The 57,671-nt window shown below is 63.8% G+C and carries 46 protein-coding genes and 1 CRISPR repeat array (2 of these 47 only partly in view); of the genes, 23 read left to right on the forward strand and 23 right to left on the reverse strand.

What is annotated here, in order from left to right:
• Window positions 1-255: the 3' end of a hypothetical protein gene (locus tag TX79_RS10405; protein WP_049927377.1), read on the forward strand. Its footprint begins 2,214 nt before the window's first position; 255 of the gene's 2,469 nt are visible here — the last part of the coding sequence; its start codon lies beyond the left edge, outside the window; its stop codon occupies window positions 253-255.
• Window positions 256-827: 572 nt separating this feature from the next.
• The gene (locus TX79_RS10415) at window positions 828-1,781 is read left to right on the forward strand and encodes an NAD-dependent epimerase/dehydratase family protein (RefSeq protein ID WP_049927379.1); all 954 of its coding nucleotides are present in this window, start codon (window positions 828-830) and stop codon (window positions 1,779-1,781) included.
• Window positions 1,782-1,861: 80 nt separating this feature from the next.
• Here the strand turns inward: TX79_RS10415 and TX79_RS19020 are convergent, their stop codons facing one another.
• Window positions 1,862-3,205 (reverse strand): O-antigen polymerase, encoded by a 1,344-nt coding sequence (locus TX79_RS19020; protein WP_195892486.1) that lies wholly within the window; start codon window positions 3,203-3,205, stop codon window positions 1,862-1,864.
• A gap of 136 nt (window positions 3,206-3,341) precedes the next feature.
• Window positions 3,342-4,772, reverse strand: coding sequence for a sulfatase family protein (locus tag TX79_RS10425; protein WP_081655533.1), 1,431 nt, complete (start codon window positions 4,770-4,772; stop codon window positions 3,342-3,344).
• A 218-nt stretch (window positions 4,773-4,990) separates the two neighbouring features.
• Here TX79_RS10425 and TX79_RS10430 point away from each other — a divergent pair, with 218 nt between their 5' ends.
• Window positions 4,991-5,896: a hypothetical protein gene (locus TX79_RS10430; protein ID WP_154660499.1), complete on the forward strand. Its 906-nt coding sequence runs from the start codon at window positions 4,991-4,993 to the stop codon at window positions 5,894-5,896.
• A 54-nt stretch (window positions 5,897-5,950) separates the two neighbouring features.
• On the opposite strand, the gene TX79_RS10435 is transcribed toward TX79_RS10430, so the two are convergent.
• The gene (locus tag TX79_RS10435) at window positions 5,951-7,360 is read right to left on the reverse strand and encodes a sulfatase (RefSeq protein ID WP_049927383.1); all 1,410 of its coding nucleotides are present in this window, start codon (window positions 7,358-7,360) and stop codon (window positions 5,951-5,953) included.
• Window positions 7,357-8,553, reverse strand: a complete 1,197-nt coding sequence (locus TX79_RS19025; RefSeq protein WP_195892487.1) for a sulfatase-like hydrolase/transferase — start codon at window positions 8,551-8,553, stop codon at window positions 7,357-7,359. The genes TX79_RS10435 and TX79_RS19025 overlap by 4 nt, the downstream gene beginning before the upstream one ends.
• 108 nt (window positions 8,554-8,661) lie before the next feature.
• Here TX79_RS19025 and TX79_RS10440 point away from each other — a divergent pair, with 108 nt between their 5' ends.
• Entirely contained in the window at window positions 8,662-9,888 is a 1,227-nt protein-coding gene (locus TX79_RS10440) for a glycosyltransferase family 4 protein (protein WP_049927384.1), read from the forward strand.
• Here TX79_RS10440 and TX79_RS10445 read toward each other — a convergent pair.
• Complete coding sequence (locus TX79_RS10445; protein ID WP_049927385.1) at window positions 9,876-11,279, reverse strand: sulfatase-like hydrolase/transferase; 1,404 nt, start codon at window positions 11,277-11,279, stop codon at window positions 9,876-9,878. The genes TX79_RS10440 and TX79_RS10445 overlap by 13 nt on opposite strands.
• A gap of 456 nt (window positions 11,280-11,735) precedes the next feature.
• Here TX79_RS10445 and TX79_RS10450 point away from each other — a divergent pair, with 456 nt between their 5' ends.
• From TX79_RS10450 to TX79_RS10465, 4 genes are all read left to right on the forward strand, one after another.
• On the forward strand, window positions 11,736-13,001 hold the full coding sequence (locus tag TX79_RS10450; RefSeq protein WP_081655535.1) for a nucleotide sugar dehydrogenase: 1,266 nt from the start codon (window positions 11,736-11,738) through the stop codon (window positions 12,999-13,001).
• Window positions 12,998-13,984 carry an NAD-dependent epimerase/dehydratase family protein gene (locus TX79_RS10455; RefSeq protein ID WP_049927387.1) on the forward strand — a complete coding sequence of 329 codons (987 nt, stop codon included), beginning with the start codon at window positions 12,998-13,000 and terminating at the stop codon, window positions 13,982-13,984. The genes TX79_RS10450 and TX79_RS10455 overlap by 4 nt, the downstream gene beginning before the upstream one ends.
• 19 nt (window positions 13,985-14,003) lie before the next feature.
• Window positions 14,004-15,296: a glycosyltransferase family 4 protein gene (locus TX79_RS10460; protein ID WP_049927388.1), complete on the forward strand. Its 1,293-nt coding sequence runs from the start codon at window positions 14,004-14,006 to the stop codon at window positions 15,294-15,296.
• A 274-nt stretch (window positions 15,297-15,570) separates the two neighbouring features.
• On the forward strand, window positions 15,571-16,410 hold the full coding sequence (locus TX79_RS10465) for an FkbM family methyltransferase (protein ID WP_081655536.1): 840 nt from the start codon (window positions 15,571-15,573) through the stop codon (window positions 16,408-16,410).
• A gap of 28 nt (window positions 16,411-16,438) precedes the next feature.
• On the opposite strand, the gene TX79_RS10470 is transcribed toward TX79_RS10465, so the two are convergent.
• The 5 genes from TX79_RS10470 to TX79_RS10495 form a co-directional block, all read right to left on the reverse strand.
• The gene (locus tag TX79_RS10470) at window positions 16,439-17,872 is read right to left on the reverse strand and encodes an oligosaccharide flippase family protein (RefSeq protein WP_195892489.1); all 1,434 of its coding nucleotides are present in this window, start codon (window positions 17,870-17,872) and stop codon (window positions 16,439-16,441) included.
• A 213-nt stretch (window positions 17,873-18,085) separates the two neighbouring features.
• Window positions 18,086-19,048 carry an NAD-dependent epimerase/dehydratase family protein gene (locus TX79_RS10475; protein WP_049927391.1) on the reverse strand — a complete coding sequence of 321 codons (963 nt, stop codon included), beginning with the start codon at window positions 19,046-19,048 and terminating at the stop codon, window positions 18,086-18,088.
• Window positions 19,041-20,462 carry a nucleotide sugar dehydrogenase gene (locus TX79_RS10480; protein ID WP_081655537.1) on the reverse strand — a complete coding sequence of 474 codons (1,422 nt, stop codon included), beginning with the start codon at window positions 20,460-20,462 and terminating at the stop codon, window positions 19,041-19,043. The genes TX79_RS10475 and TX79_RS10480 overlap by 8 nt, the downstream gene beginning before the upstream one ends.
• Window positions 20,463-20,796: 334 nt before the next feature.
• Entirely contained in the window at window positions 20,797-21,651 is an 855-nt protein-coding gene (locus TX79_RS19310) for a sugar transferase (protein ID WP_049927394.1), read from the reverse strand.
• A 782-nt stretch (window positions 21,652-22,433) separates the two neighbouring features.
• Window positions 22,434-23,969 (reverse strand): hypothetical protein, encoded by a 1,536-nt coding sequence (locus tag TX79_RS10495; protein WP_195892490.1) that lies wholly within the window; start codon window positions 23,967-23,969, stop codon window positions 22,434-22,436.
• Between the two features lie 727 nt (window positions 23,970-24,696).
• Between TX79_RS10495 and TX79_RS10500 the strand changes: the two genes are divergently transcribed.
• A complete protein-coding gene (locus TX79_RS10500; RefSeq protein ID WP_154660501.1) occupies window positions 24,697-25,128 on the forward strand; it encodes a hypothetical protein in 432 nt (143 codons plus the stop codon).
• A 136-nt stretch (window positions 25,129-25,264) separates the two neighbouring features.
• Here the strand turns inward: TX79_RS10500 and TX79_RS10505 are convergent, their stop codons facing one another.
• On the reverse strand, window positions 25,265-25,819 hold the full coding sequence (locus TX79_RS10505) for a nucleoside-triphosphatase (protein ID WP_049927396.1): 555 nt from the start codon (window positions 25,817-25,819) through the stop codon (window positions 25,265-25,267).
• 209 nt (window positions 25,820-26,028) lie between these two features.
• On the opposite strand from TX79_RS10505, the gene TX79_RS10510 reads away from it, so the two are divergent.
• A complete protein-coding gene (locus TX79_RS10510; RefSeq protein ID WP_049927397.1) occupies window positions 26,029-27,057 on the forward strand; it encodes an amidohydrolase family protein in 1,029 nt (342 codons plus the stop codon).
• A 15-nt stretch (window positions 27,058-27,072) separates the two neighbouring features.
• On the opposite strand, the gene TX79_RS10515 is transcribed toward TX79_RS10510, so the two are convergent.
• Window positions 27,073-27,279 carry a hypothetical protein gene (locus tag TX79_RS10515; protein WP_049927399.1) on the reverse strand — a complete coding sequence of 69 codons (207 nt, stop codon included), beginning with the start codon at window positions 27,277-27,279 and terminating at the stop codon, window positions 27,073-27,075.
• Window positions 27,280-27,382: 103 nt separating this feature from the next.
• Window positions 27,383-28,273, reverse strand: a complete 891-nt coding sequence (locus TX79_RS10520; protein ID WP_049927400.1) for a sulfurtransferase — start codon at window positions 28,271-28,273, stop codon at window positions 27,383-27,385.
• Between the two features lie 108 nt (window positions 28,274-28,381).
• Between TX79_RS10520 and TX79_RS10525 the strand changes: the two genes are divergently transcribed.
• The 4 genes from TX79_RS10525 (at window position 28,382) to aglF (ending at window position 31,298) form a co-directional block, all read left to right on the forward strand.
• Window positions 28,382-29,104 (forward strand): fumarylacetoacetate hydrolase family protein, encoded by a 723-nt coding sequence (locus TX79_RS10525; protein WP_049927401.1) that lies wholly within the window; start codon window positions 28,382-28,384, stop codon window positions 29,102-29,104.
• A gap of 49 nt (window positions 29,105-29,153) precedes the next feature.
• On the forward strand, window positions 29,154-29,666 hold the full coding sequence (locus tag TX79_RS10530; RefSeq protein ID WP_049927402.1) for a YkgJ family cysteine cluster protein: 513 nt from the start codon (window positions 29,154-29,156) through the stop codon (window positions 29,664-29,666).
• 67 nt (window positions 29,667-29,733) lie between these two features.
• Complete coding sequence (locus TX79_RS10535; protein WP_049928356.1) at window positions 29,734-30,369, forward strand: metallophosphoesterase family protein; 636 nt, start codon at window positions 29,734-29,736, stop codon at window positions 30,367-30,369.
• 155 nt (window positions 30,370-30,524) lie between these two features.
• A complete protein-coding gene (aglF, locus tag TX79_RS10540; RefSeq protein ID WP_049927403.1) occupies window positions 30,525-31,298 on the forward strand; it encodes a UTP--glucose-1-phosphate uridylyltransferase AglF in 774 nt (257 codons plus the stop codon).
• 30 nt (window positions 31,299-31,328) lie between these two features.
• Here the strand turns inward: aglF and TX79_RS10545 are convergent, their stop codons facing one another.
• Both TX79_RS10545 and TX79_RS10550 read right to left on the reverse strand, forming a co-directional pair.
• Window positions 31,329-34,193, reverse strand: coding sequence for a YegP family protein (locus TX79_RS10545; protein WP_049927404.1), 2,865 nt, complete (start codon window positions 34,191-34,193; stop codon window positions 31,329-31,331).
• Window positions 34,194-34,403: 210 nt separating this feature from the next.
• Window positions 34,404-36,305, reverse strand: a complete 1,902-nt coding sequence (locus TX79_RS10550) for a formate/nitrite transporter family protein (RefSeq protein WP_049927405.1) — start codon at window positions 36,303-36,305, stop codon at window positions 34,404-34,406.
• 184 nt (window positions 36,306-36,489) lie between these two features.
• Between TX79_RS10550 and TX79_RS10555 the strand changes: the two genes are divergently transcribed.
• The 3 genes from TX79_RS10555 to cruF all read left to right on the forward strand — a co-directional run bounded on the left by TX79_RS10555 (window position 36,490) and on the right by cruF (window position 39,875).
• Window positions 36,490-38,028 carry a phytoene desaturase family protein gene (locus TX79_RS10555; RefSeq protein WP_049927406.1) on the forward strand — a complete coding sequence of 513 codons (1,539 nt, stop codon included), beginning with the start codon at window positions 36,490-36,492 and terminating at the stop codon, window positions 38,026-38,028.
• A 60-nt stretch (window positions 38,029-38,088) separates the two neighbouring features.
• Complete coding sequence (locus TX79_RS10560) at window positions 38,089-38,967, forward strand: prenyltransferase (protein WP_049927407.1); 879 nt, start codon at window positions 38,089-38,091, stop codon at window positions 38,965-38,967.
• Between the two features lie 98 nt (window positions 38,968-39,065).
• Window positions 39,066-39,875 carry a bisanhydrobacterioruberin hydratase gene (cruF, locus tag TX79_RS10565; protein ID WP_049928357.1) on the forward strand — a complete coding sequence of 270 codons (810 nt, stop codon included), beginning with the start codon at window positions 39,066-39,068 and terminating at the stop codon, window positions 39,873-39,875.
• An 85-nt stretch (window positions 39,876-39,960) separates the two neighbouring features.
• On the opposite strand, the gene TX79_RS10570 is transcribed toward cruF, so the two are convergent.
• From TX79_RS10570 to TX79_RS10580, 3 genes are all read right to left on the reverse strand, one after another.
• The gene (locus tag TX79_RS10570; protein ID WP_049927408.1) at window positions 39,961-40,164 is read right to left on the reverse strand and encodes a hypothetical protein; all 204 of its coding nucleotides are present in this window, start codon (window positions 40,162-40,164) and stop codon (window positions 39,961-39,963) included.
• A 101-nt stretch (window positions 40,165-40,265) separates the two neighbouring features.
• Window positions 40,266-41,222, reverse strand: a complete 957-nt coding sequence (locus TX79_RS10575) for a phytoene/squalene synthase family protein (RefSeq protein WP_049927409.1) — start codon at window positions 41,220-41,222, stop codon at window positions 40,266-40,268.
• Window positions 41,223-41,399: 177 nt separating this feature from the next.
• A complete protein-coding gene (locus TX79_RS10580; protein ID WP_049927410.1) occupies window positions 41,400-43,031 on the reverse strand; it encodes a bacterio-opsin activator domain-containing protein in 1,632 nt (543 codons plus the stop codon).
• 328 nt (window positions 43,032-43,359) lie between these two features.
• Here TX79_RS10580 and TX79_RS10585 point away from each other — a divergent pair, with 328 nt between their 5' ends.
• Window positions 43,360-47,937: a S8 family serine peptidase gene (locus TX79_RS10585; protein ID WP_049927411.1), complete on the forward strand. Its 4,578-nt coding sequence runs from the start codon at window positions 43,360-43,362 to the stop codon at window positions 47,935-47,937.
• Between the two features lie 63 nt (window positions 47,938-48,000).
• Here TX79_RS10585 and TX79_RS10590 read toward each other — a convergent pair whose 3' ends face one another.
• The gene (locus tag TX79_RS10590; RefSeq protein ID WP_049927412.1) at window positions 48,001-49,230 is read right to left on the reverse strand and encodes an ornithine cyclodeaminase; all 1,230 of its coding nucleotides are present in this window, start codon (window positions 49,228-49,230) and stop codon (window positions 48,001-48,003) included.
• Window positions 49,231-49,504: 274 nt separating this feature from the next.
• On the opposite strand from TX79_RS10590, the gene TX79_RS10595 reads away from it, so the two are divergent.
• From TX79_RS10595 to TX79_RS10610, 5 genes are all read left to right on the forward strand, one after another.
• Complete coding sequence (locus tag TX79_RS10595; RefSeq protein ID WP_049927413.1) at window positions 49,505-50,080, forward strand: HTH domain-containing protein; 576 nt, start codon at window positions 49,505-49,507, stop codon at window positions 50,078-50,080.
• An 82-nt stretch (window positions 50,081-50,162) separates the two neighbouring features.
• On the forward strand, window positions 50,163-50,324 hold the full coding sequence (locus TX79_RS19685) for a hypothetical protein (RefSeq protein WP_195892491.1): 162 nt from the start codon (window positions 50,163-50,165) through the stop codon (window positions 50,322-50,324).
• A 123-nt stretch (window positions 50,325-50,447) separates the two neighbouring features.
• The gene (gene msrB / locus TX79_RS10600) at window positions 50,448-50,870 is read left to right on the forward strand and encodes a peptide-methionine (R)-S-oxide reductase MsrB (RefSeq protein ID WP_049927414.1); all 423 of its coding nucleotides are present in this window, start codon (window positions 50,448-50,450) and stop codon (window positions 50,868-50,870) included.
• 458 nt (window positions 50,871-51,328) lie between these two features.
• A complete protein-coding gene (locus tag TX79_RS10605; RefSeq protein WP_049927415.1) occupies window positions 51,329-52,429 on the forward strand; it encodes a pyridoxal phosphate-dependent aminotransferase in 1,101 nt (366 codons plus the stop codon).
• An 83-nt stretch (window positions 52,430-52,512) separates the two neighbouring features.
• Window positions 52,513-52,767, forward strand: a complete 255-nt coding sequence (locus tag TX79_RS10610) for a hypothetical protein (protein WP_049927416.1) — start codon at window positions 52,513-52,515, stop codon at window positions 52,765-52,767.
• A 76-nt stretch (window positions 52,768-52,843) separates the two neighbouring features.
• Window positions 52,844-53,525: direct repeats of the CRISPR family, unit length 30 nt; unit sequence GCTTCAACCCCACAAGGGTTCGTCTGAAAC.
• A 194-nt stretch (window positions 53,526-53,719) separates the two neighbouring features.
• On the opposite strand, the gene TX79_RS10615 is transcribed toward TX79_RS10610, so the two are convergent.
• The 4 genes from TX79_RS10615 to TX79_RS10630 form a co-directional block, all read right to left on the reverse strand.
• Window positions 53,720-54,877: a Gfo/Idh/MocA family protein gene (locus tag TX79_RS10615; RefSeq protein ID WP_049927417.1), complete on the reverse strand. Its 1,158-nt coding sequence runs from the start codon at window positions 54,875-54,877 to the stop codon at window positions 53,720-53,722.
• A gap of 93 nt (window positions 54,878-54,970) precedes the next feature.
• Window positions 54,971-55,939, reverse strand: coding sequence for a sugar phosphate isomerase/epimerase family protein (locus TX79_RS10620; RefSeq protein ID WP_049927418.1), 969 nt, complete (start codon window positions 55,937-55,939; stop codon window positions 54,971-54,973).
• Between the two features lie 92 nt (window positions 55,940-56,031).
• Window positions 56,032-57,045, reverse strand: a complete 1,014-nt coding sequence (locus TX79_RS10625) for an ABC transporter permease (protein ID WP_049927419.1) — start codon at window positions 57,043-57,045, stop codon at window positions 56,032-56,034.
• A protein-coding gene (locus TX79_RS10630; protein ID WP_049927420.1) for an ABC transporter permease crosses the window boundary here: on the reverse strand, window positions 57,042-57,671 show its 3' portion. Its footprint extends 504 nt past the window's final position; the window shows 630 of its 1,134 coding nt (coding positions 505-1,134); its start codon lies beyond the right edge, outside the window; its stop codon occupies window positions 57,042-57,044. The genes TX79_RS10625 and TX79_RS10630 overlap by 4 nt, the downstream gene beginning before the upstream one ends.

Consider the following 57,671-nt stretch of genomic DNA (forward strand, 5'->3'; position numbering starts at 1 on the left):
ACAGCCTTCGCGGTGGTACCCGGTGCCGAAATCGTCGTTCCCGGCGACGTCGCCGCCGAATCCGACGGCCCGGTGACCGTCGAGGCAGCAGTGACGGTGTCGAACCTGCAGTTTCACTACCAGCAGGAGCTGACACCGAACGAGAACGGCCAACTCACGGCGCGAGTTCCCTACTCGGGCGAGTACACGGTCGGCGATCGAACTGTCGAGGTATCGCCCGAAGACGTCGAAAACGGCACCGTCGTGACGCCCTAACCCCGTCTCCGACGAATCCTGACGGGGACGATACCGACTCGAGATCGATATTCGGCCACGCTCGAGTACGGTTCCTACTGCGGCCGAGACGTCCACGAAACGTCCTCCGCCCACTGTGATCGACTCGAGCCGTGGTGCGGGGGCCGTGATCCACGAATCGGTCCTCCAGTCGGCCTGTGTCAGCCAGTTGAACGGGTTCGACGGACGACGGCAGTGTGCTCGAGCGCTCGCGATCGGTCCGGAACGAGTCGTGTGCTACGACGTTCTCCACCGCAGCGTCCCGTTCGGTGCCCTGACTACAGAAGGCTAGGCTTACACACGGATCCGCAATCGACGACTAGTGCGACTAGCGACGCTCCGTGATGCCGGTCGCTAGTCCGCCCGGAGTCACGCGACCATCGAGCGCTCCGTTCGATTCGAGACACTAGTGCGGACTCGAGTCGTGCGATGCGCTCGTCGATCATCGGCGCGTTTCTCGTATGAACTGCCAGTCAAACGTTCGCCTTCACTCGACAGTCAGTTCGAAGTGTACACGGGGTTTACCAGCGTCTCCGGGTTTTCTCCGGGCTGATATGCAGGGACAGCGCATCCTCGTGACCGGCGGTGCTGGGTTCATCGGTTCGAACCTCGCGACCGAACTCGCCGACCGAAACGACGTGATCGTGATCGACGACGGCTACCTCGGCACGCCCGACAACCTCGACGAGTCGGTAACCTACCGTGAGCGGTGCGTCCTCGAGGACGACCTGCCGACCGACGTCGACGTGGTCTTTCACCTCGCCGCGCTCTCGTCGTACGCGATGCACGAGTCGAATCCCCAGCGGGGAGCGCGGGTGAACGTCGAAGGGTTCGTGAACACGGTCGAGCAGGCCCGCCAGGACGGCTGCGAGACCATCGTCTACGCCTCGACGTCGTCGATCTACGGCTCGAGAACGGAGCCGACCCCCGAGGACGTCCCCGTAACCGTCAACACCGGCTACGAAGCGTCGAAACTGGCTCGAGAGCGCTACGCCGAGTACTTCGCGAACCACTACGATCTGACGACCTGTGGCCTTCGGCTGTTCTCGGTCTACCAGGGCTACGACGGCGCGGAGGCCCACAAGGACGAGTACGCCAACGTCATCGCTCAGTTCGCCGACGATATCGCGAACGGGCGGTCGCCGGTCCTCTACGGCGACGGGAGTCAGACGCGTGACTTCACGCACGTCTCCGACGTGGTCCGGGCGTTCGAGGTGGCTGCCGAGGAGGGACTCGAGGGGGTGTTCAACGTCGGCACCGGGCAGCGCTACTCGTTCAACGAGGTCGTCGAGCGCCTTAACGAGCAGCTCGGGACGAGCGTGGAGCCGGAGTACACCGAGAACCCGATTCCCGAGGACGTGTACGTGTACGATACGTGTGCGGATTGCTCGAAGTTACAGGTTGCAACTGACTGGAAGCCGGAGATCTCCCTCGAGGAGGGGATACAATTGGTTTGTAACCAGTACAACACTCCCCTGAGTAATTCCGTATCTAGCGTGGAGTCGTAATCTTAGATAATCGGTTTTAGCGTCGTTGGCTGCATCGGTGGTATAGATTAGGCGAACACTGGCAAGTGAAACTAAGACGGTCAGCTAGTGAGATGTTCTATCGTCCGTTTGTACGTCGATGGAATACCATTGATAAACAGGAAAATGACTGCAAGCGAAACGAGCCATTGGATCAGTGTTATCAGAGACGTCATCTGGCCAGTAAACAACCTCGTTCCGAAGTGTATAGCAATAAGAGCGTATATGACGAGAGAAACCTCCGACGATGATCCTGGTTCGAAGTACTCGTACCCGAACCGGAGTAAGATGCCGAGGACGATCGCACCAACGATAACCCCTATCATCATGAAGTTGAGATATAGTTCACCGACGAGAGAAGGTGGAGTTCCGGCCGGAATATCGTAGACCGCAGATCCCAGTTGGTCACCAATGTTCGCCGGTTTCGACTGCCACACTCGTCTCGGAATCGGGAAGACGAATGGGTAGAGGAGAGTTTCTCCGAACATCGGGGGAAACTGTTCCGGCACCATGTGATAGATGTGAGACACAATGGTTAATTCGGTCCGCTTTGCTCCAGCGATTGCACTAAACGATTCAACCGAGAGGAGGTACGTGGGAAGATCCCACAGCGATAGGGATTCATATCTCGCGATTCTTCGAAGTCCAAGCATAACTTTCGCAAAAAGACCAACGACAGCAACGACAGCGGCTAGCTCTCCAATTTTAAGCTCTCTTCGAGAGTAGTGATAGCAGACGACCAGCAGTACGAAAAACCAAAGCAGTCGTGAACGTGAACTAGCTACGAATGGAGTAATATTTCCCAGTATGACCAATATCCCCAGTACGACTCCCTGTTGTGAACGAAGGGACGTTCCAGTTTTCACAATATTTAGGAAGTACAAAACGGCAGCAACCTGGAATAAGTCCGTTCCCCACCGGATATACAACGTCGGAAGATCACGCTTATCGGAAATCTCTGCAAGCGACGTAGGCCATCCAACGGAAGTGTAAAAAAAGATGATCAACGACACGGTTCCTACGAGACAGCACACTTTGACAGCCGTCAGTGCACGATCTTCGTCCCATTGTACCGTTAGTTCAGGGACATGGCGTGCAATACGTTCTCCAGTTGGGGAGACGTACGCGACGACAAGTAGTGCAACGGCGAGGACACTCATCCCCATCGGTACAACGAGATAGTTGATTCCGTTGCCGAAAAGAAAATTGTTAGCGTCGCCCCTGATCGCGTAATCAAGTGAGGGTCCGAACCAACCCATCAGATACGCGAGTCCGACAAAGCCGAGTGGTGAAAACACGTCCTCTTCACGAAGATAGCCCACTGTGATCACGGTCAAACCGATACAGGCGAGCAGGACTAACTGAACGGCTGGTGAAAGATCGGTGCCGATTGTTGTGACAGCCATCATGACTTCCTATCCGAGCACCTCCTACGACCGGTGTGGTTGGGGACCTTCACCACAACCCTCGTCCGTTCAAACGCACCTTCAAGATCGATGGACGGGCAAATTTCATCCTCTCCAGATCGATCTCGTCCCATAGTTACTCAAGGTACCCTAATTGACGCAATCGTTCCTTTTGTGTCCCATCTTCGATTTCGATAGTGGTCTTTGTCGCGTCCATATCAGCCCTGATTGATTCGCACTCAGCACACCACTCCTCAAGGAGTCGATCGAACCGATCGCGGTGATCCGGAAGGTCTTCAGAGACGTTTTCAGTTTCCATTGGATCAGTGGTCAGATCGTACAGAAGTTCGCTATCGTCCTGCTCAACGAAGCGACGGTAATAGTACGTCGGATTCTGTAAAATATCGAGGAGAAGGTTCTTTTCCAATACTAGTTTGGCCGAGCGAACTACCCAACTAGCGTTCTTCTCACCCCTATCGAAGCGGATGTATTTCCACTCGTCCGACCGGACCGCCTGTGAGGTTTCCGTCACATCGTAGGTACAGACGTCCACAAACGCATGCTCATGTCCATCGACGGATTCGCCAGTCATCGCACCCGCTAGCGAACGGCCTTGTAGAGATTCCGAGACAGTGTCATGAACGTCAACATCGGCGTACTCCAGGAGGGTAGGATAGAGGTCGACCAGACTAACGAGTTCGTCGACGATGGCAGACTCAACTCTCGAGTCACCGTAAGATGCGATCAAGGGAACGTGTACGAGCTCTTCATGCGGCGGGAGTCCATGCCCGAACTCTCCGTGCTCGTTGAAGGCATCTCCGTGGTCTCCGAGGACGACGATGAGCGTATCTTCAAGTTCGCCCATTCGTCCAAGGTAGTCAATCAGCGTGCCGAAGCAGTCGTCGTTGTACCGGATTTCGGAATCGTATAGATCGACGAGATGCTGGATGTCTTCCTCCGTAGCGGAATCGAGTGTCGAATCGATCGTCCCATCGACCGGGCCAGAATACGTTTCGTCAACGAAATTCCGATGCTCCTCCGGTGGGACGTACGGACCGTGCGTTTCGTTGGACCAGAGTAAGGCGAAGAACGGCCGATCCGAATCGACATCGTGTTCTTCTTTGAATCCACGAGTCACGTCCTCTGCCCGAACCAAAGGAACGTCCGTCCGTTCGTGGTCGTCGGTAGCCCGTTGCTGAACGATGTCGTCTTCGAACAGGTCCCTGTAGACATCGAACCCCTTATCGAATCCCCATGAGGAGTTCATGTTCGGCATCGATCCGACACCAATAGTCCGGTAACCCGCTGAGCGAAATTGTTCAGCGAGCGTTGGCACGGGAGGGTTGAACCCGTCAGAGATTCGTCGAACACCGTGTGTTGGGGGATAAAGCCCTGTGAGGATTGAGGCGGCGACTGGACGCGTCCACGTACTCGGGCTGATACACTTCTCGAAACGGATGCCGTTAGCAGCGAGTGTATCTATGTTCGGCGTGGTTCGTCGATCGTATCCGTAGCAGCCAACGTGGTCAGCTCGCAACGCGTCGAATACGTAGAGGAGGACGTTCATGGCAGTTCTATCCCGTTTCACCGACCCACAAATAGGTATTTGGAACGAGTGATGATTGTACGATAGAGTGAAACCTTACGGGAACGCTAACGAAGACACCGTATGTACAGGGGATTCCATTGACGATCGAAAAGAGACCAATTGGACCAGTCCTCAAGTTGGTAAGTCACCGAGAGCGTAACCAGATTATTTAGACGACTTCGTCAAACGGCACTGTCATGGATCAGGTGGTCGAGAAAATCCAGCGTGGCATTCGGAGCCCCTCACTAGTCGCACGAAAATTGAACCAGTTGTACTACTCCCGTGGCGGGTTACGGTCACATTGTCCCGAAGGCATCGACATCGTCGAAGAAGATTGGGATCATCTACTAGTTCTTGATGCTTGTCGATACGACATGTTCCGAGACGCCATTGGTGCCGATAGGCGACTCCAGAAACGGATCTCGAGGGGTTCGTCGACCGCAGAGTGGCTCCGAACTAATTTTGACGGACGGCAACTAGACGATACGGTGTACGTGGTTGCCAATCCCCAGTTTGCGAATCACGCTGATCAGATTGACGTGGAATTTCACGCGGTATACGATCTGTGGGATGAGTACTGGAACGACGACCTCGAGACCGTTCCGGCGGAAACGGTCGCGGCTGTAACGCGCGACATCGCTGAGGAGTATCCTCATAAACGAATCCTCGCACACTTTTTACAGCCTCATCTCCCGTTTCTTGGTCCAAGCGCGGATCAGCTCCCGTCGTCCGAACGGGCACTGTGGTACTCAAAGATGGAGGGAAGCATTTCGGTTGACGAAGAGACGCTCTGGACATGTTACGTCGAAAACCTCGAACTCGCTCTGGAGGAGGTCTTGCCACTCGTGGACGATCTTGATGGGAAAGTCGTCATTAGTTCCGATCACGGAAATATGGCCGGGGAACGCGTCCTCCCGTTCCCTGCCAAACACTACGGGCATCCGGAACGGCTGTATCACCCGAAGTTGGTGGAAGTCCCGTGGATGGAGTTCAAGAGCGAGGAACGACGAAGAATTCGCGCTGGAGAATCGGTGACGACGAACCACACGTACGAGTCACAGAAGGTCCGGAACCGACTCGAAGAATTGGGCTATCGATCGTAACCAGGAGAAACACCTGTACAAGTCGGGCACCGTTCGGTCATTGTGGGACGATTCCTAATCCATGTACCCGAGTTTTTTGAGGTGTTCTTTGACGGTATCTCGCTCGTCCACAGTGCGTGTCTCCTCCCAATCGAATCCCGTACAGAATTCACGGAGACGAGACTTCACGTGCGGATCGGTGATCTGTTCGCCATTGATTTCGAAATCTGGACAACCCCCGTACTCGTACAACTGGGCAGTGCCGTCGTCCGATACGATAAGTTTGTGCTCGTCGTTTAGAACGGCGATTTTACGCCGATCGTACTCGCTACCTTCGAATTCAAACGAGTCGTATCGGATCTCGGGCGTGGCTTCCGTCGAAAGGTACTCAGCGACGATCGGGCCCTCAGATGGAAGCGTCGTCGGAGATGTTTGCGATGGATCGCTGGTGAGCCACTGGTAGAGGTCGCGGAAATCGACGGGATCTGCGACCCGGACTCCTCGACCATATTCAGGGTGTCGAATGACGAGCGGAACGTGCAGCAAGGTATCGTGCACCGAGAATCGATGGGCCATCAGCCCGTGGTCGCCGATATTTTCCCCATGATCACCGACGATGACTACGATCGAGTCCGAGAGTTGACCATCGTCACGAACTGCTTCGAACAGTCGTCCTAGCTGGCAGTCGAGATAGTTGAGTTCACCATCGTATAGCGATTCCATGATATCGAACTCCGCATCACTAATCTCCGTATCGCCGACGTGATATTCGAGTGACGAACCACTGAGATCTGTGTATCGATCGATATTGTCTATCTCCTCTGGAACGAACTTCGATGTGCAATTGTGTTCAATAAACGGCGCGTGCCCCTCCATATAATTCACGAAGAGAAAGAACGGCTCCGACGCATCATTCACCAACGAGGATAGGTGTCTCGTCGTTCGCTTTCCACCGAAATCATTCCGCCTGTAGAGGAACTTTGCGTACAACCCGTTGGTCACGTTGATCAGCGGATTTCCACGGAGGAGCTTTTTGATAAGATCACTCGTCGTTAGATCACGTTCTTTTTCCCTCGAGATATGCCCAATTTCCCGAGTACTGCGAAACAGTTGCCATTCCTTGTAGAATTCATCGAATCCGTCGTCGAACTCAAAATGATCACTTATCCAAATATTATTGCTAACGCCGTATGTACGGTATCCTAGGTTCGAAAACGCTTCGGCGAGAGCCTGGTGGTCGGTAGTGAACCCGAGCGAACCCCCGTGGCAGCCGTGTTCAGATGGAAGTTTCCCAGTGAACAGTGACGCGTGAGCGGGGAGCGTCCACGGAGCGTTCGTATATGCACGTTCGAATACAGTTGCGTCCTCGGAAAATTCAGAGAGGTTTGGCATCGGGTCGATATCACGTCCGTATAACCCGAGTTGTTTTGCGCGAACTGTATCGAGAACGACGAGGATGACGTTGTACTCGTTCGCTTCAGTCATGATAGGTACCCCAAGTCCTCGAGTTGTTCGCGCTGTGTTTCTGAGAGGGAGATCGACTGACCGCCCGACCCGTTTCGACGGATGGATTCGAGGTGAGTTTTGGCCTCAGTCACCGACGTCGACGGTGTTCCGTATGTCCGTTGCCTCTCGAGGTAAGTCCTGATCGCTTTTGGTGCGTTCGCCCGATAATACGCTCGCTTTGGACTTTTGAGCGCCGTTCCGACGATCGCTACGAGCCGTTCCGGTGTCGGCGTTCGGGCAAAGACGTGACCCCCGTTTGAGTCCCAGACGCCTTCGTAACTCAGTGAGCCAGTACAGCCAGGGATAGAGCCCGTCGGAAGGGACGAACGATAAAACGATGGGCCGTTCGATGCTAATCCGTCACGTTGTATGCATCGTCCATCTACCGGCGGTGCCTGGTTATCGAGCGCACCGAGTACAGTGGGGAAAAGATCAACGTGCCGAAATACCCCCTTCGACGGTCGACAGGACGGGAGGTCCGGGTGAATAAACACCGTCGGGACTTCTACTAGGGCTGGATGCATCGGACCGTTGTGGCCGAGAAGGCCGCGTTCGCCGAGAAGTTCGCCGTGGTCCGAAGTGTATACGACGAGGGTGTCTTCAAGGACGTCACGGTCGGCTAGTTCCTCGAGTCGACTAGTAAATTGGCTTGCGTCTCGACCGACCGAGGTAGTGTATTCCGCCTGGAAGCGCCGTGCTGATTGATTACCGCGGCTTTCGAAGTACTCCCACGCGGATCCATCGAAGTCGCCGTACGGTGCGTGCCCACCTGGACCTCGTTCGACTACAAAAAACGGCTCCTCGACGCCCTCAAACGCATCGTCGATCGAGGGGGGATCAATATCAAGCACCGAAAAAAGTGGATCAGTGCCTGACGTCTGATCCCTGACCGAGTTGACGAATCGCGTTTGGAACCCACGAAGATCAAACACGCGATCTACGTCGGTCGGAATCTGATTCGTAAATTCGTCGACGCCGTGTTTCGGCGGATGGTGCCCTGTAACGAGTGACGCGAACGACGTGGGGCTATGGATGGACGCTGCGATCGTCTTACAGGTGAGACCACGGTTGGAGACGACTTCTGGCGTATAATCCCATCGAACTGCGTCACCGACGTAGACGAAAACGTTCGATACGTCGATCGACGAAAGGGACGAAAGTGCGGATGGCATCAGTCGTGACGGTGGCATCCACGACGTCCGTGTTATACCTGTTCATCACTAAACCTGTCATATGCAAAAGTTTACTATTTCCTTCGTCGACACCTCCGATTACTTTCGATGGCCACGATCCTGTACTACGGTACGTCGACCCAAATCCACAGCGGAGCCGCCCAGTGGATGTTTCGTCTCGCGGATCGAATGCGAGAGTTCGGTCACGAAACGATCGCGGTCCTCCCCGATCGAGATGGGATCGCCGAGTGGTACGAGAGCGCCGGAATCACGACGCGAACCTGCTGGGCCGAGCCAGTACAGCGCCAGTCGTTAGCAGCCCAGGCCCAGTACCCGTTTCAGTCGCTTCGGGCTGTACGCGAGCTCCGGCGACTGATCGACGACGAGGGCGTCGACGTCCTCCACGTTAACGAGATTCGATACCTGCCGGCCGTCATCGCGGGCGCGACGAGCGACGTGCGGACGCTTACCCATACCCGAATCTGCCTCGAGTCCCCGAAACTCCGGAAGGTGTTCGGGACGATCGGGGCGACGCTCTCGGACCGCGTACTCTGTGTGTCGAACCGGACGGCGGACATGATGTTTCGAAGCGTCGGTCACGAGCGTTCCGTGGACGTACTTCACGACGGATTGCCGACGCCCGAACGGTTCGATCCACTCCCGGACGGCGAGGTGTTTCGCACGGAGTTCGACGTCGACGAAGACGCGTTTCTCGTCGTTTCGGTCTCGAAACTCGTCGAGAACAAGGCCCAAGACCGATTGCTCGCGGCAGCCGAACGAATGCGGGACGAACCGATCGAGTTCGCCATCGTCGGCGGGCGAGTGGATGGACACGAAGCGTACGCCGACGGCCTCGAGCGACGAGTCGAGGATCTCCAAAACGCTCGATTGACCGGCTTTTACGAAGATCTTCCGGAGGTGCTTGGCGCTGCGGACGTGCTCGTCCACGTTCCGAGGCACGAGGACCCGTTCCCCGGCGTGGTCCTCGAGGGGATGACCGCGGGGGTGCCGGTAATCGGCTCGAAGAGTGGGGGGATCCCCGAACAGATCGACGACGGTGAGACGGGATACCTCGTCGACAAAACGGGTGACGTCGAGGGGATTACCGACAGGGTTCGACACCTCGAACGGAATCCGGACGTTCGGCGTCGCCTCGGAGAAACCGGAAAACGGCGCGCTCGAGAACGCTTCGACCCCGACACGTACTTCGGCGAGATCGATGCCATCTACCGTGATCTCTCCGGCGAGCGGCGGTCGCAGCGATCCTGTGGCCCGGAGGACGAACGCGAACGGGCCGTCGGATACAGCTCCTCCCAGGAAAACTACTCGATGTAGCCGAGATCACGGAGGTGCGATTCGAGGTCGTCGCTAGAGCGGGTCGGGACCGTACCGTCGTCCACGAGCGGACCGCGCCGCTGACGCAGATCGGTGGCCAAATCCCTCGCTTGACGGTCCGGGGCTTCCTGTTCGATCCCCGATCCGCGATAGATAATCTCGTCGTCGCCGTCGTCGAACGTACAGGCGAATTCGATGTCCGAACCATCGAGGTTTCCACCGAACACTTTGGTACCGTCGGCGTTCCGAACGCCGCGGAAGGTCCGCATCGAACCCCGCTCTTCTTCACCCCATTGGGTCACGAAGAACGCACGATCGCGGTACATCTCGTTCGGTCGTGAACAGGCGCGGCCTTCCGTCGACTCCGGAACGTCTACGCCCGTTGCCTCGAGCACAGTCGGCATGAGGTCGACGAGACTGACCTGGTCGTCGATGACGTCGCGTTGCCAGTCCGGGCGAGCGATCACGAGAGGGACGCGAACGATGTTCTCCCAGAACGCTGGCGGTACGTGCCCCATCATGTCGTACTGATCCGGACGAAGGCACTCACCGTGGTCGGCAGTGAAGACGAGCACGTCCCGGTCAGGATCGTAGAATTCGCGCCGGACGAGATCGTCAACGAATTCGAGGACTTCGTCTCGAAGGTACCGACAACACGCCTCGTACGCGGCGTGAACGTCGCCAACGTCGTCCGACGAGTAGCCCCGACCGTTTGCCTTCACGGCCTGTCTGGTCACTCGGCCGAGTTCGACTCGGTCCCAGTCTCGGGAGAGCGACACCGACTCGAGATACTCCCGTGGGGGTTCATACGGGTGATGCGTGTCCATGTAGTGAATCCAGCAACAAACGGATCTATCGCGGCTCCTGTCGAGCCACTCGAGCGCCTCGTCGTGTAACCGTTCGGCCGGCTTGTAGAACGTCTCGTCGTCGGTGACGGTAGAGGCGATGCGACTGAAGACGTTAAAGTACGCCCACTCGGCCGCACCGAGAAGTGGTTCGAGTGGCCCGTCCCGAAATGCTCCGGCGAGTTGCTTCTTCCACGAGGCTTCACCTCTATTTCCGCCAGTGAACCCCGAGCCGTACCCGTACTGCTCACCGAACAGGTAGTTATCGCTCCACAGTCCGCAGTCGTATCCGGCTGCCGCGAGCGACTCTGCGAGCGTCGTCGGCGCGTTATCGGACGGAAGTCCCCAGCCTGGAACGGTATCCGAGTAGACCCCTGCAGCGAGGCCCGGCATCGCGGAATTCGTGTCCGATGCCGTGGCAACTGCGTGCGTGAATTCGACGCCATCGACCAGTGAAGCGATCTCGGTGGCAGCGTTCGCGAACGACTGCTGATTCAACGAGTCCGCCGAGAGCAGGAAGACGTTGGGGGAACGGTCTGTAGCCATGATATTGGTTATCGTTGCCGTCCGGCCCACACGTAAGACGTCTGCAGACGGGCGCTGTCGCTAGGGGGGTATTTGGTCGTTCGAGACGCCGGACTCAGTGTCGATGTGTCGACCATTCTGGGCGGAGGACCACGCAGAGGGAGTATTCCTTTTCGATCGTTTGCCAGTGACCGACGGGATAAGCAAACGCTACAGACGACGACTTCGACTCGTGACGAAGGGGGGGGCCAATCAACCCGGACTCTTTCGGTCACATCCGTGCATTGCGGGACGATCACGCTAGCCTCCGGTCGAACCCGCTACTACTAGTCAGTTCCCAGCACCCGGATTCGTCCGGTTTTTCACAGTCAATAGATGTACACAGCGACCACCTACAGTACCGGATCCCGGATAAATCGTCCGTAGAACCTCGAAACGTGCTCTATCCTTATTACAGGACTGGGGGGTAAGCCGCCTATGGACGTAAGTATCATTGGTGGTGCAGGTCACGTCGGGTTGCCGCTCGGACTCGTCCTGGCAGATTCCGGTCACGACGTCACGCTCGTCGACACCGATTGTGACAAACTCGAGACGATCCGGCAAGGGACGCTCCCCTTCTACGAACCCGGGGCCGAAGCGTTGTTGCAGAGCGCCCTCGAGACCGGTCGACTCACCTGTACCGATCGGATGGACGCGGTTCGTGACTCGAGCGCGGTCGTTTTCGTCCTCGGGACGCCCATCGACGAACATCACAACCCGCAGATGGAGGGACTGCTCGAGGTGGTCGACGAATCCGTTCCACACCTCTCGCCGGGGGATCTCCTGGTCTTCCGATCGACCGTCTACCCCGGAATGACTCATCGCGTGCGCGACTTGCTCGCAGACCGCGGCCTGACGGTCGGCGAGGACGTGTATCTCTCGTTCGCGCCGGAACGGATCGCCCAGCACAAAGCAATCGAGGAGATCAGGTCACTCCCACAACTCGTCGGTGCGTTCGACGACGAGAGCTACGAGCGTACCGTCGAACTGTTCGATTCGGTCGTCGACCGCTGTTTACGGTTGACACCGACGGAGGCGGAACTCGGAAAACTCTTTACCAACATGTGGCGGTACCTCACGTTCGCCGCCGCCAACGAGTTCCACCTGATCGCGGAGTCGTTCGCCAAACAGTACGACGTGAACATCCACCGAATACTGGATACGACGAGCGAGGACTATCCGCGATTCGACGTTCCCTCGCCCGGTGCGAACGTCGGCGGTCCCTGTCTCACCAAGGACGGCTGGTTCCTGATCGACAACATCCCCTACAACGAACTCGTTTCGGCGTCGTATCAGATTAACGAAGGAATGCCCGCCCAGATCGTCAATCGAATGCTCGATATGCGACCGGGGCCGGAGAAGATCGCCGTTCTCGGGATGACGTTCAAGGCCAACTCGGACGACACCCGCAACTCCGTTTCGTTCAAGATGCGCAAACAGCTCAGGATGCGTGGGTTCGAGCGCGTCGTCGAGGTCGAACCGAACGTCGAGGGATACGATTCCCTCGCCGATATCGAAGACAGCGACTGGGTGATCCTGATGACGCCCCACGACGAGTTTCGGGACTTCGACCGGATTACGGATCTCGTCGGCAACGACGACTGTCTCTACTGCGACCTGTGGGGTGCCTGGGAACCCATGCGGTACGACTCGGCGAACGGCTACTTCTACGGCTACGAGTACGAGGAGGTGACGGCCCGATGAACGTCCTCGTCGCGGGCAGCGAGGGATCGCTGATGCAGTGGACGATCGACCACCTCCTCGAGGCGGGCCACGACGTACTCGGCGTCGACAACCAGTCGCGGTACGAGGATTACGACCTGACCAGGGTCGTCGACCGGGACCGCTACGAGTACGTTCGGGCCGACCTCACGGATCCGGACGTCGCCGTGGAACTGACTGAGGACGTCGACGGAATCATAAACGCAGCGGCACTGATCTACGGCGTCAAAGGGTTCCACGAGTACCCCGCGGACATCCTCTCGAACGACCTGACGATCCACCGAAACCTGCTCGAGGGAGCAGTCGAGAACGACGTCCCACGGGTCGTCTACATCTCCTCGTCGATGGTCTACGAACAGGACGAGACGCCACATCGCGAGGACGACGTCTGGGACAGTCTCGTCCCGTCGACGGATTACGGCCTCTCGAAGGTCGTCGGCGAACGGTACAGTCGAGCGTTCGCCGACCAGTACGACGTCACTTACACTATCTGGCGACCGTTCAACATCATCACGCCGTACGAGCGCGGCGAGGACGAACCCGGCATGAGTCACGTCTTCGCCGACTTCATCCGAAAGATCCTGATCGAAGAGCAAAACCCGATGGAAATATTCGGCGACGGCGAACAGGTCCGGTGTTTCACCTGGATCGACGAGGTCGCCGAGGCTATCGCCACCCAATCGTTCGTCGACGAGACGAAAAACGAGGCGTACAACCTGGCCAACCCCGAACCGGTTACGATGAAGGAACTCGCCCGACGCATTCACCGAGCGGGCGTCGAACGCGGCTTGCTCGAGGACGAACCCCTCGAGTTCGAACACGTACCGATCTACGACGACGACGTGAAAGAACGGGTTCCCGTCGTCGAGAAGGCCGCCGAGGACTTCGGCTGGCAGCCCGAGGTCAAACTCGAGGATTCGCTCGAACGCTGTATCGACGAGGTCGACGAACTGTATCTCGACTGATGGAGGGATCGATCGTACGATGAGTTCGAACGCTTCCTCCCCGTCGGTCGTGCTCGTGAGCCAGTTTTTCGATCCGGATACCTCCGCGAACTCTATCCTGTTGTCGGACGTGGCCTACGGCCTCGCGGATCGAGGCGTGGACGTTACCGTCGTGACGACCCAGCCATCCTACACCGACGACGACCGAACGTCGAAACAGCCGACGTCGGAGGTCGTCGACGGCGTCCAGATTAGACGGCTTCCGGCGACGCGGTTCGACCGGAACGCCGGGCTGGCGAAACGCATGCTAAACGAACTGTCGTTCTTTCTCGCGGCGTTCGTCTACCTCGCAGTGCGAAAGCGAGGCGACGTCCTCTTGTTACCGACGTCCCCGACGTTCATGCCGATCGCCGGATGGCCGCTTCGATACAGAGGGTACCGGCCGGTCCCGATCGTCATGGACCTCTACCCCTCGATGGCGGTCGCACTCGACTATCTCGAGGCGGACAGCCCGATCAGACGCGTCTGGGACTGGTTGAACCGTCGGGCGTACCCGAAGGCCGAACTGACGGTCACGATCGGTGAACGCATGGCCGAACGGATCCAGGCGGAGTACGGACCCATCCCGGTACGCGTGATCCACAACTGGGAAGACGGTGAGTTCATCGAACCCACCGAAAAAGCCGACAACGAGTTCGCACGCCGACACGGGTTCGACGCACAGTTGACGGTCCTCTACTCCGGTAACCTCGGTCGCCACCACGAGCTCGAGAGCGTCCTCGAAGCAGCGACCGCGCTCGAAGAGGACGACGATGTGACTGGCTTCGAGTTCGTCTTTATCGGTGACGGCGGAACGAAGGAGAAACTACAGCGGATGGCCCGCGAGCGCGACCTCGAGTCGGTACAGTTTTTGCCGTATCAGCCGGAAGAGGAGCTTCCGAAGTCCCTTACGAGCGGCGACGTCTCGCTGGTGACGATGCGCCGAGCGGTCGAAGGACTCTGCGTCCCGAGCAAGTTCTACACTGCGCTCGCGAGCGGGCAGGCCGTACTGGCCGTCGCGACGCCGACTTCCGAGATCGCTCGAGTCGTCGAGAGAACCGACTGCGGTCTCGTCGTGGAACCGGGCGATGCGGAGGGACTCGAAGAGGCCGTTCGGTTCTGGCTCGAGAACCCGGAGCGAGTGATTGAGATGGGGAACGCTGCGAGGAACGCTTTTGAGAGCGGATATACGAAAAACGCTGCGATCGACGAATACCACGATGTCGTTCGAACGATCGCCTCGGAACCAACGTCGAAGCCGAGTATGCCGGTGCAGGCCGGTCGATCGGGATGAGTGCAAAGGCGTTTCGGGAGTCGAGAACTAGAACCTGTCCCCGTATTGTCGCTCGGGAACGAACGCACCAATCATATCGGGTCCTCTGCTAGTACTGGATTTCGTAACCGGTTTTAGGCTCGTCGAACGATAGCGATTCTCGAGCTAGTGAACGTCACCATATCACTTGAACTACGTGTGGTGGATCACCAACGGTGTGTTAAATCAGGTCGACTCGAGGGGGGACTATGTAACAGTGTCGTAACAATATATCCGTTAGCCGGTGTGTGAGGGTATGGCTACAGCATCCAGCGCTATCGACTCGGTTTTACAAGACGGAGTCGCAGAGACGCTTTCTAAAGGTGGGAGCCTGCTTCCGTCACCGGTTGCGATTCCGTACGAGATGGTCCTTCACGCAATACACCCGGATTACGATTTCGTCACCGTGAAGCCGAATGGCGAGACGTGGATTGCCGTCAATCGAAAGACAGGTGATGCATATCACTTTCCTCGCTGTCCTCACGCCGGACAGTACCGTCACGTCGCGACTGGATATACGGGGAACATGGTAGAGAAGTATACGTTAGACGGGTTCGTCGAACTGGAATCGGACGACGTCGTGGTCGACGGTGGAGCGTTCGTCGGCGCGTTTACAAGGGCAGCAGCAGCAAAAGCATCCACAGTTCTCGCCGTCGAACCGAGTCCCGCGACGCTTCACGCGCTCAAACTCAATACGAGCCAACTGGACAACGTAACTGTCGTTCACGGTGCACTGTGGCACGAATCGAACACCCTACAGTTGCATCTCGGCGTAGACGCAAGCGATCACTCACTAATCGACATCGACGACGAGGCTTTGGGGCATTCCGTGGAGGTCCCTGCCTATCGCCTTGACGAACTCGCACCCCGGCACGGACTCGAGTCAATCGACTTCCTGAAAATCGATGCGGAGGGGGGAGAACCGGAGGTTCTCCGCGGGGCACGTTCAAGGGAGATCGAAAAACTGGCCGTCGATTGTGGGCCGGAACGTCGTGGAACAACGACCGCTGGAGAAGTGACCGATATGTTGCAGGAACGCGGCTATTCGACTGCCACTGAGGACGGAATCGTATTCGCTCGACACGAAGACGCGTGAGGTGACGAAACGTAGACGAGCAGGGCAATCAGATTTCCTCCTGCTCGATTGCTTCAATGAGCACGCGATCCCGATTCTCTAACCCAAGCAAATAGATAATAGCGAGGAACGTGACGCCTCCGATCGTGCCGGACACGACCAGTGCAGCTATCCCCGTGAGCACCTCCGAAACCAAGAGGAAAACGAGCAGCGGCGGCCAGAGGGCAGCGACCCCCTTCCAGTAATCTAGGGAGTACGGGAGCACCCCCACGTAGTATTTCGCCTCGAGCAGGCGAGCGATGTTGAGCGTAGCGAGGGAGAAGGTGGTCGCGATAGCCGCTCCGAAAATCCCATACCACTGTATGAGAACGTAATTGAGGGCGGCGTTCAGCACGAGCATTCCGATCGAATTGTACAACTCCAACCGTTCGAACTCCGTCATCTTGAGCACGAATCCACTCGGGCCGGTGCTCGCGACAATTACCTGGCCGCCGATGAGGGCGATCAGTGTACTCGATCCGGCCGTGAACTCCGATCCAAATAGCGACAGGATTTCAGACGAGAATACTACCAGAAAGAGGGAAAGAAAGAGGGTGACGTACGCAGTCCACTTCGTGATTGACGTATACAGGTCCCTCAGATACGTTCGATTACCGTTACTGTATGCATCCGCGATAAGACTGGGAAAGATCATATTCGCTGCATAGATGATGGTGGTCATCAGCATGGACGTCTGAAACGCTATCTGATAGATGCCCACATTGTCGGGCGAGACAAACGCACTGAGAAACAGGATATCGATCCACGATGCAGCGGTCGAACTGACACCCGCAAATAATAACGGGAGCGAAAATGTGAGGATCTCACGCGACTGTAGCACCGGGTTCGCGTACGCGGCGAACGCGCCCAACCGGTAGAGATAGTATACGACGAGAACGACGCCAACCGCTAGCGAAAGGATGTAACTGTAGATCACAAGCCGTAAATCCGACACTGCGAACGAGACGATCGCAATGAGTGTCACTGCGAGGCCCGATTGAGCGATATCACGCGTATAGACGGAGTACTTCGTCTCTTTGAATCCTCGAGTCGCGTGCATCCCTACCATCATTAACGCGAGAAGCGGGATACCAACCGAAAAGTGCCGAATGACTGGTCGATACGCTTCGTAGCCGGTTTCGAACAGTTCGAGTCCGATGTTGAGGACGAGTACCGTCACGATCGCGAATCCGATCGAGAAGAGAAACGTCGAGAACACTGCACCAGTTAGCTTCCGTTCGTCTCCATCCGATTCGTGTATCGAGACGTACTTCTCTGCTGCAACGTCGAATCCGGCACGAGCAAATGTGGCCCCGATCTGAAGAACGACCAAACCGAAGGCGAAAAAGCCGACTGCTCCAGCCCCTAACCCGCGGGCGATAAAAAACTGAAGGAAATACCGAAACAGCTTCCCGATCACCGTACCGACCAGCGCGATGCTCATCAGCATCACGACCGATTTAGCGAACAGCGGATGACTCGGTACGATCTCTCGTACACGCACAGTTGTCGTACGGCCTCTATCACCAGGGAAAAACGTTGGTGATTAGGAAGGCGTTACAGCGGAGAAACGAGCCTCGAACGGTAGTAGCCGACAAATCGCCGACAGAGCGGGAACGATGATCGACGCACCAGTTCACGGTCCGGTTTCACCCGTTTACGTCTGTGACGTTCGGCAATCGGCGTGATTACGATGGGCTTCCAGATAGTCGACGGTCGCAGCAATACCATCGGATAAGGGAATTTCGGGTTCGTAGCCGAGTTTCGACGTCGCCTTGCTCACGTCCGCGAGGCGACGTTCGATGACGTACGGCCGCGGGTGCTCTACGTGGACGGTTTCGGCGTCGCCCACGGCGTCGGCGACCGCGTTCGCGAGCGCACGAATTTCCGTCTCGGAGCCCGTGCCGACGTTGAACGTCTCGTTTCGTCCCGCGGGACCAAGCGCTGCGAGCGTACAGTCGACGGCGTCGTCGATGTAGGTGAAGTCACGGGTCTGCGTGCCGTCGCCGTGGATTTCGATCGGTGCTCCGGAGAGCGCCCGGTCGACGAACTTCGGGATGACGAACCCGTACTCGGAGGAGTCCTGTCGCGGTCCGTAGACGTTGAAGTAGCGGAGGATGGTGTGGTCGAGACCGTGCGTCTCCGAGTACGCCCGTACGAACCGTTCGCTCGCGCGTTTCGCGACGGCGTAGTTCGTCTCCGGGGATTTGACGTCGTCTTCGGCGTACGGGACGTCCGGCGCGTCGCCGTAGACCTCCGACGTCGAGGCGAAGAGCACGCGGTCGACGTCCGATTCGACACAGGCCTCTATCACGGTCCGGGTGCCGTCGAGGTTGACGCGCAGCACCTCGAGCGGTCGCTCGAGGGTTCGCCGAACGCCCATCATCGCGGCCATGTGGACGACCACGTCGTGGTCGGCGACTGCCGACCGGACGACGCTCTCGTCGCGAACGTCGGCCTCGATAACCCGGTCGGCGGGGAACGACCGGACGTGTGCCTCCTCGCCGCTCGAGAAATCGTCGAGGATCGTGACCGCGTTCTCGTCGGCGAGTCGTTCGGCGACGTGGCTGCCGATGAATCCGCCACCGCCGGTGACGAGGACGCGTGCGTCGCTAATCATGGTCTCCCTCCTGTGGCCCGACTTCGGCGGTCGCTTCTGGCCCGGATCGAGGCTGCGTGGCGGGCCGACCGGGTTCGAGGGAGAGCGCTCGCAACCGGGTCAGGTCGCTCGCTTCGACTGCGTCCGGATCGAGCAACCGGGCGAAGTCGACGACGATCGGGTCTTCGGCCATCCACGTCGCCATCGCGTCCGGTTCGAGGTGCTGGAACTCGTCGTGTGCGGCCCCGAAGACGGCGACGTCGGCGTTCTCGATAGTTGGTGGGAGCGTCGACTCGTTGTACAATCCGGTCGATTCGATCTCCGCGTTCGGTTCGAAGTTGGGATCGAAGGTGGAGACCTGAACGTCGTTCTCGCGGAGGGTTCGGACCAGCGTCACTGCCGGGCTGTTCCGCGTGTCCTCGACGTTCGGTTTGTACGCCGTACCGAGGACGGCGACCTCGGCCATCGAGGGCGATTTCCCGAGGGACTCGAGGGCGCGGACGATCCAGTCACCGTAGTAGGTCGGCATCGACCGGTTGATCTCGCGCGCGGTCGGCACCAGGTCCAGGTCGGCCTCGTACCCCTCGAGTGCGGCCTCGAAGTAGTGGGGATCGATCGGGAGGCAGTGTCCGCCGACGCCGAGTCTGGGCTCGTACCGGTGGAAGTTCCACTTCGTATCCGCCCCGTCGATCACCTCCCAGGTGTCGATGCCCAGGGTGTCCAGCGCCCGTGCGATTTCGTTGACGATGGCGATGTTGACGTCCCGCTGGACGTTTTCGACGAGTTTGATCGCCTCGGCGACCTCGAGCGACGAGACCGGAACGACCGAGTCGGTGACGTCCTCGTAGAGGGCCAGGGTCTCCCCACGCCACCAGTCGTCGATCGAACCCACGACGCGTGGTGCCGACTTGGACCGATCGTCGCCCGGGCTGTACCGTTCGGGGACGTGTGAGACGCCGACATCGGTGCCCGCATCGAGGCCCGACGTTTCGAGTACCGGGACGAGTTCGCGGCGGCTACAGCCGGGATAGATCGTACTCTGGATCACCACCAGGTCACCCCGCTCGAGGACCGTCCCGACGCTCTGGCAGGCCGACCGGAGGGCCGACAGGTCGGGATCGGACGCCTCGTCGAGCGGCGTCGGCACGCTGACGACGTAGGTATCACAGTCGGCAGCGTCCGAGATGTCCGTCGTGACGGTACAGTGCCCGTCGGTGACGTGTTCCCGGAACGTATCGGTTTCGAAGGGGTGGGTCCCGCGTCGGATCGATTCGACCAACGCCTCGTCTTTGTCGACCCCGACTACCCGTCGGCCGGCGGTGCAGAATCCGACCGCCGAGTGGTAGCCGACGAACCCCATGCCGACGCACGCGACTCGAGAGCGGTCGCGACTAGGCCGACTAGAAGCTGTCGTGTCACTGCCTCGATCAGGCATAGCGCTCGAATCAGGCCAGTTGCTTAAAAAGGGTCGTTACCGTTATGCACGAATTGGAGCGATTACGTGGCGTCGTTACGGGCTAATACGTCGGTGGGGTCGCGGAAGGGTGATCGAACGAGGTCGAACGAAGACTCGAAGCGCGTTCGTAATCCGACTCGAACCGGGCCGACTCCGACTGACCGCCGATCGGTCGAGCGGTAGGCACCGGTTAGGATCGATCCGTCGCTCACTGGCGAGGACTCCTCGAGCCCCGAGATCGAGTTCCGATCCCGGCTTCGCGGCGTAGGTGATCGTTCGTTCCGTTCGATCAACGACACCACCGCTGCTCGAGTCAGGAGCGGCGGACGAGGTCCGCCAGATCGGCGAACACGTTCCGGAACTGGCCCAGCAGGATGCGCACGTCGAACCAGAACGACCGATCACGGACGTACTGCAGGTCGGCCGCCAGTTTCTCGGCCGGTTCCTGGCTCGTCGCGCCGGATATCTGTGCGAGTCCGGTCAGCCCAGGCTTGACGAACCATCGGCGTCGCCACTGCGGGGCGCTCGCTTCGAACTCCGGTTCGAGTTTCGTCTGAGCGGGACGGGGACCGACGACGCTCATGCGGCCGACGAGGATCGACCACAACTGCGGAATTTCGTCGAGGTGAGTCGTTCTGAGAAGTTGGCCCAGCGGCGTCTGGCGATCCTCGTCGATCACGGTTCCGACCTCGCCTCCTTCCTTCGGTTTGAGCGTTCTGAACTTCCGCAGTTCGAACGTGCGCCCGAGACGGCACGTCCGTTGCTGCGTGAAAAAGACCGGCCCTTCGCCTTCGATCGTGATCGCGAGCGCGATGAGCACGACGACCGGCGCGAGGACGACCAACGCCGTCCCCGCGACTGCGACGTCGAACGCCCGTTTCACCAGCGACTCGAGCGGCCCCCAGGGCTCGAGGTCGATCTCGACGAACTCCCCCGGCCCGTCGCCAGCGACGAGTATCGAATCGGCGTGTCGCCGGTGGCCGAGGGCGTCGAGGCCGAGTTCTCGACAGAGTCGTAACGTACCGAAAAAGCCCCGTCGGTCGGGGGACGCGAACGCGAGGGCGACCGTATCGATGTCCCGATCGCGAAGCGTCTCTGCCAGCTGGGACCAGCTCTCCGTTCGACGCTTCGCGATGGAGCGGCCCTCGCGACCCACGCCGATGACCATTGGGGGGTCACCGTCTTCGTCGTCCGCTATCGCGTGACCCGTCGAACTCGAACCGTTGCCATCCGGGACTGGGGTCGAGGACTGCGATCCGTCGGTGGCGTCACCCGACCCGCCCGCGCCCGAGGATCGTGGGGGAGCGAGGATACCGACTGGGTCCCTCGGGAGCGAGCGGATCGCCTCCTCGATCAATGCGGGGTCGTCCCCGACGATAGCGATCCGATCGTTCCTGGAGGCCCCTCGAGATGAGGATACAAGGGATAGGGCTGCCACGGACGCCCCGGAAGCGGGGTCACTCGTCCCAACAGTTGCCAGGAGCGTGAGGACGATTCCGAGTAGAGCGACGGCCAGACAGGTGGCGACGAGAGAGTTCTGCTCGGTGTCTGTCCCACGACGAACCGGGGCATCGTCCGTTTCGAGCCTTCCGATCGTACGGGTCGGATCGGCCTGGACGGCCGTTCTCGCGGGTATTCGGTCGTCGGCTGAGATATCACCTGGCGCTCCGAACGTCGCCGAGATAGCGGCGTCGACCCGCTTCCTGGTATCGAGCACTGCCGCTCGGTTCGTCGTCATCTCGAGGCACGGTTTTCCGCTGGCGCGGATAAGTGTTTTTTAAGTTGACATTTAATATCGGCTGTCGAGAACGTTAGCCGGTCGATAGGTGCCGCGGATGGACGGGGTACAGCGAGATTACGGGACGGCCGTCGCTGACCGATCGACCGTCGATGCGACGATAAAAACGAAGAAATCAGGGATGCGATTCGGATACTCCGCAGAGACGACCGTTAGCCAGCGGCCCAGACGTTCGTCGCCGAGACGGCGCTGAACTGGACGTTCTCGTTCTCCTGCATGCTCACCTGTGCCGAGTCGGCGCTGTCGCCGTTCTCGGCGATGGCGATGGCAGCCTGCTGCTCGTTGACGTTCTCCTGGGAGATGAACTGGACCTGCTCGAGTTGCGCACTGGCGTGCTGTTCGGGATCGTTGGTCTGCTGGGCATCGTAGTCGTAGGCGATCCCGTCCATGCCGTCGACGTCGTCGCCACCGACGGTGACGTTCGTGATCGAGGTCACCATCGCGTTCTCGTACTGGTGGCTCGGGCCGGCGTAGACGTTCAACGCGTCGGCGAAGCCGATCTGTGCGTTGAGGTTGCTCTGGTAGGCGAGCTGGACCGACGTCGCGTTGCTCTCGTTGGTCGCGTACGCGAACGCCGTGTTCTGCAGGTTGACGTTCATCTGTTCGGAGACCTGCTCCTGTCCGACGCCGGCGGTGGCAGACTGCACCTCGTCGCTCGCTTTCTTGTGCTTGCCCTCTTTCTCGTCGGTGCCGAAGGTTTCGACGGTGGTCTCCATGTCGATGACGCCGTTGCTGTCGCCGATACCGGCGGTCGCGACGTGCATGCCGTCCATCGCGGCGAAGACGTTGGCCGCGTCGGCCTCGGCGAGCTGTTCGTTGACGTTGGTCTGCTCGGTGATCTGGATCGCCGTCGCGACGCTGTCCTCGCCGACCGCGATGGCCACGGCACCGTCTTGCTGGTTGATGTTCTCCTGCGAGACCGCCTGGGCCTGCGCGACTTCGGCGGACGCGACCTGATCGGCACCGGGGCTGTTCTCGGATTTCACGTGATCGCCAGTCTTGTCGGCGAAGTTGCCGTTGCCGACGTAGACGTTCGTCGCGTTAGCGACGCCCTGTTGCAGGTTCTGGTTGGTCTGCTGTGACTGCTGTAGGGCGGTCGCCTCGCTGGCGTTCTCCGCGATCGCGAACGCGGTGTTTTGCTCGTTGTAGTTCAGCTGACCGACTTCCTGGGCCTGCGTCACGACCGCGTCGGCCTCCTGATCGCCGTCGACTTCTGCCTTCTCACCTTTCTTGTCGGCGATGCCCCAGCCGTCGAAGGTCTGACCGTCGCCGTTACCCATCAGGATGGTCACTTCACCGACATCCTCGAACTGGGTCTGCTCGAGCTGGACGTTCTCGGCGGACGCATCGGCGAGTTGGTCGTTAGAGTTCATCTGCGTGGCCTCCTGGACTGCAGTGGCCTCGCCGCCGTCGATCGAGATCGACGTCGCGTTCGCCTGTTGGTGGATGTTTACCTGATCGACGTTCTGGTACTGGGTGACTTCCACGTTGGTCGAGGCGTCACCCGACGCGTGGTCCTCGATGTACTCCTCCAGGGTCGTCTCATCGAGGTCGGCACCGAAGACCAGGTACAGACCCTCGTCGCTCTCGAGCGCGTACGCGGACTCGTCGTCCGGGTCGGCGTCGTCGCCGGCAACGGCCATCGGAGCCCCGACGGCCAGCATCGCTATCGCGACCATACACGCCATCAAAACCGTCGTACACTGTGAACGTATCGTCGTCGTATCTGTCATGATTCGTTTGACGGAAACCGTGAGAGTCTTGGTTTCTGCAACTCCACGGCGTGAACCGTCGTATCCGGATGACAGACTTTGTTATCTGTCAGTTGATGGCGATATGAACTCGCCTACCGAACGGAAGCCGATTGCTTACGATCGGAAACCGGTTGCTTCGAACACAACTGGCCGACAGTGAGGGAACCGGTGTCACGTTTCGAACTGTCGAAATCGCGATCCTGGACGGGCGTCGGGATCGAAACGGGGCGGTAAGTCTCAGCATACGGGATCGTTTCACCGGTCGAAGGGAGCCGTTACTTCGGAACGGTTCTCGATCGAATCCGTTTATCCGCAATTTCGGCCCCTGGAGACGTCGGATCGGTTGGCAGAACTAGAAGCGAACGCATCGATAGGGAACACGTATCTCTCACCGTCGAAACCGCCACCGATGGAACGGCCGTCTGCAGGCCTCGAAAGGACCGTTCCAGCGGTTCCAATCCGACTCTTCAGGCTGAAACCGTTTGTCGGCTTCAAGTACCACACCGTGATGAGGTCCGACCGGGCAACGCGTCACAGCGGGGAGATAGAGGGAGTCGGCAGGTACGCCCGTGACGAGCGACGACCCGACGATAGGGTCGCCGGTCCGTTACGGAGGGTACCCCCTGTGTGATGCGTGCCTCGTAACCAACACGAGATACACATGAAGCGCGCAATCGCACTCACGCTCGCGGTCGTAATGGTCGGCAGCGTCATGTTCATGGCGCTAGCTGGAACAGCAGCGGCAGGAGGATACGAGGAGCCTGAGCCGGCACAGCCGGTGGAGATCGTCGAGGAACAGGCCCCGAGCGTAGTCCAGGAGTCGGCGACGGTGGTTGACCAGGCCCAAGACGTGACTCAGACGAACGCGGCCGAGTTCGACGCGACCGTCCAGCAGTCGGCCGACGCGGATAGTAGCCTCGATATCAGTATCGATCTCGGCGACGATAGCGGCGCACTGATCAACGGTGGTATCAGCACCGGTGACGCCTCGGTCGACAACGTGACCCAGACCGCGACGGTCGACCAGACCGCCGACCAGAGCAACTCCAACACCCAGGCTGCTGAAGCCGTCGCTACGAACATCCTCGGCTAACGGCTTCGTACCCTGTCACTGATTTCGACCCTATTTCTTGCGCCGTCGTTCGATAGCGACCAGCCGATCCCTCTCGACCCCCGGACCGACGGGACCGACCGAGCGACCGCCGACGAGTGGTGGCCCGGGTCCCGACTCAGTCGTCTCCCCGTTTGCCACGGCGTGAGCGCACCCACTCGAGCAACCGAACCGGCAAGTCGTCCCGCGTTTCCGGTTCGACGACGAACGTCTCCACGTCCGCCCGATTTCTCACTCGGTCGACGAACGGGAGTCGTGTGTCCGATGCGATCGCCGCGACGACGGGGGTCGCGGACTCGAGCGCGCGCTCGGTCGCCGCGACGAACCGATCGCTTCGAGCCTGCATCGGCGCGATCTCGTCGAGGATAAGGCAGTCGACCGCTCCGATCGCCGGCTCGAGGACACTCCGGGCGAGTCGATCGATCGCGGCGACGTCGACGCCGTATTTCCCGACGCTCGGACCGCCGTCGAACGTGACGTGGGCCATCGTCGCGCATTGGTCGGTCCCGAGGGCGGCGATCTCGAACCCGACGCGCTCGCCCCCCTCGCGCAGTTCCGGACAGACCAGCCCCTCGACGTCGTCTCCCGCCGCCCGAAGCCGGGCGACGGTTCGCTCGAGGGCCGTCGTCTTCCCGCTTCGCGGCGGCCCGGTGACGAGAGCGTTCGCCGGCACGGCCGGCGGTACGACGCCCGAGCAAATCAGCCCGTCGCCCCGGGGTAGGGACCGTCTCCCGGCCGCGGCGACGACGCGGCGGCAGCAACCGAGACCGCACAGCCGACTGTCCGATGCCAGGTCCCGGAGTACTGCGCGCCGACACGAACCGGTCGGGCTCGAGACAACTCCACCGGGGGATTATCGTCCGCTCTGTAGACGCACTCGCCGTGAGCCAGGAACCGACCGAACCGGCACCGTCGTCGATCGACGGCTCGAGCACTACCACCCGACGACGAACGCTCGCCACATTGGCGGCCACGAGTGGGATTGCGCTTCCGGCGGAGACGACTGTAGCCGCGACCGACGACGCTCGAGACGCGGCCACCGAACCGGACGCGTCGACCCGGGACGACGCCGTCGCCGACCTGCCGCTGTTCGACGCGCACACGCACGTCGTGCCGGCGGAAACCCTGGGTCGTGACCCGCTCTCGGCCGACGAGTTGGTCGAGTGGCTGGACGCGGTCGGGATCGACCGCGCGGTCGTCCACGCGCTCGACTCGCCGGAGGCCTACCCCGTGCAGGCACCCAGCTGGTGGGTACTCGAGGAACTCGAGGGTCACGACCGCCTCGTTCCGTTCTGTACCGTCGACCCGCGGGTCGACGTCTACGGGGCGGACACCGTCCTCGAGCGCCTCGAGTCCCTCGTCGAGCGCGGCGCTCGGGGGATCGGCGAACTCAAGGCCGGCGTGGCGATCGACGACGAGCGCCTTGAGCGGTTGTACGAACTGTGTGCGGAGTACGATCTCCCCGCCCTCGTTCACGTCGACGACAAGGCGATGCTCGATGCGGTCGGCCTGCCGCGATTCGAGGACGTGCTGGCGTCGTACCCCGGAGTCGACTTCCTCGCGCACGCCCACGGCTGGTGGGCCCACGTCTCCGCGGACGTGAGCGAGTCCGACCTGGGGCGCTACCCGGAGAGGCCGGTCGAACCCGGCGGTCGCGTCCCGGAACTGCTCGCCGGGTACGACAACTGCTACGGGGATCTCGCCGGTATGTCGGGCTGGAACGCCCTCACTCGAGACCCCGAGTTCGGCCAGGCGTTTCTCGAGGATCACCACGAACACCTCGTCTTCGGGACCGACTATCTCTATCCCGGCCACGAGATTCCACACCTCGAACTGTTCGACCGGTTCGACCTCGAGCGCGAGGCATGGTCGGCTATTCGGTACCGAAACCTCGAGAGCCTCTTGGGGTGAGACGTAGCTTCAGAATCAGCGAAGTCGTCGATACGCCCGCACGCCGAGCGAGACGGCCGTTCCGAAGCCGGGTACCCGTCTCGAGACGGCCGCCGCGCCGAGCAGCAACAGCCCGGTTTTGCGTCTCCCCTTCGAGAACTCCATCCCGGCGTCGATGACCGTCGTGACGACGCCGGCGTTCGTCAGCAGGTCCTTCCGATCGCGCGTTCGTGTCGATGTCATAGGTGATCGGACGACCGCCGCTCGAGAAATCCATCAGCCTGCAGGTGCCGGCAGGTTGTCGGCGGTGCCTCGTCCGCCGATCGAGTCCAGTCGTGTGCGGCCGTCAATCGCCGCCGTCACCGGTTTCGATGGGCGCGCGCACGATGTTCCCCCACTCGGTCCAGGAGCCGTCGTAGTTCTCGACGTCCTCGTAGCCCAGCAGTTCGTGGAGCGCGAACCAGGCGATGGCCGAGCGCTCGCCGACGCGGCAGTAGGTGACGATCGACTCGTCGCCGTCGATGCCCTTCTCGGCGTAGACGTCCTCGAGGTCGTCGGGCGGGAGGAACCGGCCGTCGTCGCGCAGGTTCGTCTTCACGGGGACGTTCGACGCGCCGGGAATGTGGCCGCCGCGCTGGGCCGTCTCCTGGAGCCCCTCGGGGGCGAGGATTTCGCCGGAGAACTCCTCGGGTGAGCGCACGTCGACCATCGGGATGCCGGCCTCGCGGGCCATGTCGACGTCGTCCTTGTAGGCGCGAATGCTCTCGAAGGGACCCCGAGCGCGGTACTCCTGGGCCGGGAAGTCGGGCACCTCCTCGGTCAGCGGGTAGTCGTTCTCGACCCAGTAGTCCTTCCCGCCGTCGAGCACGCGAACGTCGTCGTGGCCGTAGTAGGTGAACTCCCAGTAGGCGAAGACGGCGAACCAGTTGGGGATGTGGCCGTCGCCGTAGAAGACGACCGTCGAGTCCTCGCTGATGCCGTGCTCGCCGACGAGGTCCTCGAAGTCCCCCTTCTTCAGGATGTCGCGTTGGTGATCGTCCGAGAGGTCTTCCTCCCAGTTGAAGCCGACCGCACCCGGCACGTGGCCCTCCTCGTACAACGACGGGAAGTCGTCGTCCGGCGGATTCGGGCTCTCGATCTCGACGATGCGATACTCGGGGTCGTCGGACTGGAACTCCTCGAGGCGCTCTTCCACCCAGTCGGCCGAGACCAGTACGTCGCTGTCGTACTCCGTCATACGTGCCGGCCTGCCACGAGGAGCCACAAATAGCTATCAGCACACCCCGTCGGGGGCGAACACTGGCCGTATCGACGATGCTAACACCCTCGATCGAGGACGCGACGTATGCGACTCGCACGCCTGTTGACGTCGGACGGACCCGTTACCGGACGCTACGAGGACGGCGTCGTCCACGCCGACGACGGCCGATACGAGGTGGGCGTCGACGGCCGACTGCTCCCACCCTGTGAACCGACGGCGCTGTACTGCGTCGGCCGCAACTACGCCGAGACGCTCGAGCAGATGGAGTACGAACGCCCCGAGGAACCGGACTTCTTCATCAAGCCGCCCGCGGCGTTGCTCGGACACGAACGGCCGATTCCCTACCCCGCGTTCACCGACGAACTCACCTACGCCGGCGAACTCGCCGCCGTCATCGACGAGCGCTGTCGAAATCTCGAGCCGGAGGACGTCCCGGACGCCGTCCGGGGCTACACCATCATGAACGACGTCGACGCGCTGGACCAGCAGGGCCGAACCGCCCGCAAGGCGTTCGACGGCTCCGGCCCGCTCGGTCCGTGGATCGAGACCGACCTCGACCCATTCGACGTCGACATGTACACGGACGTCGCCGGCGAGCGCCGCCAGGAGGCGTCGACGGAACTGATGCTGTTCGACCCCCACGAGGTCGTCTCCTACCTCTCGCAGCGCTTTACGTTCCGGCCGGGAGACGTCGTCGCGTTCGGCAGTCCGGCGAACCCGGGCCTGCTCGAGCCCGGCGACACCGTCGAGATCACCTACGAAGGCGTGGGGACGCTCCGGAACACGGTCGAACCCGCGGAGTCCTAGCTCGTCGGGAACAGCAACACACTTCCGCAGCCGCCCCCTCCACGCCTACGTGAGCACGGAGACCCCGCGTCGCGTCGAAGTCTACCCCGACCGGGAGGTCGTCGTCGAGTTCGACCCTGACCTCACGTTCGAGTGCGTCGACGACTGCACGTGGTGTTGTCACCACGGCGTCCTCCTCTACGACCGGGACTTGCTCGAGCTGGCCCAGCGGGCGAACCTCGCCGAGACGACGACCGACTTCCGCGGCGAGAAGTTCGTCACCCGCGAGGAGAAAGACCGCGACGCTCACGTCGACGACGACGGCCGTGCCTGTGCCTTCCTGCGCGAGGACGGCCTCTGTGCGCTGCACCTCGAGGAGGACTGGAAGCCGACCCGGTGTTCGGTCTTCCCGCTCGGCGTCTGGCGGGAGGACGGCGACCTCCACGTCGACATCCGCGACTCGGCCCACGACCACTGCGACGGGCTGGGCGTCAGCGAGCGCCGCGTCGTCGACAACCTCGAGGCGTTCCTCCCGGAGTTGCTGTGGGAACTCGAGAACCCCGATTCGGAGCGAGTCCTCTGATCGCCCGTTGTACCACGATCGGGTTCCCACCACGGACGCTATCCCGCTCGAGCCCGTAGCGACGCCGATGCTCGTACTCGGTGACGCCCACGCGAGCGATCCGGACAACGAGGCGGCGCTGCGGGCCGCCTACGACGACGCGAACGAGGACCTCGCCCTGCAGGTCGGCGACCTCGAGCGATACGACCTCCCGATCGAGACCTGGTTCGTCGCCGGCAACAACGAGGACTTCGACGTGATCGAGGCGCTCCGGGCGGGCGAGTCGCCGCCCGAAGTCGACGACGCCCACCTGCTGGCGAGTACGGCGGTCGACCTCGAGGGCGTCCGCGTCGCCGGCCTGTCGGGCAACTACGCGCCGACGAAGTACGACCTCTCGCGCGAGGAACTCGCGGACGACCGCCGACGCCACTTCGTCCGGGACGACGTCGACCGGCTCGCAGCGCTCGAGGGCGTCGACGTGCTCCTGACCCACGAAGCGCCGACGGGCCTGCTCTCGTACGGCTACGACCCCGGCTGTGAACGCGTCGACCGACTGCTCGCGGTGCTCGAGCCCGATCTGTGTCTCGTCGGTCACCACGAGCGACACGCCTCGAGCGAGATCGAGGGCTGTCGGGTCGTGAGCCTCGCGCCCGTCTGGGAACGTTACTACACGCTCGATCCGGCGGCTCTGACGCTGGCGTCCCACGATACGCCGGTCGACTGACCGACGACGTCCTCCCGCTGATCCCGACGCGGACTCGAACGTCACACTGAACGGCGGTAGCAGACTCGAGCGGGTTCGTCGACGAGAGCGTCCCGAAACGCGCAGGCGGGACGACCGCACAAAGTATATGTCGCCGCGTCGAAACCGTTCGGAGTATGCAAGCTGTCGTCCTGGCCGCAGGCAAGGGCACCCGCCTCCGGCCGCTGACCGAAGACAAACCGAAGGTCCTCGTGGAGGTCGACGGCAAACCCCTCATCGAGGACGTCTTCGACAACTTGCTGGAGGTCGGTGCGACGGAGTTCATCGTCGTCGTCGGCTACCAGAAAGAGCAGATCATCGAACGCTACGGCGACGAGTACGAGGGCGTCCCGATCACCTACGCCCACCAGCGCGAACAGCTGGGACTGGCCCACGCCATCCTCCAGGCCGAACCCCACGTCGACGACGACTTCATGCTGATGCTCGGAGACAACGTCTTCCGGGCGAACCTCGGCGACGTCATCAACCGCCAGCAGGAGGACCGTGCCGACGCCGCCTTCCTCGTCGAGGAGGTCCCCTACGAGGAGGCCTCCCGCTACGGCGTCCTCGACACCAACGAGTACGGCGAGATCGTCGAGGTGATGGAGAAACCCGACGACCCGCCGTCGAACCTCGTGATGACCGGCTTCTACACCTTCACGCCCGCGATCTTCCACGCCTGTCACCTCGTCCAGCCCTCCGACCGCGGCGAGTACGAACTCCCCGACGCGATCGACCTGCTCATCCAGTCCGGCCGCACTATCGACGCCATCCGCATGGACGGCTGGCGCATCGACGTCGGCTACCCCGACGACCGGGACCGAGCCGAAGAACGGCTCGCGGACGACACTAGCACCGAGAGCGACGCCGATTCCGGGGCCGATAGCGAACCGCCGGCGACCGCCGAATAAGACCGCGGGCCGTGTTCCAGCGACGACACGCTACCCGGTTTCGACTCCATCCCGCCCTACGAACGACAGCGACTGCAGCCTATCGACCGCCCGGGTAGCCTCGGTCCGCGTCTCGTACGTCCGAGTGCTCTCGAGAACCGTCGTCTCGCCCGCGTCGACGAGCCGCCAGCGCCAGCCGTCATCGGCCACGAACAGTTCGAACGCCGGCCCGTCACGTTCGAGAACGCTCGCGTCCTCGAGCGAGGAACGAACGGTAGTGACCGCCTGGTGTGCGTCCTCGACCGATTCCCACGCCTCGCTGGCGGTCGCGACGACGCGACCGTCGCCGTCGAGTAACCGCCAGCGCCAGCCGTCGTCGGTCTCTACGACGTCGAACGACGCGTCGGTGCGGTCGATCCGTGCGGCCGACGAAGCGAGGCGTCTGACCCTCTCGATGGCCGACCGCACCGCCGACTCGGTCCCGACGCCTTCGACGCCACCACCCAGTCGGTCACCGTCGCTCGAGACGAGCGACCACTGCCAGTCGTCGCCGGATCGCTCGAGGCGAATCGCCGCGGCGTCGGCAGCGAATATCGGCGCATCGGGGGCGTGACGCTGGAGCCGCTCGACGGCTTCCCGGGTCGTCTCTCGATCGGCGTCCGAGCGGGTCCCGTCGGCGACCACCTCGCGGTTCCGATCGAGCAGGCACCAGTCCCAGTCGCCGCGGTCAGTGAGTTCGACGCAGTAGGCACCAACGTCGTGACTCGAGGCATCGGCTGCGATCTCGCGCACCGTCTCGAGGCGGTCGACGAGTTCGTCGTTGGTCGCGTACGCGTCTCCGGCGACGGCGATCGGTTCGCCCCCGGGCAGGACGAACCGCCAGCGCCACCCATCCGAAGGGGAGGACTGGAAGAGCGGCCGGTCGAGCCGGTGGACGGCCGCGTCGAGGTGCTCGAGCAGCCGCGTCATCGCCTCGCGAGCGCCCTCTCTGGTCGGATGGCTGGTCGGATCGAGGGCGACGAGGTTGCCGGCGCTGTCGACCAGTCGCCAGCGCCAGCCGTCCCCGGCCGCGAACAGTTCGAACGCCGCGGTTTCGATCTCGAGGACGTCGGCGTCGGGGGCCTGTTCCTTCAGCGTCATCATTGCTTCGGCAGCTTCCGTCCGGGAGTCGTGTTCCGTGCCGCTGTCGGCCAGCACGCCGCCGTTCTCGTCGATCAGTCGCCAGCGCCACTCGCCCGCGTCGGTCTCGTAGACGCGAAACGCCGCGTCGTCGAACTCGATGAGGTCGGCCTCGCGGGCCCCCTCGCGAACGCGTTCGATCGCGTCGGTCGCGGCCTCGGGATCTGGTGTCGGCTCCGGGCCGACGGCGAGAACCTCCCGCTCCGCGGTGACGAGCCGCCAGTACCAGCCGTCCGCGTCGACCGTCGCAGCGTCCGCGGGTGCGGGATTCGACTCCCTCGCCTGGCCGTCGGCCGACCCGTCCTCGCTCGAACCGTCGATCGACTCGTCCGCCGGTTTCGAGACCGCTTCACCGGCTTCGGAACTCGCAGTCGACGTCGATACGCCGGCGGGAACGGCCGAATCCCCGTTCAGTTGGGCCGACGGCGGCGACGCCCCGTCGGTCCGAACCTCGGTGCCACCATCGGACGACCCTGGTCCCTCGAACGTCGCGGGATCGGTCGTCGGAACGACCTCGTACGCCGCGTCGTCGAACTCGAGGTGGTCGGCATCGGGCGCGTGCGCTGCGAACAGGTCGACCGCTCGCGTGAGTTCCTCGTGGGTCGAGGCCTCCCCGGCCGAGCGGGCGACCGTCCGACCGCTGCCGTCGACCAGTCGCCAGCACCAGCGGTCGTCCTCCCGGTACCGCTCGTAGGTCGGTTCGCCGGCGACCGTCACCGCGGCCGACTCGAGTCCCGAACGCACCGCGGCGGCGGCGTTCTCGGCGGTCCGCCGACTCTCGAACCGCTCGGTCGCGTCGGCGAGCACGTGGCTCGTCCCCTCGACCAGCCGCCACGACCACGCGTCGCCGTCCGCGTACAGTTCGAAGCCGACCCCATCGAGGGCGATCACGCGTGCGTCCGCGATGGTCTCGACGAACGGATCGATCGCCGCGTCGGCACCGTCCGGATCGCGGTACCCGTCCGCGCTCTCGGCCAGCGCCGTTCGGTCCCCGTCGAGTAGCTGCCAGTACCAGCGGCCGTCGCGCCGGGTAACAGCGAACGCGGCCGTTCCGGGGTCGAGGACCTCGGCGTCGGGACCGCGCTCGTTCAGGACGGCGACCGCATCCCGGGCCTCGGCCCGGCATTCGTACCCTCGAGTCGCGGTCGCCAGGGTCGTTCCGTCCGAGCGAACCAGCGACCAGCGCCAGGTTTCGTCGTCTTCGTAGACGTAGAGCGCTGGGTCTCGCATCTCCCGCAAGGTCGCTCCTTCGATCGTCTCACGAAGCGTCTCGAGGTCGTCCCCGGACGCGGCAGGGGGAATCGCCTCCGGATCCCCCTCGGCGACGGTCTCGACTCGATGGACGCGAAGGGCCTCCTCCCCGTCGTTCGCGTCGTACCGGACGGCGACGTGACCATCGGCGTCGGTCTTCGTGGTGGGAATCGCCACAGCGTCCGGATCGTCGCTCACCGCGGTCTCGTGCTGGCGGTCGAGAAAGCGAACGAGGGCGAGGACACAGCCCAGCGCCACCAGCCCCAGGCCGACGGCGACCCCGGTGCTTAGCTCGAGCCCTCGATCCGTCCACTGCACCGCGGCGATCGATCCCGAGGACGCCAGTCCCGCGACGGGGAGAGCGAGGCCGACGAGAGCGGCCGGACCACCGTCCCGCGGAACGCTCGAGCCGTGACGGTTCGTTGTGGCTCGTTGCAGCCAGTCGACGGCCGACGGATCGGAACGACCGGGGCTCGAGACAGCCATGCGTACCCGTCCCGTGCGCCGGACGGGCCATAATAATAGACTCCTTACGAACCGCAGGACGGCCGCCGGATCGTTCGGCGGCCGCTCGTGAGACGGCCCGGATCGGGTCGGAATCGGTCCTCGCGCCCCCGCCGGCGGAGAGTCAGAGTACGTGAAGGTGTACCGGTACATCGACCGGTCGACGAGCCTCCCGAGAAAGCGATGGGACGACTACCGGCCGAACAGACGCTGGAACAGACTGCGCTCGCTCGGGCGTTCGGCGAGCACCACCGAACAATCGACCTCGTTGATCACGTCGAGGTGGAGCGAACTGGTGACGAGTCTCGAGAGCAGGCCGCGCTCGGTCGCGCCGATCAGGAGCAACGTCTGGTCGTCGGCTGCGCGACAGATCGCCTCCTCGACGTCGCCCGAGTCGTCGACGATGATCTCGGCGTCCTCGAGGTCGTGGTTGACGGCCCACTCCGAGAGGAACTCCTTGCCCTCGGAGCGCTCCTCCGGCCCGTCGACGACGTGCAACAGGGAGGTTTCGGCGGCGGCACACTCCTCGAGGGTCCGGGCGACCTCCGCGCTCAGGTCCGAATCGGGACCGCCAGCCGTCGGCAGCAGGATTCGCGAGGCGTCCATTCCGCGGTCCTTGATGACGAGGAAATCACAGGGCAACTGGACCGTCAACTCGCTGAGCGGGCGCTCGGCGCGGGCGGCCCCCCACAGCGCGTCGTCGCTCCAGCCCATCACGACGAGGTCGGCGTTCTCGCGCTCTGCGGTGTCGAAGATCTCCTCGAACGAGCGGTGGGTGACGACCGTCGACGTCTCGAAGTCGACGTCGAAGTCGGCGATCGAGTCGGTCAGATCGTCGAGTCGGCGCTCGGATTCGTTGACGACTCGAGCGCGGGGGCCGTCGGTTCCGGCCGCGGACGCCCCGCCGGGAGTCTGGACGATGTGCTCGATGTGGAGGATCGCGGACTCCTGACGGCTGGCGAGCATGGCGGCGAATCGCACGAGTTTCGACTCGGTTCGCGGGTTCGCGATCGGCACGACGATCCGGTAGGTGTCCTCGTCGTCCGACCCGAGCGTCTCGGCGGTGTCGATGATCGGGACGTAAGACCGCCCGACGAGGGTCCCGAACAGCCACTCGCGGATGGAGAGCCGTCGTTCGATGCCCTCGAACCGGGCTGACTCGAGGCGCTCCTCGCTGGTCTGGTAGTAGTTGACGACGGTCACGAGGAGGATGCCCCCGAGCGTGTTCCCGAGCAGGACCGGTAGAATGAACTCCGTCATGCCGACGAAGAGGCTGAAGTCGGTCGAGAAGACCAGAAAGAGCATCTCCGTGAAGGAGACGACGACGTGGAACAGGTTCCCGAGCGGGATCGCGAGGAACGCCAGGTAGACGACGACCAGTCGGGAGATCGTATCGCGCGAGGCGAAGGTAACCCAGACGACGCCGGCGACGATCAGGCCTGCGAACGCGGCCTTGGAAAACAGGCTCCACCAGGACGTCTCGACGCCGTGTTCGGCGATGCTGAGCGCCGCGGCGGTGGTCGAGTCGTCGAAGACGCCGCCCCAGGTGAGCGCCACCGCACCGATCGCACCGCCCGCGAAGTTCCCCGCGAGGACGATCATCCAGTGGCGAAACAGCGCGGGGACGCTGGCCAGTCGCTCGAGGGTCAGCGCGACGGGCGGGAGCGTGTTCTCGGTGTAGAGCTGGTAGCCGCCGATGATGATGTAGATAAAGCCCAGCGGGTACAGCAACGAACTCATCACGGGGTCGCCGCCGGTCGCGTCGTACATCGACGCGTACAGCAGGAAGGTGATCGTGATCGCGAACCCGGCGGCGAGACCGCTGAAGAACAGTTCGCGGTTGCCCGAGGTGACCTCCTCGTCGGCGGCCGCGATGATTCGCTGGAAGACCTCGTCCGAGGAAAAGCGGTCGCGAACGACCGAGCCGACCGCAGGCGCGCCGCTTCTGGAGCGTTCGATCGCCTCCCGGACCGCGTCCCGCTGGTCGTCGCGCCGCTCGGCCGGTCCCGGCTCCGCTCGCCCGGACGCGTCGGAATCGGCGACCTCCTCCCCGCCTCCGGACGGTCGGGACTGTTGGGGCTCGGAATCAGTCATTGTCGGATCGAATCCCTAGAAAGACTAAGCGTTTGGCATCTCGATCGACGACGCGGCAACGAGGGTGATTAATCGGCCGGATAGTCGGTGCCGAACGACGATCGGTCACTGCTCCCGCGAGCAGTCCGTCGAGAAGACCGCGTTGGGCGTACGTTTTTCAGTCGTCGGCCACGCACAGTGGGGCATGCAATCGCTGTCCGGCGAGTCGGTCGTCGTGATCGGGAGCGGCTTCGGGGGGCTCTCGACGGCCTGTTACCTCGCCGACGCGGGCGCGGACGTCCGCGTGCTCGAGCAGAACGAACAGCTCGGCGGTCGTGCGAGTCGCCTCGAGCGTGAGGGGTTCCGGTTCGACATGGGGCCGTCGTGGTACCTGATGCCCGACGTCTTCGAACGCTTCTTCGGGGCGTTCGACCGGAGGCCGGGCGACTACTACGAACTCACGCACCTCGACCCCCACTACCGGATCTTCTTCAAAGATAGCGCGGAACGGCGTTCCGCTGACGATGCGAGCGGAGGGACCCCGCGAGCACGCGGCGACAGAGTCGACGTGACGCCCGATCTCGAGCGAACGAAGGCCATCTTCGAGGAGTACGAGTCGGGGGCGGGCGAGGCACTCGAGCGCTACCTCGAGAAATCCCGCGAGAACTACGAGGTGGGGATGCAACACTTCGTCTACGAGGACCGCCCGCGACTGCGGGATTACGTCGATCCGGACGTCGCTCGTCAGGCGCGGGGGCTGTCGCTGCTGGGGTCGATGCAGGATCACGTGGAGGACTACTTCGACCATCCGAAACTCCAGCAGATCGTGCAGTACACGCTGGTGTTCCTGGGTGGCTCGCCGCGGAACACCCCGGCGCTGTACAACCTGATGAGCCACGTCGACTTCAACCTCGGCGTCTGGTACCCCGAGGGCGGCATCGGCAGCGTCGTCGACGCCGTCGCGGACCTCGGGCGCGAACTCGGCGTCACCTTCGAGACGGATCGGCCCGTCGAACGGATCAAGGGCCGTGAGGGGGCGTTCCTGCTCGAGACGTCCGACGGACCCGTCACGGCCGATCTGGTCGTCAGCAACGCCGACTACGCCCACACGGAACAGGATCTGCTCCCGCCCGAAAAACGAGGGTACGACGCCGACTACTGGGAGTCGCGTACCTACGCGCCATCGGCGTTCCTGCTGTACCTCGGCGTCGAGGGCGACGTCCCCGAACTGACCCACCACACGCTCGTCCTGCCGACCGAGTGGGACGACCACTTCGAGCAGATCTTCGACGACCCGCAGTGGCCCGACGATCCGGCGTACTACGTCTGCGTCCCGTCGAAGACGGACGACGACGTCGCTCCCGTGGGCCACAGCACCCTGTTCGTCCTCGTTCCGATCGCCCCGGGCCTCGAGGATACCCCCGCGATGCGCAACCGGTACCGCGATCGGATCCTCGCGGATCTGGCCGCACACACCGGCGCGGAGCTGCGCGACCGGATCGTCCTCGAGGAGCGCTTTTGCGTCTCCGACTTCGCGAGCCGGTACAACAGTTACGAGGGGACGGCGCTGGGGTTGGCCCACACGCTGCGCCAGACGGCCCTGTTTCGCCCGCCCCACCGCTCGAAGGAGGTCGACGGACTCTACTTCGTGGGCGGTGACACGACGCCCGGGATCGGGATGCCGATGTGTCTGATCAGCGGCGAGTTGACCGCCGAGGCGGTACTGGCCGATTACGGCGACTGACCGCGACGCAGTGACCGGTTCACCCCGCCGTGTCGCGTCCTCCCCGAACCAGCACACGAGATGACGGACACGACGCGCGCCACCGACCGCGAGCGGGTTCGCGACCGCCTCGCGTACCTGCTGGTCCTCTCGCGGCCACGGTTCTGGTTCTATCTCGCGGGGCCGGTGGTCGTCGGCGTCGCGTACGCGGCTGAGACACGGCCCGAGCTGTTCTCGCCGGCCGCCATCGCCCTGTTCGCGTACTTCCTCGTGCCCGCGAACGTCTTCCTCTACGGCGTCAACGACGTCTTCGACCGCGAAATCGACGCGAGGAACCCCAAGAAGGACGAGAGCGGGAAGGAACGACGATATCGCGGCCAGCGATACGTTCCCGCGGCTGTGATCGTCGCCGCACTCTTGCCGGTAACGTTCGTCCTGCTGCTCCCGACCGCATCGTTGCTGTGGATCGCGCTCTTCCTCGCGCTAGGAACCGCCTACAGCGCGCCGCCGTTCCGGTTCAAGACGACGCCGCTCCTCGACTCGCTCTCGAACGGGCTGTACGTCGTCCCAGGGATCGCGGCCTACGTCGCCGTCGCCGGCACCCACCCACCGCTCGAGGCGGTCGTCGGCGGCTGGCTGTGGGCGATGGGGATGCACACGTTCTCGGCGATTCCCGACATCGACCCCGACAGGCGCGCGGGGATCCGGACGACGGCCACGGTCCTCGGCGAGCGCCGGACCTACGCCTACTGCGGCGCGTGCTGGCTCGCTGCCGCCGTCGCTTTCGGCCTCCTGGATTACCGGTTCGGCCTCGTTCTGGCCGTCTACCCGCTGCTCGTCGCCGCTATCGCCACCACGTCGGTCAGCGTCGACCGGGCCTACTGGTGGTTCCCGGCGATCAACACCGCCGTCGGCACGCTCCTGACGCTGGGTGCCTTGTGGGTGATCGTCTATGGATAAGGACGCCGGCTCGAGGGTGATCGTACGTGGACAGTGACGCAGGGCCGGACTCGAGCGCCGAACCCGTCCGGGAGTCCCCCGCAGGGACGCGCGTCCGAATGCAGCGTCGCCTCGAGCGGATCGTCCGCGAGAACCGCTTTACCATCGCCGTACTGTTCCCCGTCGTCGGCGCGGTGACGCTGGTCGCCAGCGCCGAGGGACTGTTGCCGCCGGCGCTCGCGTACAACCCGCTGTTGCTCCTGTTCGGAACGCTCGTGATGCGCTCGCCGCTTTTGGTCGGGCTACTCCCGCGGATCGACCGGTGGGCCGCGGGCTGGCTGGCCGTCCTGACGGCCTACACCTATGCCATCGAGATCCTCGGCGTCCGGACCGACTGGCCCTACGGGGCGTTCGAGTACGGTGTCTCGCTGGGGCCGATGGCCTTCGGCGAGGTGCCCCTGGCGCTGCCGCTGTTTTTCCTCCCACTCGTGCTCAACGCCGTCCTGCTCACGGTTCTCGTCCTCGGTCCGCTCGGCGATCGAGCCCTCGTTCGGATCCCGGTCGCCATCGCCGCCGTCGTCGCCGTCGACCTCGTGCTCGATCCCGGTGCCGTCGCCATCGGGTTCTGGACGTTCGAGGCGGGCGGCTACTACGGCGTCCCCCGCTCGAACTACGTCGGCTGGGTCCTCTCGGGTACCGTCGCCGTTTCCCTCGTCGACCTGGCGTTCGATCGGGCCGCCTTGCTCGAGCGTGCCCGCGACTGCGAGTTCATCCTCGACGATCTGGTGAGTTTCGTGTTGCTCTGGGGGTCGATCAACCTCCTATACACGAACTGGCTCGCAGCCGGCGTCGCCGGCGTCTTCTGTCTCGGCCTGTTCGCGACGGGCCGGTACGACCTCGAGATGGTCCGGACGGCGCTACCGGGCTGAGGGCGACGGCGAACGTCCCGACATCTCGGAGTCAAGGCGGTCACGGGGCTACCGGTTCGTCCGTTCGAAAATCGCTCGAGACCGATCAGACGAACAGGCCGCTGATCGAGTCGCCGAACAGCAACAGCAAAGCGACGGCCGTGAACGTCAGCGTGAGCCAGATGCCCAGCGCCATCGCAGCGGTGCGGGCCCGTTCGCGGTCGATCGTGACGGCGTCGTGGTCATCGGTCGCCGTCGCGGCGGCGTCGTCGCTGTCGGTTCCGACGGCGTGTCCTGATTCCGTGCTCATACGTGGAGGGACGAACCGGTAGCCTACAACGACCCGACCTCGATTTCGAGGGTCTTGAAATACCCCGCCGTCGACCAGTCGGCGAACCGATCGGTCGAGGATCAGCGGGTCGGGACCCGGTCGCCGTAGTCGGGACCGCGATTGCCGCGCTCCGGTTCGACCGTGGGCACGGCGGAGACGCGCCGGAAGACGGCCTCGGGGTCGCGGTTCCAGTGCCAGTGCCAGCGCGTCCTGGCGAGACACCACAGCTTTCGCCCGGTCGACAGCGACGGTCGTGCGGAGAGGACGTCGTAGTCGCGATTCCTGATGATGGCGTGGTGTTCGGCGTACAGCACCGCCGCGAGCAACACCGGCAGCTGACAGTCGGCGGGCAGGTATCGGATGCCGGCGACGCCCTCCCGGTACAGCGCTTCGGCGCGGTTCATCTCCTCGGCCATCGCGGCCGCGAACGAGTCGGAGTACTCCAGGCGCTCGATCCGGTCGTTCGAGACGTCGTGGCGGCGCAGCGTCTCCTGGGGCAGGTAGATCCGGTCGCGTTCGACGACGTCCTCGCGGACGTCACGCAGGAAGTTCGTCAACTGGAACGCCACACCGAGTTTCCGGGCGTGCGGGAGCGCCTCCGATTCCATCGTCGGGTCCATGATCGCAGTCATCATCACCCCCACGGCCGCCGCCGAGCCGCGCATGTACGCCTCGAGGTCGTCGTAGGTCTCGTACCGGTTCGTCGTGATGTCGGTCGCCATCGCGTCGACGAACGCGTCGACCTCCTCGTCGGGAATGTCGTACTCCGTTTTGAGTTCCTGGAACGCCTCGAGGACCGGTTCCTCGGGGTCGGCCTCGCCGAGCGCCTGCGCGCGAAGCGACTCGAGTTCGGCCCGCTGGGTCTCGGGGGAAACGTCGGCCGCGTCGTCGACGACTTCGTCGGCGATCCGAAAGAACGCGTAGAGGACGTGCGTGGCGTGGCGAACGCGACGTGGCAGGAACTTCGTTGCGAGGTAGAACGTCTTTCCCGTCCGCCGCTGGATCGCTTTGCCGGCGTCGATGTGTTCACGTTGCATTGGTGGCTCCGATCAACCCGCCGATAACTGGGTTTTGATAGTACCACGGATGCGTATAAAATGCCATTCCCTCACTAGTAGGGTTCGACAGGTCTCGTTCACGAGAAAAGGCCGGTCGCCCGAGAAACGAAGCGAGGAGCGGAATCCGGGATGAGGCCGTTCCCCGAACGAAGACGATCAGTCGGAACTCCGACCGATCGCCGTCTCCCCTTCGTACAGTTCCTCGAGCAGTTTGCGCTGGGCCGATCGGAGGTGCTGGTGGAACGTCGACCGGGAGATGCCCATCGACTCGGCGAGTTCCTCGCCGGAGACGTTCCGGGGCCACTCGAAGTAGTCCGCGACGAAGGCCTTCTGCAGCGCCATCGCCTGGCGGTCGGTCAGCTTTCGCTCGAGCGTGCCGGCCAGGTCCTGTGGCGTCCGGGACGGCTGTTCGGTCTCGTGGTAGCTGAGCAGTTCGACCCGGTCGTAGCGGTCCTCGAGCAGGTCGTACACCGACCGCGCCGACTGACCGTCGGGGAGTTCCAGCGAGAGGTCGGCGAGGCCGTCGGCCGCGTCGAACGACTCGATCACGGCACCGTGTTCCGCCAGGGTGGTCACGAGGCCGTCCTCGAGGGTCAACTCGAGGAGGACGCCGTCCTCGTAGGTCGCGAGGACGGTCGCTTCGCGGACGGCCTCGAGGTCGGTCGCCGCCGTCTCCGCGCCGTCAACGCGATCGACGTGAAAGAACGCGAGCGGCCGTCCGTCGTCGAAACCCAGTCCGCGGAACGTGACGGTCGCGTCGAGGGAGTCCGCAAGACGCGTCGCGAACAGCGACGGGTCCTCGACGGTCAACTCGAGTTCGACGACCGCGTCCGAGGAGAGCATCCGTCGGCTCTCGATGGCGTTCATCGCCGTCGCGATGGTTCCCGTAAGCGACTCGAGCACGAGCAGTTCGCGGTCGGAGAAGGCGTCTGCTTCCTCGGCGAACACGACGAGGACGCCGTAGGTGACGTCGCCGTACGTGATCGGCAACGCGGCGACGGCCTCGTAGTACGTGCCGGTCCCGACGGGCCACCAGCGATCCGCGTCGTCGAACGAGGAGAGGGCTTCGACGACGTAGTGTTCGTCGCCGTCGATGGCTCGCACGGCCGGGTGGGTCTCGTCCGACTCCAGCACCAGATCGCCGTCTTCGAGGGGCACGTCGCCGTCACTGGCCCACTCGCGCGGCGAGATGCGTCGGTCGGTGACGTCCACGCGGCCGATCCACGCCAGGACGTACGGTTCCGTCTCCACGATCCGGTTGCAGACGCGGCGTTCGATCTCGTCGCGAGACCCTGCACCGACCGCCGCGTCGGTGACGTCCCTGACGAGGCCGTCGATGCGATCGAGGACGTGCTCGAGCGCCCGGCGTTCCTCCCGAACTCGTTCGGCGGTCTCCTCCGCGGCGATTTCGGCGAGTTTCCGGTCGGTGATCTCGAGGTGAGCGACCGAGACCCGGGTCCGGCCGTCGACGGTGAACCGTCGAGCCCGCATCATGAACCACTGTTTCTGCTCCGGCGAGTGACACGGATACTCCATCGCGAACGTCTCCCGGTCACCCGCCAGCACGGCCTCGAGACCCTCGACGGCGCGGCGCGCGTGTTCGTCGTCGTCCTCGTGCATCCGCGCCGTCGCGACGTAGTTGACGCCGACGTGGTCGTCGCCCTCGTCCGACCCGAACTCGCGCCAGGACCGGTTCGTCAGCAGGATCTTCCCGTCCTCGTCGATGACGGCGACCGTAATCGGCAACGTCTCGAGGGTCGCCGTCGCGAGGTCGCTCCCAAACTCCATTTGGCGCTTCTATGGGTGGGATCGACATAACGGGCACGGGCCGTCGCCAGCCCGTCGATCGATCGACGCGACGGTCGAGTTCCCCACGTCCGTGCAGGGTTTCGGACCGAGCGAACCGGTCCGTTTCGGACCGTTCGTCGGATCGAGATCGGTCCGTTCACCGGCGGTCGTATCTGTTGTATTACAACACAGTTTCGTGGCGTATACACTAACTGAGCCCATACATTGAAGAGTTCGGACCGGTCTCTGTAAGAGACAGTAGGTAATGATTCATCGTCAGATTCGCTCTCTTCTCTACGTGCTCGGTATCGGTTGTCTGATTCTTGGCGTGGCCGGCACCGCCGTCGTAGCGGCCGCCGACGCCGGTGGGACCGACGGAACCGACGTCTCGATCGACGCCGGACTGGAGGACGACGGGACGACCACCGTCGTCGTCAGATTCCAGGGCCAGTCAGCGGACGCGATCCGTCCGTTGAGTGAGGACCAGCGCCTCGAGTCGCTACGAACGCACGCGGCCGACGCGCAGGCCCCGTTGGAGGAGTTCGCCGCCCGCACCCCCGGCGTGGAGATCGACCGCCAGTTCTGGATCGCGAACGCCGTCGCCGTGACCGTCGACACCGACCGCGTCGGCCTCGAGCGACTCGCCGCTGTCGACGGCGTGACCGCCCTCCACGAGAACCACGAGATCGAGCCACACGGCGCGGCGGCGACCGGGGGGTCGGCGGCGGACGCCGGACCGACACCGGCTATCACGTCCGCGGCGAGCGATCCCAGCACTACCGCGGGCCTCGAGGAGATCGACGTCCCGACCGCGTGGTCGACGTTCGACACCCGCGGCGAGGGCGTACGGGTCGCCGTCCTCGATACCGGGATCGATCCCGACCACGAGGACGTCGCGTTCGACGCGGACAACTGGGCGGAGTTCGACGCGAACGGTGACCGGGTCTCCTCCGACCCGCACGACCACGACGGCCACGGGACTCACGTCAGCGGCACCATCGCCGGCGGGAGCGCCAGCGGAACCGCCATCGGCGTCGCCCCGGACGCCGAACTGCTGCACGGCAAAGTCCTCGGGGACGGCAGCAGCACCTTCACCGCGGTCGCCGCCGGGATGGAGTGGGCCGTCGAGAACGACGCCGACGTCCTGTCGCTGAGCCTCGGTGGCGGGAGCAGGGTCGACTCGATGGTCGAACCGGTCCGTAACGCCCAGCAGGCGGGAACGATCGTCGTCACGTCCGTCGGCAACGACGGTGCTGGAACGAGCACGTCCCCCGGCGACGTCTACGACGCGTTCGCGATCGGCGCGAGCGACGGGACGGGCATCGCGGCGTTCTCGAGCAGCGAAACCGTCGTCGCCGACGAGTGGAGCGATCCGCCGGCCGAGTGGCCCGACGAGTACCGCGTCCCCGACGTCGTCGCGCCGGGCGTCGACGTCCTCAGCGCCTATCCCGGAAACCGGTACGCCGAACTCGACGGGACGAGCATGGCCGCCCCGCACGTCTCGGGTGCCATCGCGCTCCTCTACGCGAACGCCGCCGGCGACCTCTCGCCGGCGGAGACCCGCGACCTGTTCGCCTCGACCGCGGAGGACCTCGGTGCCGACGCCACCAGGCAGGGTGCCGGCCGGATCAACGTCACGGCGGCACTGCTCGAGCAGTCCCGGGACGCTCTCGATCCGACGATCGGCCCGGAGACGGCCAACGTCTCGACGCCGACGACGCTGACCGTCGACGCCGACCACCCCATCGCGGAGTATCGGTGGACGTTCGAGGACGGCCGGACCGCGACGACGACCGACCCCTCGATCGAGCACACGTTCGACGAACTCGGCCCGAGCGAGGTGACGGTCACGCTCGAGGACGTCGAAGGCTACGAGACCACCGTCTCGTCGACGGTGACGGTCGATGACCGGCTGCCACCGACGCCCGACCTCGCGGCGAACCGGACCGACGGCGTCGAGGTCGGCCTCGAGACGGTGACGCTGGACGCCAGCGGGTCGACCGACAACGATGCGATCGATCGCTACGAGTGGACGTTCGGCGACGACGTGGTGACGACGACCCAGCCGACGCTCGAGCACGCGTTCGCCGATACCGGAACCGCGACCGTCGGGGTGACCGTCGTCGACGCGTCCGGCAACGAGAACGGGACCACGCTCGACGTCGAGGTCGTCGATACGACGTCGCCGACCGCGGCCCTCGAGGCACCCGCTGAAGCCGTCGCCTTCACCGACACGTCGTTCGACGCGGGCGAGTCGACGGACAACGGCGCGATCGATCGCTACGAGTGGACGTTCGGCGACGGGATCACGGCGACGACCGACGACCGCGTCGCGACCCACTCCTACGACGCGACCGGCACCCGGACCGTCACGACGACGGTCGTCGACGACGCCGGGAACAGCGGGGAAACGACGGCCGATCTCACCGTCGTCGATCCGCCCACGGTCACGATCGACTCGCCAGTCGAGGACGCCGCGGTCGCCGACGGCGCAGTCGACGTCGACTACGTCCTCGAGCACACCGACCTCGAGGGTGCGGCCGGGGTGGAGTATCGGGTGACCGACGACGGCGGCGACCCGGTCGGCGACTGGACGTCGGCCGCGTTCGAGTCGACCCGCGACGAGGCGTCGTTCTCGCTGACGACGACCGACCTCGCGGACGGGACGTACGCGATCGACCTCCGCCTCGTCGACGACGCCGGCGAGCCGCTCCCCTTCGACTCAGCGACCGACGAGGTGACCGTCACGGTCGACGCGAGTCCGCCCGCGGTGACGCTGGGCGTGAGCCCCGCCGACGACGCCTACGGCTCGATCGGGGAGTTCAACCCGGCGGTCGTCGACCTCTCCGTGGCCGATCCCCACCACGAGTCGGCGACCATCGCGGTACTCGCGCCCGACGGCCAGGGGATTCGCGAGTGGGACCGCTCCGGCGAAACCGGTGACGGCGGGGCGACGTCCCTCGAGTGGGACGCGACCGACGACGACGGCCGGGCGGCCGACAGCGGCGAGTACGAGGTCGTGGTGACCGCGACGGACGCGCTCGGGAACGACGCCCGGGAGACGATGGCGGTAGCTGTCGACACGGCCACGCCCTCACTCGCGTTCGAGTCGATCGAGGGCGGTACCGTCGCGGATGCGACCGCCTACGCGAACGACACCGACACCCTCTCCGTCCCGATACGGGCGGACGACGGACTCGGCGACCCCGACCGCGTGGAATCGCTCGCTGTCACCCTCGACGCAGTGGGGACGAACTACCGACAATCCGTCCCCGTCGAACGCGGCGCGGGCGACGACTGGACCGCGACCGTCGACGGTGAGTCCCTGCCCGACGAGGGGACGTACGACGTCGTCGCGACGGTCACGGACGCGGCGAACAACACGATCGAGTCGACGGCCGACGAACGAATCCGGCTCGATCGAACGGAGCCCCGCCTGAGCACGACCGTGACGGACCTGGAGGACGAGACGGGGACGGCGACGGTTCGCGTCCGGTCGACCGAACCGCTCGTCGAGGTTCCGACCGTCACGGTCACCGACCCCTCCGGCGAGGAGACGACGGTCGCCGACCTGACCAGCGGGTCGGAAACCACGTGGACTGGGACCATCGACGCGACCGAAACGGGCCAGTACGACCTGACGGCGACCGGCGAGGACCGCGCCGGGAATCGCGGGAGCGACGATACCGGGACGACGATCGAGACGGTGAGCACGACGAACCGGACCGTGACGGTGTACGACGAGCGGACGGGGACGTTCCTCGAGTTCAACACGACCGCGGACGTCGAAGAGACGTTCGTCACGATCTCCGAGACGGAGTCGGCCCCGTATCCGCTCGCTCGAGGTTCGGCGGGGGTCGACTTCCTGACGACGAAACTGGCCGCCGAACTCGAGACGACCCTCTCGAACGCGACGATCGCCGTTCCGGTCGACGAGGGGCGGCTTCCGGAGGGCGTGGCCCCCGATTCGTCCGCCGTCGGCCTCCGGTGGTACAACGAGACCGCGAGCGAGTGGGAAGACCGCCCGCTCGAGACGACGGAGATCGACACGGAGCGGGACGGACGGGTGATCGAGGGGACCTACTGGACCGCGACGGTCGATCACTTCTCGACCTACGGCGTAGTGGTCGAGGACGAGACGCCCCCGGAACTCGCGTCCGTCGATCCGGCGGACGGCGAGACGCTCGACTCGAGTACGACCCAGCGGACGATCGAACTCGAGTACGACGACGACGTTTCCGGCGTCGACACCTCCTCGATCGTGCTCTCGATCGACGGCCAGGACGTCACCGACGACGACGCGACGCGGACCACCGCGACCCGCACGACCCACGAGGGGTTCGACGTCTCGGCGGGCGACTCCTATTCGATCGTCCTCGAGATAGCGGACGAAGCCGGGAACGGAGCCGTCTACGAGACCTCGTTCGAGGTCGCCGCCGCGGACGACGGCAGTGACGACGGAAGCGGCGACGGGAGCGATGCCGATGACGACGACGGAGAAGCAGGCGGTGGCACGGCCGGCGGTGGCGGCAGTAGCAGTGGCGGAGGCGGTACCGGTGGCGGGTCCGTGGACGACGGCGGTGATGACGACGGGGACGACGAAATGGAGCCGGAGGACCCCGAGGAGGCCGACGACGCCGAAGCGGACGAGTCCGCGAAAACCGGGGGAGACCCCGAAGCCGATCCGACGAGCGAGGACGACGCAGGGGGCGACGACGCGTCCGAGACCGACGATGGGTCGCTGACGAACGACGAAAACGATGCGGGTGCCGGCGACGACAGTTCCGCAGAACCGGACGCCGAGGACGAACCGGAGGACGCGGACGGGACTCCAGGATTCGGCATCCTCGGCGCGATCGGTGCCGTGCTATCGGTCGTCTTCCTCCGCAGACGGCACACTGGGTAACCTCCCCACACTCGACCGCGAACGGCCCGACCAGGGCGGGAAAGGAACGGAAGGCGGGTTCGACTACTCCAGCAGTTCGTCACGAAGCATCGGGATGAACGTCCCGATGTCGGTGACCATCCCGATAGCCTGCGCACTTCCCCGATCCAGTAGCTGGGTGACGGTGGCGGGGTTGATGTCGACGCAGACGGTCTTCGTGGTGGAGGGCAGACAGTTCCCGACGGCGACCGAGTGTAACAACGTCGAGAGCATGAGCACGAGGTCGGCCTCGTGGGCCTGCTCGCGGATCGCGTTCTGGGCCTCGATCGCGTCGGTGATCGTGTCGGGAAGCGGCCCGTCGTCGCGGATCGATCCCGCCAGGACGTAGGGGACGTCGTTTTCGACGCACTCGTACATCACGCCCTCGTCGACGACGTCCTCCTCGACGGCCTCGGGAATGCCGCCGAGGCGGACGATCTCGCTGATCGTGTAGATGTGGTGTTTGTGTCCCTTCCGCGGGTGCTCGAGGCTCTCCGTGTCGACGCCCAGCGAAGTGCCGTAGAGGTCCCGCTCGAGGTCGTGAACGGCGAAGCCGTTGCCAGCCGACAGCGCGTCGACGTACCCCGCTCGAACGAGGTCGGCCAGCGCGTCCCGGCCGCCGGAGTGGACGATCGCCGGCCCACAGACGGCGAGGACGTTCCCGTCGTTCTCCCGAACCTCGCGCATCTCGTCGGCGATCTCCTCGATCAGCGACGCCGAGGGGCGCTCGCTCGAGACGCCCCCCTGCATGAAGCCGAACGACCCGCCGCCGTTGCGGGGCCGTTCCGGCGGTTCGACCCGGATGCCGCTCTCGCCCGTCACGACGAGGTCGCCCTCCTCGACGGCGTTCAACACTTTGGTCCGAACGCGGGGGTCGCCGTCCTCGCTCTCCTCCACGACGAGCGCACAGTCCATCTCGACGTCCTCGACCTCGAGCCACTGGCCGTCGACGCGGACGAACGTCGGGTGGTTGGTCGTCGAGTAGAAGTCCACGGGCACGACGCCGTCCTCGGGCGCGGCGACGAGTCTCGCGTCGCGCGGATCGGCCACGGTCGCGCCCTGCTGGTTGAGCTCGTGGACGATCGCCCGGAGTTCCTCCTCCGTGTCGGCCATCACGCGCATCCGGCAGTAGGTCTCGGCGTGTTTGTGCCGTCCGACCTCGAACTCCTCGACCTCGAACTCGCCGCCCATGTCCATGACGACGCCGAAACAGTTGCCCATCATCCCCGAATCGATGATGTGGCCCTCGAGTTCGACGGTTCGCGAAACTGTCATCGGGCAGTCTTCGAGGCGCGGGACCGTGAATGTGATCGTCTTTCACTCACCGCTGCCGCAATACTTGCCACAGTGATGGGTCACTCGAGGCTACCGACCCGACCGCTGGCGCGCCAGGGACGGCCCGACGACCGACTCCGGTAGACTTTGCCGGGGTCGTGGCCGTCCGCGGACGCCCTCACGGCTTCTGTCGGCGAATTCGTCACTCACGTCCGTTGCAGCGACGGGTAACGCTTTTATACAGTCGTGTGGACACCTCCCACGGAGATCACCCGTGCCGGACGACCACTCAGCCTCGCGAACGATCGAACTGTGGGTGCGATCGTTCTCCCCGACGACGACGGGGCCGAGCCGACGACGTGCGCTCGAGCGAGCGACGCGCCTCGAGTCGAGCGAGCGCGTCGACGCCGTCGAGATCGACGTCTGGGGGTCGGAAGTCGAGTGCGGAACCCTGTCACCGTACGTCCCCCGGCTAGAACGGATCGAAAGTCGGCTCGAGACGTTCGAGAAGTGGGCCGCACGGACCGGACGCAGACTCGAGCCGTTCTTCCGTCGTCGGCGACTCGAGTCGACGATCACGGGCGAGCGTCGCGAGGTCTGGCAGCTACCGACGGTCGCGCTCGCCGAGTTCGACGGGGACCGACTCGTTCACGTCGCACCCTGTCGGGACGGCGACCGAACGATCGACGTCTTCGATCGACTCGAGGCGCTCGCGGACGACGGGTCGGACGGCTCGGTAGTACGGTACGACGGCGACCGATGGGACGACGAGGTGATCTCCGAGACCGAGACGGACCAGCGCGCGGCCGATCACACGCACCGCGTCGGGCCGTCGTCCGGACCGAACTGACGCAGTGTCACACGGTCCAGTATTCCCCCTTCAACCGGATCGGCGGACACCCTTTATGGTACTCAATGACGTACCATCAGGTATGGCCAGAGACCCAGCCACAGCCCACGAGTCGCGGTGTCGCAACTGCGGGTTTGAAGCGCCGGGCGGCGACGCGGAGTGGACCCGCATCGAGGTCCCGAAACTGGGACGCATGACCCAGTGTCCGAACTGCGAGAGTACGGACGTGATCACGCGTCGGTGAGTGGCCGCCTCGCCGGCGGGTAGCGAGTCCCCGTCGTCTACTCGAGGAACCGTCGCCCATCCGACGGGCGGGGCGGCGCTCGACGCGGACAGACTCTTGGTGCCGACGCTCTTACGTGCGGGTATGACACAACAGCCTGACGAGGAGAACACGGCCCCGAAGGACCTCCCCAGTTCCGAGGACGAGTGGCGCGAGCGACTCGACGACGAGGAGTACCAGATTCTCCGGGAGGCCGGCACCGAACCGCCGTTCAGTGGCGAATACGTCGATCACGACGAGGACGGCAACTACTGCTGTGCGGGCTGTGGGGCCGTCCTGTTCGACGCCGACACGAAGTTCGAATCCGGCTGTGGGTGGCCCAGTTTCTACGACGTCGACGACGACCGCATCGAAACGCGACTGGACACGAGCCACGGGATGCGCCGCACCGAGGTCGTCTGTGGTACCTGCGGCGGCCACCTCGGACACGTCTTCGACGACGGCCCCGAACCCACCGGGAAACGCTACTGCATCAATAGCGTCGCCCTCGAGTTCGACGACGAGTAGTCGTCGTTCGTTCGGCAAGCCGAGTGTATCTGGATTGTCTCTCCGGCCGTCGACGAACGATACGTAGAGAGTATGTAGTTATCGCTCTACCTGAGATCAATCGTCGTACGGTGGCGCGCGCTGTCGGTCAGCCGAGCGAAGCGAGGTGTGACTGGAAGGAACACCTCGAAATGCGAATAGCGAGGGACGCGAAGCGTCCCTCGAACCATGCGAGCGGGCCGTAGGCCCGCGAGCAGACGGGGAACGAAGTGACCCGTGAGCGACTGTGAGGCTGACCGACGAAGCCGTGCGAGGGATGAGCGGAGTGTAACGGAGCGAATCGGTTGGGGGAGGGCGTGGCTACTCCTCGAGTCCACGATAGCAGGACGCTTCGTTTCACTGTCTTCCCCACTCGAGAACGATTCGACGACTCGCCGCGAACGGAAAGAACGACGGGGAAGCCGCCCCCAATAGCAGGCATGGAGTACGAGACGCCGCTGTTCTTCCGCGTGATGCAGTACGCGGCCGACGCTGACCGCGACGTGATCGACATGGTCAGCGGCAACCCCGACTGGGAGCCCCCGAGCGCGCTCCGCGAGGGCCTCCGGGAGTACGCCGACCTCGAGCCGGACGCGTTCCAGTATCCCGCCAGCGAGGGACTGGCGGACCTCCGCGAGGAGATCGCCGCCCGCCGGGGCGTCGACGCCGAGCAGGTCGTCGTCACCAACGGCGCGGGCGAGGCGAACTACCTCGCGATGGCCCGTGCGTTAGAGCGCGACCGCGGCGACGAGATCCTGCTGACCGATCCCGTCTACCCGTACTATCCGGGGAAGACGGCCATGCTCGGCGGCCGCCAAACGTACGTCTCCGCCCGGGAGAACGGCCAACTCGAGCCCGGGGTGGTCCGGGAGGCCGCGAGCGAAGAGACGGGGGCGATCCTGATCAACACGCCGAACAACCCGACCGGCGCGGTCTATCCGGAGGAAACGATGCGGGAACTCGTCGCCATCGCCGAGGACAACGACGCCGTCCTGATCAGCGACGAGGTCTACGACCACTTCGACCTCTCGGGGCAGTTCGCCAGCGCGCTCGGCGTCGACTCCGACCACCGGATCGTCACCAACGCCTTCTCGAAGTCGATGGCGATCACGGGCGTCCGCGTCGGCTACGCCGTCTTCCCCGAGACGCTGGTCGAAAACGCCAAGAGCCGCCACATGCTGGTCAACGTCGCGACGACCAGGCCCGGCCAGTACGCCGTCCTCCAGGCGTTGCGCGAGACCGACCCCGACTACTACGAACGCAACCGCGACCTGCTCCGCGAGCGCGTCGATACCTTCACGAACGCGCTCGAGGCCGCCGGCGCGGAGTACACCACGCCGCAGGGCTCGTTCTACGTGATGGCCCGCTTCGAGGGCCTGTCGGGCACGCTCGAGAACACGTTCGAACTGATCGACGAGGCCGGCGTCGCGGGGATGCCCGGCGAAACGTTCGGCGAGTCGCGGCGCGACTGGTTCCGGTTCGCGCTGGTCACGCCCCGCGTCGAGGAGGCCGCCGAGCGACTTGCGGCGTACTTCGAGTGACCGGCGTCGGGGACCCGGCCGTCAAAAGCACCCGTCACCTGACGCGTCCGCCGTTATCCCCGTGGCCCTCTACTCCTCCGACGATGACCGAACTCACCATCCCGCCCGAGGCCGACGAACAGCGCGCCGCCGAACTGATCTCGGATCACGTCGACGTGGGGGACGACGTCGAGGTACGAGAGGCCGAACGGACCGGCAGCGACGACCACGCCGTGACGGGCGAGGTGACCGACGTCTCCCCCGGCTACCTCGAGCTCGACGGCGAACCCCTAGACGGCAAGAGCGTCCGCTACGACGAGATCGAGACGCTGACGTTGCTCGATACGAACCACCCGTAAATCGAGCGTTTCCCGCCGCTAGTTCCCATCATCGTCCTCCAGAACGAACTTGCGGTTCCGTACTCGAGACATACTCGATTCAATCCCACAAGGGTTCGTCTGAAACGCGACGATCCGTAGCTTCGCCTCGGGGGACAGCAGCCGCTTCAACCCCACAAGGGTTCGTCTGAAACCGGTTGACGATCTGGATGTCCGCGGACCTGAAAACGCTTCAACCCCACAAGGGTTCGTCTGAAACGATCGTCCCGAGCCTCATCCGCGGGCACCGTCCCCGGCTTCAACCCCACAAGGGTTCGTCTGAAACTTCCCGACGCGTTGCTCGAGAACTCGTCGCCGATGCTTCAACCCCACAAGGGTTCGTCTGAAACTCTGCCGCCTCCCGATCACCGACCAGACCCGGATGGGCTTCAACCCCACAAGGGTTCGTCTGAAACGAGTCGTCAAACACCCGGTATGGAGACTCTCCACCGAGCTTCAACCCCACAAGGGTTCGTCTGAAACAGGGGTTCATGGCCGGTGAGACGGCCACCACGGTCGCTTCAACCCCACAAGGGTTCGTCTGAAACTGCTGTTGTGATTGACTCATGAGTGTGGCTTGGAGCTTCAACCCCACAAGGGTTCGTCTGAAACCGTCTGGGTCAAAGCAATTGGAGGGAGAGCATGCTTCAACCCCACAAGGGTTCGTCTGAAACAATCCCGCTGGCAACGTCCGGTCGGCCGCGGTAAACGCTTCAACCCCACAAGGGTTCGTCTGAAACCATGCCGGATATCCGGCGCTGAGCGTCCATAGGCATTACTCGCACATATCCATTTCCGTCGACCGACAATACCCAGGAAACCCTGGGGGGTCGATGGAGCGAGGCCACGACCGATCGATGAACGCGACTGACGAATTACGTCGAATCTATTGCAATGCCGATCCGGACCCGTCGAAATCGGCCTCAGTCCGCGCTTACTCGAGGGTCACCCACTCGCCGCGCTCGTCGCTCTCCTCGATGGCGGCGAGGACCCGCTGGGCCGCCAGCCCGTCCTCGAAACTGGGCGCGAACCCCCCGTCGTCGGCGGTTTCACTGCCTCCGGTTCGAGACGCCTCGCTCGCCACCGTCGAGAGGAACTCGTAGTTCTCGTGGACGAAGGTGTGCTCCCAGCCCAGCACGTGGCCCGGGGGCCACCAGTGGTCGACGTAGGGATCGTCCTCGTCGGTGACCAGGATCGTCTCGTAGCCCCGATCACCCTCCCGGTGGACCTCGAGTTCGTTCAGCCGCTCGAGTGAGAACCGCAGGCTCCCCGTCGAGCCGTGGATCTCGATGGTGTGGTCGTTCTTGTGGCCGGTCGCGTACCGCGAGGCCTCGAGGGTCCCCATCGCGCCGTTTTCGAACGCGACCTGCGCGGAGTAGGCGTCGTCGACGGTGACGGGTCGCGTCTCTCCACGCTTTCCTTCGACCGGTCGTTCGTCGACGAACGTCTGCAGATGCCCGCTCACCCGCTCCATCTCACCGGCGAGGTCGTCGTCGCCGACCAGGAACCGGAGGAGGTCGACCGTGTGAGCGCCGAGGTCGCCGAGCGCGCCCGACCCGGCCATCTCCTCGTCGAGTCGCCACGCCCACGGTGCCTCGGGGTCGACCAGCCAGTCCTGGAGGTAGCGTCCGCGGACGTGGCGGATCTCGCCGAGTTCGCCGTCCTCGAGCAGGCCCTTCGCATACCGGATGGCGGGGACGAACCGGTAGTTGAACGCACAGCCATTGGGCACGCCGGCCTCGCGGGCTGCCGCGGCCATCCGTTCGGCCTCGGCGAGCGTCGGCGCGAGCGGCTTCTCGCAGAAGACCGGCGTGCCGGCCTCGAGCGCGGCGATGGAGGGTTCGGGGTGGACGTGGTTCGGCCCGAGGTTGTAGAAGACATCGACCTCGTCGACGACCTCGGCCCAGTCGGTCGCGGTCGACTCGAAGCCCAACTGGTCGGCCGCCTCGGCGAGGGCGTCCTCGTCGCGGCCGACGAGGACGCTGCGTTCGACGTCCGGTGCGTCCGGGAAGAACATCGGGAGCCGGGAGAGCGCGTTCGCGTGGGCCTTTCCCATGAACCGATAGCCGAGAATACCGACCTGGAGCGTCATGGGGATATCTTTACAATACGCGTAGTTAGAGGTTTCCTCTTCGAGGATCAGAGTGGACCGAACCGTCTGCCGGAAGCGTCGGTTCCCGCGGAACTACTCCGCCCAGTAGGCCTCGCCGGGTTCGGTCGTGAACACCGCCCGGTGCAGCAGTTCGATGGCCTTCTCGAGTCCCTCCCGGCCGCTGGTCAGCGAGTCCTCGTGCTCGATGCTCAACGCGCCGTCGTAGCCGACCAACCGGAGCGTCGAGACGACGTCCTTCCAGTGGGCCTCGTCGTGGCCGTAGCCGACGGATCGGAAGAGCCACGACCGGTTCGGTTCGTCGTCGTAGGCGGTCGTATCGAGGACGCCCTTCTCGCGGGCCTGCTCCTCGTAGACGCGCGTGTCCTTGGCGTGGACGTGGTGGATGGCGTCGCGCTCGCCCAGGTACCGGATCGCGTCCGTGATCGAGATGCCCTGCCAGTAGAGGTGCGAGGGATCGAAGTTCGCCCCGACGCGCTCGTTGGTCTCCTCGCGGAGCCGAGCCATGCCGTGGGGCTCGTAGACGAGCATGTTCGGGTGCATCTCGATCGCGATGTCGACACCGTGGTCGTCGGCGAACGCGGCGAGATCCGACCAGTACTCCGTGGCGACCTCCCACTGGTACTCGTGGGCCTCGGCGTGTTCGGGTGGCCACGGCGCGGTGATCCAGTTGGGCACCTCGTCTTCGGGTCCGCCCGCGGGGAGCCCGGAGAAGCAGGTCACCGTGTTCACCTCGAGCTGGCTCGCCAGGCGGATCGCCTCCCGCAGTTCCGTATCGGCCTCGTCGGCGCGTTTCTCGTCGGGGTGCAGCGGGTTGTTGTGGGTCGCGAGGGCGCTGATCTCCATCCCGTACTCGTCGAGGGTTTCGGCGAGTTCGGCCTGGGCGTCCTCGTCGTCCAGGTACTCCGCCCGAGGGAGATGATCCTGCCCCGGATAGCCGCCGACGCCGGGCTCGATCGTCGCAACGTCCCGTTCGGAGAGGTACGCGAGAGCCCCCTCGAGCGATTCGTCGGCCAGCGGTGGCGTGTGAACTCCGACGTGCATACGCGTCCGTACCACCGCGACCGGTAAATCGATTACCACTATTCGAAATAAGATTCTCCCTGGAGCCGCGTAAACGCCCTCGAAACGCGGTCTTACTCCTCGCTCTCGTAGGGCTCGCCGACCGAATCCGGCATCCGGGTCTTGCCCCACGCCGTGAGGACCACGATCACGGCGACGTACGGCAGGAGGTTGACGAGCCGGGCCGGGAGGTCGATCCCGACCGTCTGGAACTGGACGTTCAGCATGTCCAGCGCGCCGAACAGCAGGGCCGCCCCGGCGGCACCGATCGGGTTATAGTTGCCGAAGAGGTAGGCGACGATGCCGATCCAGCCGCGGCCGTCGACCATCGTCTCGCCGGTGCCGACGAAGTTGCCGGCGTGGGCGAGCAACACGGCCCCGCCGAGGCCGGCCATCGCGCCCGAGAAGATCACCGTCGCGTACCGAACGCGGTTGACGTCGACGCCGGCGGTATCGAGCGCCTCGGGGTTCTCGCCGGCGGCCTGGATCCAGTAGCCGTACCGGGTCCGATAGAGGAACGCCCACGACGCGAGGACGATCAGGATCGTCAGCAGGATCAGCGGCGACTGGCCGAACGCGAGCGAATCGATGCTCGCGAGTCCGGGACTGGAGCGGCTCCCCCAGATGATCGCCGCGGTAAACGGGGCGAATCCGAGCCCGAGGAACCAGACGGCCAGTCCGGCGACGATCTGATCGGCCTTGTACCGGATCAGTAAAACGGCAAAGATAGTCGTCAGTGCGACCGATATCAGGACCGACGCGACGAGCGCGGCCCAGACGTGTCCCTGCGTCGGTGCGGTCCCCCCGAGGGCGTACATCGTCGCCGCCGCCGAGAACGCCCCGAAGATCATGAATCCCTCGAGACCGATGTTGAAGACGCCGCTTTTCTCGGCGTAGAGGCCGCCGATGGCCGCGAGCGCGATCGGCGTCGCCATCTCGAGCGATCGCGAGAGGAATCCGAAGGTGAACACCCGATCGAGAGCGATCTCGTCGGTGAAGGTGACCGCGGCCCCGAACGCGACTGCGACGAGGAGTACGAGTCCACCGAGGCGAACGCTCGTCCGGGACGTGTAGTCGGCGACGCTCACCGCTGCTCACCCCCCAGTCCGGTCCGTTTCGCGAGCATCCGGAACAGTTCCGGAACGGCGACGAACAGGACGACCAGCCCGACGATCCCGTCGATCAACTGAACCGGGACATCGCTGTTGATCTGGATGTGCGAGCCGGCCGACTCGAGGCCGCCGAACAGCAACCCGGCGGGAACGACGCCGACGGGGTGGTTCGCCGCCAGCAGGCTGACCGCGATCGCGTCGAACCCGTAGTTCCCGACGCCCGAGGGGTCGGTGTAGTAGCCCTGGATCATGATCGCGAAGACGGCACCCGCGAGGCCGGCGACGACGCCGGAGAAGGTCATCGTCGAGACGATCATCCGTTTGGCGTCGACCCCCGAGTAGCGCGCGGCCGACTCCTGGTAGCCGCTGGTCACCATGTCGTAACCGAAACTGGTCCGGGAGATGACGAGGGAAACGGCGACGACGACCGCGACCGTCACGAGCAGGCCGACGATCGAGAGGTTCGGATCGTCGAACAGCGGCGAGGGGAGCGTGACGGTGTCGGGGAGTCGTTCCGTCCGGGTGGCCGTCGCCTCCGGGTCGCCGAACCGGCCGGCGACGAGCCAGCCGACGAACCCGATGGCGATGAAGTTGAGCATGAT

Origin of the sequence: Halopiger goleimassiliensis (assembly GCF_000455345.1) — an archaeon.
GTDB lineage: Archaea > Halobacteriota > Halobacteria > Halobacteriales > Natrialbaceae > Halopiger_A > Halopiger_A goleimassiliensis.

Excerpts from the sequence above, each read along its gene's own strand:
- TX79_RS10455 (WP_049927387.1), top strand. The coding sequence starts at position 12,998 with ATGAACGTCCTCGTCGCGGGCAGCGAGGGATCGCTGATGCAGTGGACG.
- TX79_RS10430 (WP_154660499.1), top strand. The coding sequence starts at position 4,991 with ATGGATCAGGTGGTCGAGAAAATCCAGCGTGGCATTCGGAGCCCCTCA.
- TX79_RS10620 (WP_049927418.1), bottom strand. The coding sequence starts at position 55,939 with ATGCACGTCGGAGTTCACACGCCACCGCTGGCCGACGAATCGCTCGAG.
- TX79_RS10475 (WP_049927391.1), bottom strand. The coding sequence starts at position 19,048 with ATGATTAGCGACGCACGCGTCCTCGTCACCGGCGGTGGCGGATTCATC.
- TX79_RS10450 (WP_081655535.1), top strand. The coding sequence starts at position 11,736 with ATGGACGTAAGTATCATTGGTGGTGCAGGTCACGTCGGGTTGCCGCTC.
- TX79_RS10575 (WP_049927409.1), bottom strand. The coding sequence starts at position 41,222 with ATGCAACGTGAACACATCGACGCCGGCAAAGCGATCCAGCGGCGGACG.
- TX79_RS10440 (WP_049927384.1), top strand. The coding sequence starts at position 8,662 with ATGGCCACGATCCTGTACTACGGTACGTCGACCCAAATCCACAGCGGA.
- TX79_RS19020 (WP_195892486.1), bottom strand. The coding sequence starts at position 3,205 with ATGGCTGTCACAACAATCGGCACCGATCTTTCACCAGCCGTTCAGTTA.
- TX79_RS10560 (WP_049927407.1), top strand. The coding sequence starts at position 38,089 with ATGACGGACACGACGCGCGCCACCGACCGCGAGCGGGTTCGCGACCGC.
- TX79_RS10460 (WP_049927388.1), top strand. The coding sequence starts at position 14,004 with ATGAGTTCGAACGCTTCCTCCCCGTCGGTCGTGCTCGTGAGCCAGTTT.
- TX79_RS10580 (WP_049927410.1), bottom strand. The coding sequence starts at position 43,031 with ATGGAGTTTGGGAGCGACCTCGCGACGGCGACCCTCGAGACGTTGCCG.
- msrB (WP_049927414.1), top strand. The coding sequence starts at position 50,448 with ATGACACAACAGCCTGACGAGGAGAACACGGCCCCGAAGGACCTCCCC.
- TX79_RS19310 (WP_049927394.1), bottom strand. The coding sequence starts at position 21,651 with ATGGTCATCGGCGTGGGTCGCGAGGGCCGCTCCATCGCGAAGCGTCGA.
- TX79_RS10465 (WP_081655536.1), top strand. The coding sequence starts at position 15,571 with ATGGCTACAGCATCCAGCGCTATCGACTCGGTTTTACAAGACGGAGTC.
- TX79_RS10445 (WP_049927385.1), bottom strand. The coding sequence starts at position 11,279 with ATGGCTACAGACCGTTCCCCCAACGTCTTCCTGCTCTCGGCGGACTCG.
- TX79_RS10605 (WP_049927415.1), top strand. The coding sequence starts at position 51,329 with ATGGAGTACGAGACGCCGCTGTTCTTCCGCGTGATGCAGTACGCGGCC.
- TX79_RS10615 (WP_049927417.1), bottom strand. The coding sequence starts at position 54,877 with ATGACGCTCCAGGTCGGTATTCTCGGCTATCGGTTCATGGGAAAGGCC.
- TX79_RS10555 (WP_049927406.1), top strand. The coding sequence starts at position 36,490 with ATGCAATCGCTGTCCGGCGAGTCGGTCGTCGTGATCGGGAGCGGCTTC.
- TX79_RS10525 (WP_049927401.1), top strand. The coding sequence starts at position 28,382 with ATGCGACTCGCACGCCTGTTGACGTCGGACGGACCCGTTACCGGACGC.
- TX79_RS10415 (WP_049927379.1), top strand. The coding sequence starts at position 828 with ATGCAGGGACAGCGCATCCTCGTGACCGGCGGTGCTGGGTTCATCGGT.
- TX79_RS10470 (WP_195892489.1), bottom strand. The coding sequence starts at position 17,872 with ATGAGCATCGCGCTGGTCGGTACGGTGATCGGGAAGCTGTTTCGGTAT.
- TX79_RS10535 (WP_049928356.1), top strand. The coding sequence starts at position 29,734 with ATGCTCGTACTCGGTGACGCCCACGCGAGCGATCCGGACAACGAGGCG.
- TX79_RS10500 (WP_154660501.1), top strand. The coding sequence starts at position 24,697 with ATGAAGCGCGCAATCGCACTCACGCTCGCGGTCGTAATGGTCGGCAGC.
- TX79_RS10590 (WP_049927412.1), bottom strand. The coding sequence starts at position 49,230 with ATGACAGTTTCGCGAACCGTCGAACTCGAGGGCCACATCATCGATTCG.
- TX79_RS10480 (WP_081655537.1), bottom strand. The coding sequence starts at position 20,462 with ATGCCTGATCGAGGCAGTGACACGACAGCTTCTAGTCGGCCTAGTCGC.
- TX79_RS10495 (WP_195892490.1), bottom strand. The coding sequence starts at position 23,969 with ATGGCGTGTATGGTCGCGATAGCGATGCTGGCCGTCGGGGCTCCGATG.
- TX79_RS19685 (WP_195892491.1), top strand. The coding sequence starts at position 50,163 with ATGGCCAGAGACCCAGCCACAGCCCACGAGTCGCGGTGTCGCAACTGC.
- TX79_RS10435 (WP_049927383.1), bottom strand. The coding sequence starts at position 7,360 with ATGACTGAAGCGAACGAGTACAACGTCATCCTCGTCGTTCTCGATACA.
- TX79_RS10550 (WP_049927405.1), bottom strand. The coding sequence starts at position 36,305 with ATGACTGATTCCGAGCCCCAACAGTCCCGACCGTCCGGAGGCGGGGAG.
- TX79_RS10545 (WP_049927404.1), bottom strand. The coding sequence starts at position 34,193 with ATGGCTGTCTCGAGCCCCGGTCGTTCCGATCCGTCGGCCGTCGACTGG.
- TX79_RS10520 (WP_049927400.1), bottom strand. The coding sequence starts at position 28,273 with ATGACGGAGTACGACAGCGACGTACTGGTCTCGGCCGACTGGGTGGAA.
- TX79_RS10570 (WP_049927408.1), bottom strand. The coding sequence starts at position 40,164 with ATGAGCACGGAATCAGGACACGCCGTCGGAACCGACAGCGACGACGCC.
- TX79_RS19025 (WP_195892487.1), bottom strand. The coding sequence starts at position 8,553 with ATGCCATCCGCACTTTCGTCCCTTTCGTCGATCGACGTATCGAACGTT.
- TX79_RS10515 (WP_049927399.1), bottom strand. The coding sequence starts at position 27,279 with ATGACATCGACACGAACGCGCGATCGGAAGGACCTGCTGACGAACGCC.
- aglF (WP_049927403.1), top strand. The coding sequence starts at position 30,525 with ATGCAAGCTGTCGTCCTGGCCGCAGGCAAGGGCACCCGCCTCCGGCCG.
- TX79_RS10425 (WP_081655533.1), bottom strand. The coding sequence starts at position 4,772 with ATGAACGTCCTCCTCTACGTATTCGACGCGTTGCGAGCTGACCACGTT.
- cruF (WP_049928357.1), top strand. The coding sequence starts at position 39,066 with ATGCAGCGTCGCCTCGAGCGGATCGTCCGCGAGAACCGCTTTACCATC.
- TX79_RS10610 (WP_049927416.1), top strand. The coding sequence starts at position 52,513 with ATGACCGAACTCACCATCCCGCCCGAGGCCGACGAACAGCGCGCCGCC.